This window comes from Fulvivirga ligni (assembly GCF_021389935.1).
In the GTDB taxonomy this organism is placed as follows: Bacteria; Bacteroidota; Bacteroidia; order Cytophagales; family Cyclobacteriaceae; genus Fulvivirga; species Fulvivirga ligni.
The window spans coordinates 3,815,283-3,872,953 of record NZ_CP089979.1; the positions used below are offsets into that span (position 1 = coordinate 3,815,283).

45 protein-coding genes (1 of these 45 only partly in view) are annotated in these 57,671 nt (G+C 41.1%); 26 read left to right on the plus strand and 19 right to left on the minus strand.

Features of this window, described 5'->3' with window-relative positions:
- Window positions 1-41 precede the first annotated feature (41 nt).
- From LVD16_RS16255 to LVD16_RS27930, 8 genes are all read right to left on the minus strand, one after another.
- A complete protein-coding gene (locus tag LVD16_RS16255) occupies window positions 42-389 on the minus strand; it encodes a hypothetical protein (RefSeq protein ID WP_233769325.1) in 348 nt (115 codons plus the stop codon).
- Window positions 390-479: 90 nt separating this feature from the next.
- On the minus strand, window positions 480-1,814 hold the full coding sequence (locus LVD16_RS16260) for a M48 family metalloprotease (protein WP_233769326.1): 1,335 nt from the start codon (window positions 1,812-1,814) through the stop codon (window positions 480-482).
- Between the two features lie 101 nt (window positions 1,815-1,915).
- Window positions 1,916-2,446 carry a hypothetical protein gene (locus LVD16_RS16265; RefSeq protein WP_233769327.1) on the minus strand — a complete coding sequence of 177 codons (531 nt, stop codon included), beginning with the start codon at window positions 2,444-2,446 and terminating at the stop codon, window positions 1,916-1,918.
- 244 nt (window positions 2,447-2,690) lie between these two features.
- A complete protein-coding gene (locus LVD16_RS16270; protein ID WP_233769328.1) occupies window positions 2,691-3,614 on the minus strand; it encodes an HTH domain-containing protein in 924 nt (307 codons plus the stop codon).
- A 48-nt stretch (window positions 3,615-3,662) separates the two neighbouring features.
- Window positions 3,663-6,851, minus strand: coding sequence for a type I restriction endonuclease subunit R (locus tag LVD16_RS16275; protein WP_233769329.1), 3,189 nt, complete (start codon window positions 6,849-6,851; stop codon window positions 3,663-3,665).
- Window positions 6,844-8,280, minus strand: a complete 1,437-nt coding sequence (locus LVD16_RS16280) for a restriction endonuclease subunit S (RefSeq protein WP_233769330.1) — start codon at window positions 8,278-8,280, stop codon at window positions 6,844-6,846. Before LVD16_RS16280 ends, LVD16_RS16275 begins: the two co-directional genes overlap by 8 nt.
- Window positions 8,270-9,415, minus strand: a complete 1,146-nt coding sequence (locus tag LVD16_RS16285; RefSeq protein ID WP_233769331.1) for an N-6 DNA methylase — start codon at window positions 9,413-9,415, stop codon at window positions 8,270-8,272. Before LVD16_RS16285 ends, LVD16_RS16280 begins: the two co-directional genes overlap by 11 nt.
- Window positions 9,416-9,430: 15 nt before the next feature.
- Window positions 9,431-9,826 carry a type I restriction-modification system subunit M N-terminal domain-containing protein gene (locus LVD16_RS27930; RefSeq protein WP_233769332.1) on the minus strand — a complete coding sequence of 132 codons (396 nt, stop codon included), beginning with the start codon at window positions 9,824-9,826 and terminating at the stop codon, window positions 9,431-9,433.
- A 329-nt stretch (window positions 9,827-10,155) separates the two neighbouring features.
- On the opposite strand from LVD16_RS27930, the gene LVD16_RS16295 reads away from it, so the two are divergent.
- From LVD16_RS16295 to LVD16_RS16310, 4 genes are all read left to right on the plus strand, one after another.
- On the plus strand, window positions 10,156-11,154 hold the full coding sequence (locus LVD16_RS16295; RefSeq protein ID WP_233769333.1) for a glycosyltransferase family protein: 999 nt from the start codon (window positions 10,156-10,158) through the stop codon (window positions 11,152-11,154).
- Window positions 11,144-11,311: a hypothetical protein gene (locus LVD16_RS16300; protein WP_233769334.1), complete on the plus strand. Its 168-nt coding sequence runs from the start codon at window positions 11,144-11,146 to the stop codon at window positions 11,309-11,311. The genes LVD16_RS16295 and LVD16_RS16300 overlap by 11 nt, the downstream gene beginning before the upstream one ends.
- 173 nt (window positions 11,312-11,484) lie before the next feature.
- A complete protein-coding gene (locus tag LVD16_RS16305) occupies window positions 11,485-13,101 on the plus strand; it encodes a hypothetical protein (RefSeq protein WP_233769335.1) in 1,617 nt (538 codons plus the stop codon).
- Window positions 13,102-13,141: 40 nt separating this feature from the next.
- A complete protein-coding gene (locus LVD16_RS16310) occupies window positions 13,142-13,576 on the plus strand; it encodes a hypothetical protein (RefSeq protein ID WP_233769336.1) in 435 nt (144 codons plus the stop codon).
- A gap of 69 nt (window positions 13,577-13,645) precedes the next feature.
- On the opposite strand, the gene LVD16_RS16315 is transcribed toward LVD16_RS16310, so the two are convergent.
- From LVD16_RS16315 to LVD16_RS16325, 3 genes are all read right to left on the minus strand, one after another.
- The gene (locus LVD16_RS16315) at window positions 13,646-16,234 is read right to left on the minus strand and encodes an FtsX-like permease family protein (RefSeq protein ID WP_233769337.1); all 2,589 of its coding nucleotides are present in this window, start codon (window positions 16,232-16,234) and stop codon (window positions 13,646-13,648) included.
- Complete coding sequence (locus tag LVD16_RS16320) at window positions 16,231-16,560, minus strand: PadR family transcriptional regulator (protein WP_233769338.1); 330 nt, start codon at window positions 16,558-16,560, stop codon at window positions 16,231-16,233. Before LVD16_RS16320 ends, LVD16_RS16315 begins: the two co-directional genes overlap by 4 nt.
- Before the next feature lie 270 nt (window positions 16,561-16,830).
- Window positions 16,831-17,220: a GxxExxY protein gene (locus tag LVD16_RS16325; RefSeq protein WP_233769339.1), complete on the minus strand. Its 390-nt coding sequence runs from the start codon at window positions 17,218-17,220 to the stop codon at window positions 16,831-16,833.
- 415 nt (window positions 17,221-17,635) lie between these two features.
- Between LVD16_RS16325 and LVD16_RS16330 the strand changes: the two genes are divergently transcribed.
- From LVD16_RS16330 to LVD16_RS16350, 5 genes are all read left to right on the plus strand, one after another.
- Window positions 17,636-19,144 carry a class I SAM-dependent methyltransferase gene (locus LVD16_RS16330; protein WP_233769340.1) on the plus strand — a complete coding sequence of 503 codons (1,509 nt, stop codon included), beginning with the start codon at window positions 17,636-17,638 and terminating at the stop codon, window positions 19,142-19,144.
- 118 nt (window positions 19,145-19,262) lie between these two features.
- Window positions 19,263-19,949 carry an NUDIX hydrolase gene (locus tag LVD16_RS16335; RefSeq protein ID WP_233769341.1) on the plus strand — a complete coding sequence of 229 codons (687 nt, stop codon included), beginning with the start codon at window positions 19,263-19,265 and terminating at the stop codon, window positions 19,947-19,949.
- A 117-nt stretch (window positions 19,950-20,066) separates the two neighbouring features.
- Window positions 20,067-20,975, plus strand: coding sequence for an NUDIX domain-containing protein (locus tag LVD16_RS16340; RefSeq protein WP_233769342.1), 909 nt, complete (start codon window positions 20,067-20,069; stop codon window positions 20,973-20,975).
- Window positions 20,976-20,981: 6 nt separating this feature from the next.
- Window positions 20,982-22,418: a nicotinate phosphoribosyltransferase gene (locus tag LVD16_RS16345; protein WP_233769343.1), complete on the plus strand. Its 1,437-nt coding sequence runs from the start codon at window positions 20,982-20,984 to the stop codon at window positions 22,416-22,418.
- Window positions 22,415-22,825: a hypothetical protein gene (locus LVD16_RS16350; RefSeq protein ID WP_233769344.1), complete on the plus strand. Its 411-nt coding sequence runs from the start codon at window positions 22,415-22,417 to the stop codon at window positions 22,823-22,825. The genes LVD16_RS16345 and LVD16_RS16350 overlap by 4 nt, the downstream gene beginning before the upstream one ends.
- Window positions 22,826-22,895: 70 nt before the next feature.
- Here the strand turns inward: LVD16_RS16350 and LVD16_RS16355 are convergent, their stop codons facing one another.
- A complete protein-coding gene (locus LVD16_RS16355; protein ID WP_233769345.1) occupies window positions 22,896-24,005 on the minus strand; it encodes an LOG family protein in 1,110 nt (369 codons plus the stop codon).
- A 159-nt stretch (window positions 24,006-24,164) separates the two neighbouring features.
- On the opposite strand from LVD16_RS16355, the gene LVD16_RS16360 reads away from it, so the two are divergent.
- The 3 genes from LVD16_RS16360 to LVD16_RS16370 are packed head-to-tail and all read left to right on the plus strand — an operon-like array spanning window position 24,165 to window position 28,167.
- The gene (locus LVD16_RS16360; RefSeq protein WP_233769346.1) at window positions 24,165-24,677 is read left to right on the plus strand and encodes a hypothetical protein; all 513 of its coding nucleotides are present in this window, start codon (window positions 24,165-24,167) and stop codon (window positions 24,675-24,677) included.
- 29 nt (window positions 24,678-24,706) lie between these two features.
- Entirely contained in the window at window positions 24,707-27,214 is a 2,508-nt protein-coding gene (locus tag LVD16_RS16365; protein ID WP_233769347.1) for a DUF3160 domain-containing protein, read from the plus strand.
- Window positions 27,208-28,167 (plus strand): CapA family protein, encoded by a 960-nt coding sequence (locus LVD16_RS16370; protein WP_233769348.1) that lies wholly within the window; start codon window positions 27,208-27,210, stop codon window positions 28,165-28,167. The genes LVD16_RS16365 and LVD16_RS16370 overlap by 7 nt, the downstream gene beginning before the upstream one ends.
- A gap of 74 nt (window positions 28,168-28,241) precedes the next feature.
- Here the strand turns inward: LVD16_RS16370 and LVD16_RS16375 are convergent, their stop codons facing one another.
- The gene (locus tag LVD16_RS16375; protein ID WP_233769349.1) at window positions 28,242-29,927 is read right to left on the minus strand and encodes a C1 family peptidase; all 1,686 of its coding nucleotides are present in this window, start codon (window positions 29,925-29,927) and stop codon (window positions 28,242-28,244) included.
- Between the two features lie 270 nt (window positions 29,928-30,197).
- On the opposite strand from LVD16_RS16375, the gene LVD16_RS16380 reads away from it, so the two are divergent.
- The 13 genes from LVD16_RS16380 to LVD16_RS16440 all read left to right on the plus strand — a co-directional run bounded on the left by LVD16_RS16380 (window position 30,198) and on the right by LVD16_RS16440 (window position 52,050).
- Complete coding sequence (locus LVD16_RS16380; RefSeq protein ID WP_233769350.1) at window positions 30,198-30,764, plus strand: hypothetical protein; 567 nt, start codon at window positions 30,198-30,200, stop codon at window positions 30,762-30,764.
- 167 nt (window positions 30,765-30,931) lie between these two features.
- Window positions 30,932-33,034, plus strand: coding sequence for a T9SS type A sorting domain-containing protein (locus LVD16_RS16385; protein WP_233769351.1), 2,103 nt, complete (start codon window positions 30,932-30,934; stop codon window positions 33,032-33,034).
- Window positions 33,035-33,263: 229 nt separating this feature from the next.
- Window positions 33,264-34,094, plus strand: coding sequence for an ABC transporter ATP-binding protein (locus LVD16_RS16390; RefSeq protein ID WP_233769352.1), 831 nt, complete (start codon window positions 33,264-33,266; stop codon window positions 34,092-34,094).
- Entirely contained in the window at window positions 34,084-34,902 is an 819-nt protein-coding gene (locus tag LVD16_RS16395) for a hypothetical protein (RefSeq protein ID WP_233769353.1), read from the plus strand. The genes LVD16_RS16390 and LVD16_RS16395 overlap by 11 nt, the downstream gene beginning before the upstream one ends.
- A 1-nt stretch (window position 34,903) precedes the next feature.
- Window positions 34,904-35,260, plus strand: a complete 357-nt coding sequence (locus tag LVD16_RS16400) for a GntR family transcriptional regulator (protein ID WP_233769354.1) — start codon at window positions 34,904-34,906, stop codon at window positions 35,258-35,260.
- A gap of 6 nt (window positions 35,261-35,266) precedes the next feature.
- Entirely contained in the window at window positions 35,267-35,959 is a 693-nt protein-coding gene (locus LVD16_RS16405; protein ID WP_233769355.1) for a hypothetical protein, read from the plus strand.
- Between the two features lie 154 nt (window positions 35,960-36,113).
- Complete coding sequence (locus tag LVD16_RS16410; protein WP_233769356.1) at window positions 36,114-37,004, plus strand: ABC transporter ATP-binding protein; 891 nt, start codon at window positions 36,114-36,116, stop codon at window positions 37,002-37,004.
- A complete protein-coding gene (locus LVD16_RS16415; RefSeq protein WP_233769357.1) occupies window positions 37,001-40,315 on the plus strand; it encodes a golvesin C-terminal-like domain-containing protein in 3,315 nt (1,104 codons plus the stop codon). Before LVD16_RS16410 ends, LVD16_RS16415 begins: the two co-directional genes overlap by 4 nt.
- Before the next feature lie 41 nt (window positions 40,316-40,356).
- A complete protein-coding gene (locus LVD16_RS16420) occupies window positions 40,357-41,835 on the plus strand; it encodes a TolC family protein (RefSeq protein WP_233769358.1) in 1,479 nt (492 codons plus the stop codon).
- Window positions 41,836-41,857: 22 nt separating this feature from the next.
- Window positions 41,858-42,934, plus strand: coding sequence for an efflux RND transporter periplasmic adaptor subunit (locus LVD16_RS16425; RefSeq protein ID WP_233769359.1), 1,077 nt, complete (start codon window positions 41,858-41,860; stop codon window positions 42,932-42,934).
- A 23-nt stretch (window positions 42,935-42,957) separates the two neighbouring features.
- On the plus strand, window positions 42,958-46,116 hold the full coding sequence (locus LVD16_RS16430; RefSeq protein ID WP_233769360.1) for an efflux RND transporter permease subunit: 3,159 nt from the start codon (window positions 42,958-42,960) through the stop codon (window positions 46,114-46,116).
- On the plus strand, window positions 46,109-50,812 hold the full coding sequence (locus tag LVD16_RS16435; protein ID WP_233769361.1) for an efflux RND transporter permease subunit: 4,704 nt from the start codon (window positions 46,109-46,111) through the stop codon (window positions 50,810-50,812). The genes LVD16_RS16430 and LVD16_RS16435 overlap by 8 nt, the downstream gene beginning before the upstream one ends.
- Window positions 50,813-51,348: 536 nt before the next feature.
- Window positions 51,349-52,050: an ABC transporter permease gene (locus tag LVD16_RS16440; protein ID WP_233769362.1), complete on the plus strand. Its 702-nt coding sequence runs from the start codon at window positions 51,349-51,351 to the stop codon at window positions 52,048-52,050.
- A gap of 50 nt (window positions 52,051-52,100) precedes the next feature.
- On the opposite strand, the gene LVD16_RS16445 is transcribed toward LVD16_RS16440, so the two are convergent.
- Window positions 52,101-52,718 (minus strand): hypothetical protein, encoded by a 618-nt coding sequence (locus LVD16_RS16445; protein ID WP_233769363.1) that lies wholly within the window; start codon window positions 52,716-52,718, stop codon window positions 52,101-52,103.
- A 109-nt stretch (window positions 52,719-52,827) separates the two neighbouring features.
- On the opposite strand from LVD16_RS16445, the gene LVD16_RS16450 reads away from it, so the two are divergent.
- Window positions 52,828-53,475, plus strand: coding sequence for a DUF2293 domain-containing protein (locus tag LVD16_RS16450; RefSeq protein WP_233769364.1), 648 nt, complete (start codon window positions 52,828-52,830; stop codon window positions 53,473-53,475).
- A gap of 306 nt (window positions 53,476-53,781) precedes the next feature.
- Here the strand turns inward: LVD16_RS16450 and LVD16_RS16455 are convergent, their stop codons facing one another.
- From LVD16_RS16455 to LVD16_RS16475, 5 genes are all read right to left on the minus strand, one after another.
- On the minus strand, window positions 53,782-54,048 hold the full coding sequence (locus LVD16_RS16455; RefSeq protein ID WP_233769365.1) for a DUF1456 family protein: 267 nt from the start codon (window positions 54,046-54,048) through the stop codon (window positions 53,782-53,784).
- A gap of 405 nt (window positions 54,049-54,453) precedes the next feature.
- A complete protein-coding gene (locus LVD16_RS16460) occupies window positions 54,454-55,128 on the minus strand; it encodes a VLRF1 family release factor (RefSeq protein ID WP_233769366.1) in 675 nt (224 codons plus the stop codon).
- Between the two features lie 343 nt (window positions 55,129-55,471).
- Window positions 55,472-56,809, minus strand: a complete 1,338-nt coding sequence (locus tag LVD16_RS16465; RefSeq protein ID WP_233769367.1) for a DEAD/DEAH box helicase — start codon at window positions 56,807-56,809, stop codon at window positions 55,472-55,474.
- A 101-nt stretch (window positions 56,810-56,910) separates the two neighbouring features.
- The gene (locus tag LVD16_RS16470; protein WP_233769368.1) at window positions 56,911-57,636 is read right to left on the minus strand and encodes a TlpA family protein disulfide reductase; all 726 of its coding nucleotides are present in this window, start codon (window positions 57,634-57,636) and stop codon (window positions 56,911-56,913) included.
- Window positions 57,633-57,671, minus strand: the end of a protein-coding gene (locus LVD16_RS16475) for an energy transducer TonB (protein ID WP_233769369.1). The gene runs 426 nt beyond the window's last position; the window shows 39 of its 465 coding nt (coding positions 427-465); its start codon lies beyond the right edge, outside the window — the gene reads right to left on this strand; it ends in the stop codon at window positions 57,633-57,635. The genes LVD16_RS16470 and LVD16_RS16475 overlap by 4 nt, the downstream gene beginning before the upstream one ends.

Genomic DNA, 57,671 nt, shown 5'->3' on the forward strand with positions numbered 1-57,671 from the left:
CAAATCAATTATTTCAATTATGCATCATGGCCGGATTTTCATCATTTAAAGTCCATATAGTTCATTGGTTCTATATTAGTAAGTTGGTCATTAATGAACATAATTCCTTCTTCGGTCATTTCTCCAACCTTTTCAAATGGTCCCCATTCTGAAAGTTTTATAAACAGTTGATTAACAAAATGTGTGTTTTCCCAGCCGAACTTATAACCTTCAGCAATATGAGTACTATCAAGAAGAATGTTAGTTGAATACTTCTTAGAACTGGAATGAGTTAAAATAATGCCTTCAAAATCACTACCCTCTTCATAATGCCCCCATATTAGAATTTTATGTCTTCCTTGATGAAATTCACGTTTGTCAGCTTCTAAAATGTCTCCTTTATAATACATTAAATTGTACCAGAGTTAATTAAATCATAAATAACATGTTGATTTACAAAGTAGGAAATATTTTTGCATAATGCTCTCTTCATGCTTGACTTACTCTGTTGCCTTCTTATCCTTGTATATGATGTACCCATCTAAGTTATTTTTGTCAAATCTATTGTCAAAACTCAAGTAGCCTACAAAATTCACATGATAATTGGGAGGTTTTTTCAAGACAATCATTCCGTCAAAATCATCATTTGATTTGATCTCATATATTCCAACTGCACTACTATGGAAAACCTTGCCTAAAGACCTCGTTGGTGTATATGAATATTTTTCCTCCATTGTGTAGCCAATAAGCTTGGCATGCCTCAAGGATTTTGGTTTGGTAGTTATGGTCTTTAACTTTATGGTTGTGTTATTATCAGCCAACTTACGACCCTCTAAGTTGTGGAAAATAGTAAAATACTCCATTTTTTTGACTAATTGCCCCTCTTTGAAATAGGTAAGTTGATTTAACACTGGAAAAATGTTTCTGTCTGACTTACTGATTTGACTCCCATTGTAAACTAATTCATTATCTTCTGAAATGTAATTCAAAGGAAGTATGGAATCTATAGGAATAATTCTTTTATCCACACGATAGTTGGAAGGTACAGCATACAATGGTTTATAGATTTTACCTCTGTAAGCTCTCAAGGTACTTTCAAATGGGTTTAGCTTATTTTGGTGCTTTAAATTCAATTCAATTAAATCATTTTCGGTTGGATCAATATAGGTTGCAACAAGAAACCCTCCTAATTCGGCTAGGCCGATTGAATTATTTCCATTTTCTATATCATTTGAAAAATTAAGGGGAGATAAATTTCTCTTATGGACTAATCCATTCTTGGAGCTTTCAAGTCTTCTTTCAAGGGAGAAATAACAATTATTTTTTTGCTTGAAATATTCCAAACTGTATTGAAATCTTGGTAAATCAACTAGACCTATGTCACCCATTATTATTCCAGCGATGCTATCTGCTTCAGCTTCGTTTATTTTTTTCTCAGAAGTGCCACAATCGAAATTGACTAAATTATGGTCGTTCAAAGTGTGAGCTAATTCATGTGCAATCATAAAAATTAAAGGAGAAATTGTCTCATATTCTGAATTATCTAATAAGCCTTGCATTGAAGGTTTTAAGAATTTTGAAATGTCTATTTTAGCTAAGTCATTCCTCGTTGATATATTTTCTAAAAAATTTTTTAATAGTGTAGGATTATATATCAATCGAGTGTTTGTACCATCAATGCGACCTATAGCAATGGGCTTAGGGTTGATGGTTCTGAATAGTTCGATACGTTGTGAGACCAAATATTTTTCCTTGAGACTTTTAAATATGTTAGTCACCAATGTGTCTACATAATTATAGTCATCATTATCAATAACAAAAGTTGCATTGTCCAAGGAAGAGTAAAAACCGCATCCCCCCTCAATATGAATAGTATTACTTGAATTGTTGCAGGAATATAAAATGAATACTATACTAATAAAGTAATAGGAAATATTCAATTTTCCTCAAATTCTGATATTTTGAATTCGTTTTCAAAAGCTTTGGAGTAATTTTTAATTGCTACGTCCTTGCCAAAATTTATTAACAATGGAACAATAGTGCTCCACAATATATCATCGTCTAAACCTGAAGCAAACCCAACATCGATTCGTTGCCATTCCTGCATCAGCTGATCACTTAGTAATTTGACTTCATCAAATTGAGTCGAATAGTTTGATATACTTATTTTATCATCCTCAATATTTGCCACAATGTCATCAACAAGTTGATTATGTGCACTTTTTAATGCATTATAGCTACTTTTGATGTTTATATATTCAGAGTTGTTGGGTTTAAAATCATTTTTGACTTGAGTGGCGATAGTATCAGCAATTGATTTACTGCCCGCCAATTTAGTAAAAACCTCATTATCAATTTTGAAGAGCAATTCATTGACTAATTGATTTGCTTTTGACGAAGTTTTTTGTGAAGCACAGCCATTGAGTAAAAAAAGCACGCAGAGAAGGATAATAAATTTTTGCATCATTTTAGATTGAGGTTTTAATCGTATTGACAATAAAAGATTGAACGAAATAATTTTTTGGTTAATTAAGTTTGAAGTACTCAAGATATCCAGAATTAATCAATACTCAACCTTGGGTATTTTTATAATACGATTTGGGTATGAAGTATAAGGTAGGTTTATCTAGAAACCTCAAAATGCACTTTCAAAGTGAATAATCTTAAATAGTGGAAGGAGATATTGGATAGCAATACGAAAGACAATTAACCTAAATTTTATCCGCAAAAAACTGTATTAATTCTTCTGTTTCTTTAATCTTATCATATTTTTCATCTCTTACTTCTTTGGATGAGATGTCATTTTTAATCCGGGCGATGAATTCTCTGAAATCTGCATTCATCATTAACTTGTCAACAGTATCCCAGTCAACAAAATCTCTGATGTCAGCATCATATATAATTTCTGAATCATCGGGCTGTGATAAGTTTAATCTAATCACTCCAATGCCAAATGAATTGCTTAACCTTCCCAATTCCCTCATAAAATCCGCCTCTGCGCTTATTTCTGCTGCAACTAAATATCCCTCATGTGCCCATGACGAGTTCGAAACTGCTTGAAAGAAACTTTCTCTTAAATTACCAAATGAAAGATGAGTTTTAAGTTCAAATGAAAAAAGACCTATTTGTGCATCTCCCATCATTTGGCTTAAATCGTAAACGTCATGCTTCCAATGGTTTTGAGGAAAATAACAAGCTACCATATCTGGGTGAACCCAAGCTCCAAATTCTTTCTTTCTTGACTTTGAATGATTGAGTGTTTTCGGGTATGCATCCATATGATTCCTTATATAATATGCTAATACTGGATGAAGATCTTTTTCTTTATACTTGGTTTTGTTATCATTCTCTTCTTTAAGAAGTATTTCTTCTTCATCATAATTTAAGGTTTCTGCGGGAGTCCTTCCTGGTAGATAAAAGAGTTTTGGTCGCGCACCGACAAAGTTAAAATCGAGATTGTTAGGATTATTGGCGGCTGTATATATTCTAGCCAAAAGCGTCTGTTCAGGTGTTTTTCCACTAGTTTCAAGTTGGTCAACATAACCTTTATCTTTAGCCAATCGCCAAATTTCAGTTCCACTTAAGGGCTTTTGGCTTTCTTCTAATACTTTTTTTGCTAGTTCTAAAAATTTCATAATGAGTATTTTATGATTATTTAATCGGATATGATCTAATAAACTACCCTACCCCCTATACTTCTTAAAATTCTCAGCTTGCTCGAAGATCTCTTGGTATACTTCATCGCGATCTACTGGTGGGTAATCGTGCTCTCCGAGTAGTAGGATTAGATCTACCTTAAGCTCGGCTTTGATGTCGTCTCGCTTGCTCCAGTCGGTGTACTTGGCTTTGTCGTCTACTACGTTTTTTACGGCTTTGGCTAGGGTGATGAGCTTGTCTTCGGGGTAAACAAAATCGTATTTATGGGCGAGGTTATTGAGAATGTCATAAAAGGCCTTTTCCTCAAAGGTAATGCCTAGCTCTTCGCCCTCGGAATAGGCTTGCTTGATGGCCAAAATCATGTCTGTGAGGCTTTCTGCCATCTCATCATATACTCGCCCTTCAAACGTATCTTGTTCTTTACGCTCGTTGTATTGATTGACCAGCTGCTCAAACTTATGCGAGAAGTCCACTCCTCTGGCCTTATTCGTTTTCTTCAGCTCACCAATGGCCTTCTTCAGCAGTTGCTGCAGTAGCTTGATCTTGGTGTTCGGTAACTTAATGCGATCAATCTTATCGAGGTAGTCAGGATCAAACAGATCAATTTGTGTTTGCTTATCATCTCCCAACTTGAAGATCTCCTCCACACCATCACTACGGATGGCTTCCTGAATCATTTCCCTCACCCGAGCATTCATCTGTGCCGTATCAGGTGCATCTCCTTTCGTGAGTTTGAAAACGATGGATTTTACTGCAAGGTAGAAGTGTACATGATCTCGATCATCCTCTGTAAACTCCTCACTTCCACAGCAGATGTCGTAAGATGCTTTCAGTCTTTTGACGAGATCAATAAAGCGTCTCTCGTGCTGTTGGGTAAGCATCACAAACTCAGAGGCCCTATTGAGGCAATCGTATTGTTGTTTCGGTGCTCCAGTGAAAAAGTCTGAGGTATCGAACTTATGAAAGTATTTGGACAGCACATCCAACATGTCCTTCACTATGATGATGGATTGGCCCACTTCCTCTATGCTTCGCTCCTCTTCCTTGGAGTACATCGCAAGGGCTTGGTTCATCTGTCTTTTGATACCGATGTAATCCACCACCAATCCTTTGTCCTTACCCTCAAATGTTCGGTTGACTCTTGATATGGTTTGAATTAGTGTATGCTTCTGGATGGGCTTATCGATGTAGATTGTATCCAGGAAAGGCACATCAAATCCTGTAAGCCACATATCCACAACCATGGCAATTTTAAAGTTGGATTTGGGTTCTTTAAACTGTCTGTCCAGTTCCTTTCTATATTCCTTGTTGCCCAGTAAATCGTAAAGCGCTTTGGTATCATCCTGCCCTCTGGTCATGACCATATTGATCTTAGCCATGGGCTTGAGTTCTTTCTTTTCTTTGTCTGTGAGTTCTGCTCCTTCCTCACAAGCTTTGATCTCACCCCATTCCGGTCGAATGTCCAGTATTTCCTGATACAAATCGTAAGCAATCTCACGGGCAGAGCATACAAACATGGACTTACCTTTTACCGATGCTCCTTCACTGACACGCTCTTCGTAGTGTCGAATGAAATCCTCGGCTATGGCTCGCAATCTGTCTCGATCTCCAATAATCGTATTCATTCGAGTGGTAGCCTTCTTGCTTTCCTCAACCTGATATTCACTAGCTCCCGCTTCCTCGGCTTCTTTGTAATAGCGCTCTATCTCCTGTAGCTTATCATGATCCAGCAGCACCTTGGCTGCTCGACCCTCATAAACGATCCTCACAGTGATTTCATCCGTCACTGACTCTTTCATGGTGTAGGAGTCAACAACTTCACCGAACACGTCCAACGTAGCATCTACTGGAGTTCCTGTAAAGCCAACGTAGGTCGCATTAGGTAAGCTATCATGCAGGTATTTTGCAAAGCCGTAACTACGCTTTACCTGACCATCAGCTACCTTCACTTTCTGATCCAGGTTGATCTGACTTCTGTGCGCTTCGTCAGAGATACAGATCACGTTGTTTCGTTCTGTGAGCAGCTCAGTATCTTCAGTAAATTTATGAATGGTAGTGAGAAATACGCCCCCTGAGTTTCTGCCTCTTAGCAGTTCTCTAAGCTCCTGTCTGCTGCCTACACTTTTGACGAGCTGATCGCCAATATATCCCTTGGCTCCCTCGAACTGCTCTGACAACTGATCATCCAGATCCGTACGGTCGGTGATGACCACAATGGTAGGGCTGGAAAAGAAAGTGCTCCGCATCAGCAAGCGAGTGAGGAACAGCATGGTAAAACTCTTGCCGCAACCTGTAGCTCCGAAATAAGTACCCCCTTTACCATCGCCATCGGGCTTCATGTGTGCCTTGATGTTTTCGTAGAGTTTTCTGGATGCATAGTACTGCGGATACCGACAAAGGATCTTTGCTTCTTTCTTACTGCTATCAGGGATGAAAATGAAATTTCGGATAATGTCTCGCAACCGCTTGCGATCAAACATGCCCTGAATGAGCGTGTAAGTGCCGTCTATACCGTCCTTCTCTATTGATTCATCCCCAGTGATTTTCCGCCAGGAATAGAAAAACTCATAAGGCGCAAAGAAGGAACCTGACTTGGTATTGATGCCATCACTAATAACACAAAAAGCATTGTATTTGAACAACTCAGGAATGTCTCGTCTATATCTGGTGGTGAGCTGAATGTAAGCTTCATGAATATTCACTTCTTCTCTGGAAGTGGACTTTAACTCAAACACCACCAGCGGCAAACCATTGATGTAAACGATCACATCGGGTATGCGCTTCTCCAGGCCATCTATGGCAAGCTGACTAGCGACTTTATAGGTATTCTTATCTGCTGCAGAGTAATCGATCAGCTCTATGAACAGATCCTTTTGGGTGTGATCATCGCGCTTGAAGACAAAGCCATCACAGACCTTTTTCATTATGGCCTTATTGGTATCATAGAGGTCTGAGGCGGGTAAACGCTCCAGGTCCTGAATGATGCGGGTGACCTCTGCGAAAGTGATCCCTTCCTCCTCATATTGTGCAAGAAGAAAATTCGTAAGGTCTGACTTGATAAGCACCTCTGCACTAAACGCATGACCATATTTTTCTTCTGGCTCTTGCACGCCAGATTGTGCCCTGACGGCTGCTCCAGCAAGGAACTCCATGCCCTGATCCTCTAGCAGCGCGATGAAGGTAGTTTCTAGCGATGATTCATTAAACTTAGACATGATCAGCGATGATTTGTTCCGCCTGAGGTACTCTTAGTTCTCCTGAAATAAGTTTGGGAAGAAGGGTGTCCCTGAGATTTTTTAAAGTATCAGATATGTATAAATTATTCTTAATTTTTAGAAAATAGCCTTCAATAAATTGATCGAAATATTCAATGACATTTTTATCAGGAGTGGTTGGAATGTTGATTGACTTGAAAGTATCACGAGTTATAGTACTAAATACTGAACCATGACTTCTTTGCTGAAGGTCTGATATATTGGTTTTTAAAACGTAATAGTTAATAAAATCAGAAAACTCTTTTTTTGCCTTCACCCCATAGCATGATTGATTCATAGCAATTGGAAAATCAACCATCGCTAGCTTACCAACCGTTCCTCTCGCTGAGATAATAGTTGTTCCAACTGGTAGTAGTTTTGTTGATGAATTGCTCACTCCAAGCTCTGTAATTGTTTTTTCTGTATTAATTACAAAGACATCCGATTCCACAGGGGCATCAACAACTGAAAACCATTTAACATCTCCATTCCAATAATCTTCAATTGATGTTTTAGGAGTTCCGCCTCCAATTATGTCCACCTTATCAAGTAATGACTTCACCTCCCACCCCTCAGGAATCCAGCCAAGCTCTTCGGTGAAGGTGAAGTTATCAGGCCATTCGACAGGCTCATGACTATCTCCAAATTGAGGATTGGTTTGGATCAGCTTCTGATCATCAGGAACAGACTTTCGCTTCTCGGCTTTTTGCTGTAGTGGCTCAGGGATGTCATGGCCTGCAGCCAGAGCTTTGTCTATCACCGGATCAAAGTCCACAAACCAACTCTTAAACAATGCCTGAGCCATCTCCTCCAGGGTCTCATTCATCTGGCGGTTGAGTTCTATTTTGTCGTCAAGTGTGCCTAGGATATGGGCAATGGCTTTTTGTTCGGGGAGTGGGGGAATAATTATAGGAAGTTTCAACTGACCAGTTATTCCGAGGTATTTCCTTGTTGAACCACCTCCTGACCACTGATCCAATATTCCTTGAAAACCTCTTGAATTGAAGTAATAGAAAAGGTAATGATTATCTAACCTATCCCCGTCTTTTACTCTGTAGTAAGTGACCTGCGGCGTTAAAATAGTCGTTTCGTACTCGGTTTCTTGTATTATAGCAGTTCTACCAATTGTAGCCTTATGAGTTAGAAGAACATCACCAGGTTTCGCAAATCCCTTTCTTAGTGTTTCTGCTTGTAATTGACTAATGAACTTACAATTGGAATAGTCGACTCTTCTATTTATTAAATCAGATGCCATAATAAAAGGAACTCCTTTTTCAGTGAAGTCCCCACTTTTAGGGTGTATACCACCGTGATTTCCATCTAAAGGTTTTTCTATGATTCCATCTTTTATCAGCTCATTAACTGTAAATTCTTTCCAATCACTCCGCATATCCCAACAGCTTTAGATTCTCCTTAATCGCCTGATCCTGTGCGTCAGATTGGTTCATTTGCTGATATAGCTTTTGGGTCAATTCTCCCATCTTTTCTTCAAAGGTCACTCCATCATCTTCTACATCGGCCATGCCCACATAGCGTCCGGGAGTGAGCACATAGTCGTTCGCTGCTATTTCTTTGAGGGTGGCAGATTTGCAATAGCCTGCTACGTCCTCATACTTTCCGTCTTTTACTTCACCTCTCCAGGCGTGGTAAGTGCGGGTAATTGTGGCAAGATCTTCATCAGTCAGCTCCTTTTGTGTTCTGTCTATCATGGTGCCCATTTCCCGGGCATCTATGAATAGCGTTTCGCTTTCACGGTTGCGGTAGCCGTGTTCTTTGTCTTCTTTTTTGCTTTTGGTCATAAACCAAAGACAGACAGGAATCTGCGTGGTGTAGAAAAGCTGTCCCGGCAAGGCAATCATACAGTCCACCAGGTCATTTTCGATCATGCTGCGTCTCAGCTCTCCTTCCCCACTGGTATTGGAGCTCATGGAGCCATTAGCTAGCACAAAGCCAGCAGTACCATTCTCAGAAAGCTTTGAGAGCATGTGCATGATCCATGCATAGTTCGCATTACCTACAGGAGGCACGTCATAGCCTTTCCATCGCGGATCATCTACCAGTTCATTCTTGCCTCTCCACTCACTTTGGTTAAAAGGAGGATTGGCCATAATGTAGTCAGCCTTCAGGTCCGGGTGCTGGTCTTTGAAAAAAGTATCTGCTGGTACTTCACCCAGATTAGCAGAAATGCCACGGATGGCTAAGTTCATTTTCGCCAGCTTGTAAGTGGTAGCCGTATACTCTTGTCCATAAACCGAGATGTCTTTCTTGTCGCCATGGTGGCTTTCCACAAACTTGATGGACTGCACAAACATCCCACCAGACCCACAGCACGGATCATAGATCTTTCCTTTGTAGGGTTCGAGCATTTCAGCAATGAGATTCACCACGCACTTAGGCGTATAGAATTCACCACCACCCTTTCCTTCTACTGCAGCAAAGCGCCCCAGAAAAAACTCATACACTCGACCAACAATATCTTCCTTTTCATCGGCAATGGTATCAATATTATTGATAGTATCGAGCAATGCAGAGAGTTTGCTTCAATCCATTCCCAAACGGGAAAAGTAGTTGTCGGGGAGTGCCCCTTTCAGTGAAGGATTGTGCTTTTCGACAGTGTGTAATGCTGTGTCTATCTTCAGGGAAATATCTTCCTGCTTAGCATGTTGCATAATGTATGACCATCGGGCTTCTTCAGGCAGAAAGAAGATGTTCTTCATGTTGTAGAATTCCTTCATTTCCAGATATTTATCCTTACCTTCTGCAATCAGCTCTTGTCTGCGAGCTTCAAACTTATCAGAAGCGAATTTCAAGAAGATCAGTCCCAGTACTACGTGTTTGTACTCTGAAGACTCTACCTTTCCTCTCAGCTTATTTGCAGTGTTCCATAGAGACTCCTCAATGGATTGTTCTTTCTTACTACTTGTTTTCTTAGCCATTTATAGTTTATCCTTACCCCAAGTATATGAACTTACCCCAAGTATATGAATAAATGTATTTTTAATATTGCACTATCCATTACCAATCAGGATCGAATATAAGTAAATCCTTAAAAACAGCCTTGAGGAATGTTAAGAAAATGAAGGGTGGTAGCTATAAGAGTGAAGGCTACAAAGTATGAACTGTCAGTTTATAAGTTGAGAGTCCCTCTCCATACTGCTGTATTCCTTCACACTAACTTAACCTCCTCACAACCCAATCTTAATCCTATTTCATTACTATTGCCGCGCCAACCGGGTAATGCAATCCGGTTTGCCCAAAATTTTAGATGAGAGAGATTGAAAAATTGAAGATCGGGATAACTACTTGCTCCATGGGAAATGGCCATTGGATGAAGGCAATAGCCATCCAGGCCGCGCTTAAAGAAAGAGGTGTTGAGGCTGAGATAGTGGATGAATCACAGGCGCTAAGTCCTGGTGCAGAAAAGGCGATGAAGTTCTTTGAGGGTATCTACAATTTGGCCTCAAAATCAAGGGTGCTGCAGAAGGTCAACGAATTTATATCTAGCGGTAAGAACTCATACCTGGCTGGGTGGTTTGAGTTCGTGATATCCAAACTGAATGCTGAAGGACCGGCGCTTGAATATGATTGCATCATTTCTACTTATCCTACCATAGATAAGGTGGCAAAGATTGCTAAAGAGGTGCCTATCATAAGATTACTGCCTGATATCTATGCGCACGATCTTTATTTTGAAAAAAGCAAGCGGCCCATTACCTACGTGGTATCGTCAAAAAAGCTAAAAAAGAGAATAGCCAAGGGTAAAGAAGCTGCATTGACCATCAAGCCCAAAAAATCAAACATTTTCAATACGGGCACTATTACTCATCCCAAAAGCGCGACATACAAAGAGGATAACGGCACCTTGCTATTAAAGTTAGGTGGCGCGGGTGCACAACAAGCCTTGCTTCTAGCAATATTGGAACATATTGAGCACGATAATATGGTAGTCTTTGCGCATAACAATCAGGAGTTTTATCAGAAGCTAACTGCCCAGACAACAATCACACAAGTCTCTGAACCATTTTATCACACGGAGAAATACAAGATCATCTATCATGAAGACAAGCGTACTGCCCTTGAAGCCTTCGAAGAAGTAAGGCAATATGCTAAGGCATGCATCGCCAAACCCGGTGATGTGACCAGCGCTGGTACTTCCTACCTTCTCCTCTATCCTATTGGCCTTCAGGAGATTGATAATGCTAACTGGTCAAACGCCAAGGGATTCACTCAATGGGCCTTATCTAAAAAAGGAGATGCAACTTAGCGAATACGAACAAGGTAAATTGATTGCCGAAAGGATCAATAATGGTGTTTATGATTTTGATGCTATGAGATCAACCCTGCAGGATCTGAAAATGAATGGCGCCTTTGATATCGCAGATCTTGCTATAAAAAAGGCCTCTAAAAGGCTGAAGGTATAGGGCTATAAAACATGAGCAAGGACTAAATTATTGCTTAAAAACAGACGCCTCTCCTACTCATTAACTTAAAGGGCTCACTTACGGCTTACAGTCTGTCCATCTCATAAATCTCAAAACCAAATTCTATATGTCCTGTTAGTTTTACAGTGATATTTATAATAAGAATGAGGAATTTGAACCAACAACTATACATTAATAATAAGCTCCCCAAGATCAACCATATTTTGCTGTTTTTGGCTCTCCCACTACTCTACAGCTGTAGTAATCAATGGGTGGATAAGGTGAATCAGCACGATCAACTTCAAGGTCAGGACCTGGCCAGCTCTGAAGTGGTGGTGGCTCTCAGGCCCGAATATGAAAAGAGCAGTGTCCATGAGATCTTTTTCGGAGGCGAATACAGAGACGTGTGGGCTCAACCTGTGAAAATTAAGACTATTGATATTTTTAATGAAGGCTATACCGTCCGTAAGGTAAGCGGTGGCAGGCAGTCATTTAACCTGCAGCTTTATGACCAGGATAGTAATCAATTTGTCCTTCGGTCTATCGATAAAATGCCCACCAAGGTGTTTTCGCCATCTCTGGCGCATTCTTTTGTAGGTGTAGCACTGAAAGACCAGGTTTCTTCGGGGCATCCTTATGCCACCCTCACGCTGCCTATTTTGTCTGATGCCCTTGGGGTGTATCATACTAACCCCAAAGTGGTGCTCATTAAACCGCATCCTGATCTCCACCAATACTCAGAAAACTTTCCAGGCATGGTGGCCACGCTTGAACATAGGCCGGATGAAGATCAATCGGAATTTGATCATCTGGGTAATTCAAAGAATGTGGTGGGCAGTCAAAACATGTTGAATGAGTTGTTACGGGACAATGATTCGGAAGTCAATACTCAGCATTTTCTGAAATCGCGCTTGTTTGACATGCTCATTGGAGATTGGAGCAGGCATGAAAGCAACTGGCGTTGGGCATCTTATGAAAAAGATAAAGGTGAGCTATACAAAGCCATACCCAGAGACCGGGATCACGCTTATTACTATATGGACGGCGTTTTTCCCAAAGCCATCAGAGCCATTGCCAAGCCACATTTTCGCTCTTTTGATGAAGATCTGCCCAACTTGAAACAGCTTAACCACAGCGGCTATAAGCTGGATATGCTTTTGCTTTCCGGTTTGGATGCTGAAGACTGGGTGAGCATGTCTAACACCATTAAGAATGAATTGACTGATGAAATAATAGACTCAGCCATGAAAGCCATGCCGCCTGAGATATATGCCATCAATGGCCCCACCATAGCTAAGAAACTAAAGAACAGAAGGGATCAGTTGCCCAAGGAAATAATAGATTACTACCGCTATCTGATGAAAGAACCCACTGTGTATGGTACCGATAAGCACGAACATTTTGAAATAAAAGTAGTGAATAATGGCGATGTGAATGTTAAGATTTACAAGTCAAAAAAAGATGGTGAGTTGCGCGATTTACTGTATGATAAAACTTTCAAACGCAATGAAACCAAAAGGCTCAAACTGGTTGGCCTGGCGGGGAATGATAGTTTTCATTTCTTAGGTGATGAACGCACGCCGATCAATATTACAGTCTATGGTGGCGCTGATGAAGACGCATACATAAACGAATTGGATGAATATAAAGGAAGGCTCATAGTTGTGGATACCCATGATGGCAGTGACTTTAGTGTCAATAAGGGTATAAAGGTGAAAGAAACAGAAAACCCTGAAGTAGAATACTTCGATGCCAACGGAGCTTTGATTAAGTATTACATATGGGATTAGGTTTTCTGTGATCAATGGAATTTTAATTAATGTTTAAAAAATGAAGAGATCACTCGTTTATTTCAGTTCTATGGTGCTGTTGGTCCTTTTCTTCACATCCGGTGGTGATTTGCTAGCACAGGGAAAAGGGAAAGGAAAGAATAAGCAAAAGAAAAACCAGAAGGAATATGTAAAGGATTACAAAACGGAATACAAGGGTAAAAGTAAGCAAAATGGTCCACCGCCGTGGGCTCCTGCGCATGGTTATAGAGCCAAAACCAGGTATGTTTATTTTAAAGATCATGATGTTTACTATGATCACGAGCGTGGCGTATATATTTCGCTTTCTGGTAAAGGATGGAAAGTAGAAGCCAAACTTCCAGATGTGCTTCAAAAAATAGACCTGAATACCACCGCCAGAATTGATCTTGATTTTGATGGGTTAGACCCTCAAAGACTGCATAAAGAACATATGAAATTGTATCCGAAAGGATAAGGTGTCAAGAACCTAAAAAAGCCAACAGCATTTTATGTTGTTGGCTTTTTTTATGGTTGAGGTTTTGGTTTATTCCTTTCTTAAAAATACCATCGGATTAATCCTGGCCACTTTTAGGGTCTGCCACCCTACGATGAGCCATGCTACAAGAATAGCAGAGAGACCCGAGGCTGCGAAGAACCACCATTCCAGGTCTATGCGGTAGGCGAAATCGCTGAGCCAGTGTTTGGTGATCAGGTAGCTGATGGGGAGCGCCACGACATTAGCCAGCAGAATGATTTTTGTGAATTCACCAGAAATTAGGCGGACAATGCTTAACACGCTGGATCCTAATATTTTACGAATGCCTATTTCCTTCATTCTTCTTTCGGCGTTGAAAGCGGATAAGCCCAATAATCCCAGGCAGGAAATAAGACATGCCAGGGCGGCGAAGTATTTTGTGAGTGTGGAGACGCGTTGTTCTGAAACATATAGCTTTTGAAAGTTATCGTCTAAAAAGTGATACTCGAACGGTAAATCTGGGTTCTGAGATTTGTAAAATTTACTCAGGCGCTCTAAGGTGCTGTGCTCTTGGCCAGATTGGATTTTTAGTATAAGAATGCGGGCGTGGTCACTGTTCAGTACGAAAAAAGCGGGCTTAATGCTTTCGTGGAAAGACTCCAGATGGAAATCTTTGGTGATGCCTATGATTTCGCATTCTTTATCAAACAGGCCAATTTTCTTTCCTATGGGATCTTCCAAGCCCATCATTTCAATGGCTCTTTCATTAAAAATGATCTTATCAGACTCATTTCCAAAGGTTCTTGAAAAACTGCGTCCTTCTTTTAGTGGAATATTAAGCGTTTCTATGAGGTCATAATTGCCTTCAATCATTTCAAAAGAGATGTCATTTGTTTTTGCCGGCCATCTCAGATTGTCCGTGCTCATGTACTTGCCTGTCATGATATGTGTGGTACTAGACGCATTCAACACTCCGCCAACATTTTTTAGTTCAGCTAAGAAGGTGTCTAAATTTTTGGCAGATGCTCCCTCATTATTGATGTAAATGACATTGTCTTTTTCAAAACCAATATTGGCCGTTTGTATGAATGAAGTTTGCTTATACACCACCAGCACGGCTATGATGAGGATGATGGAGGTGGCAAACTGAAAAGTGACCAACCCTTTACGGGCCCAAAAGTCAATAATTGAGGTTTTAAACTGCCCTTTTAATATTTTACCAGGACTGAAACGTGAGAGGTACAATGCAGGATAGCTACCTGCCAAAAGCCCTGTAACCAGTGCAATGCTGAATATAATGATGATGAGTTCGGTATTGAAATGAAGCTGTATGGCTTTACCAGCCATGCTGTTGAACCCAGGCAGAAGATAAGTGACAAGGGCTATGGCCATAATGAGTGACATGAAAGCGAGTAAGGAGGATTCAATCAGGTACTGAAAAATCAGTGTTGACCTATGGGCACCCACTACTTTTTTCACACCTACTTCTTTAGCACGTCTGGATGCGTTGGCGGTGGTAAGGTTTGTGAAATTAATGCAGGCAATAAAAAGAATTAATATGGCGATACTCGAAAAAAGCTTTACATAGGCTATTCTTCCGCCATTCAGCTGGCCATTTTCATAGTTGCCATAGAGGTAGCGATCAGCATATGACCTGACGAATAGGGATGCCTCTATCTCCTGATCTTTAGATTGTAGAAAGTCGGAAATTTTAGCATTGAAACGGCTCACATCGGTACCTTTTGCTAACAATAGATAAGTATCTGGGCCACTAGCCGCCCATCTTCCGTTAAAGCGAGGGATAAACTCATAGAGCTTTTCTATCGGGAGCACAAAATCAAATTGCTGGGTAGAGTTTTTAGGCACATTCTTGCAAATGCCTGTAATGGTACTTACTCCGCTGAATTCCAGTACTTTCCACTCCAGGGTTTTGCCAATTATATTTTCAGTAGTATTAAATATCTGTCTGGCCAGGTCTTCGGAAATTACTACCTCGTTCTTATTGAGAAACAGTTGATTAGCATCTCCCTGAGTCAGGTCAAAGGAAAACATCTGAAAAAAGCCTATACCTGCAAACTGACCTTTGGCTTTCACTGGCTCTTCTCCTTTTTCTGAAAGGGCAAAATCAGGAAACCAGGTAGCGGACATCACCGTTACGGCTTGCTCTACTTCAGGCATTTCTGTTGCCAGGGCGTTTGCTAAAAGTCCGGGCGTCCATTCTACCGTGGTTATGCCGGCACCGCTGCTTTTATTTTGCATCACCTGATACAGCTGTTGATCATTTTTATGAAACTTATCTATGCTGAGCTCATCATTGACCCATAAATAGATAATAAGCACACAAGTGAGCCCTGAACAAAGGCCAAGTAGATTGATAAGAAAAGAACTGGAGTGCTTTCGGAAATTTCGGAATGCGATTAATAAGGCGTGTTGTAACATGTTTATAGGATTTGAGTTGTTTGACTTCACTTTTTTAAGTGCAAAAGGCCTAAGAAATTTAAGAGCATGCCATGCATACAGTCGGTTGGCTTTCCTCTGTCCGTATTCCTCTATCCAAAACCCATAATATTCCAGTAAGTCGCCCTCTATTTCTTCCAGCAGCTCAGGCTTGCACCACATGCGTAATGGTGTGTTCATCCATTTGGGAGGAGTAATCATGTGGCCAGCGCATTTGGTGGCAACTGACTCCATAGCTGTGACCTTACCTGCTGTATCTCTGTGAGGATTCTACTGCCCGAGGTAGTGACCTTAAAATAGCGCTTACGACGCCCTCCCCTTTCTGCGGTAGCCCCTCCCAAGTGAGAATCCACATAGCCTTTTTCGGCCAGTCGATTAAGCGTAGCATGTATAGCGCTAATACTCAGCTTCCTGCCCAGCTCCCGCCCCAGATATAGCCCGATGGCCACACCATAGGCTTCCTCCTGTAGCACGGCAACAGTGAGCAACACCACCTCTTCCAGTTCTCCAATGTAGGTCTTACGCATGGTTGATTTTATTTATTCATATTATGTAGAACAAATAGTTTGCCAATGGTGAAAATGATGATTAGAGCCTTGTGTGCAGATTTGGTCTGGCTTAGAAGTGTTCGATTTTGAAGGTAGATGTACTTTGGTGGACGGTTTTGGTTGATTCAGGTTAAACTTTTACCTCCTGGAAATTGTCTGAATCATGATTTTCAGGAATTAAAGATGTTAGGATTTGAGTTGTAATTCGGATTAAATACTTTCTTAAATTGTCTAAACCTTGATTTCTCATTATTTACCTGATTGCTTGATTTTTTTGTTATTGTGTACCCGTTTAAATTGAAGAGATTTTGAACCGAAGTTGATTAATAAGCCAATTTCCAGATCATACGCCTCGAGGTAGTTCATGGCTTGTGCCAGGTGCACATCTTCTAAATTAATAACCGCCTTAATTTCCAGCATGACAGATTCTTCTATAAAAAAGTCTACACGTCTGGTGCCTATCGCTTCGCCTTTGTATTGAATTTCCATTTCATGCTCACGACTAAAATTCAATCCGCGACTTGCCAATTCAATGGCCAAAGCACGCTGATAAATCACCTCTTGAAATCCATTACCTAATTCTCCATGAACTTCCATGCAGGCTCCTATTATTTTGTGAGTTAACTCCTCATGTTCCATACTTTATACACTTAATCAAGTCATCCTAAAATTCAGTAAATCATGGTTAAGACACGTTCCATGCGGCAAATACCTAATCATGTAATCCTTTAATCTTTTAATCATGGTTTAGACTTATTTGCTCAGCCATTTCAAATCCGTTTTCATAATTTAATTATTTTCTGTTGTCTAAACCTTGATTTCTCATGATTTACCTGATTGCTTGATTTTTTTGTTATTGTGTACCCGTTTAAATTTGTTTCCAATTGAGTAGCACGTTGTATCTGATCAATGTTGGAGATAATTCCAGATGCTCCCTTTAGCGGTGCTTTTTAAGTAAAGCGAAGACTCGGTATGTGGCAAACCAAACAATAAATCCATCCCCACCACACAAAATCCCAGAGAAATTAATTACTTAGCGGTCTAATTATTCGATATGTATTTATTATTTCCAGGGCGTCATCATTTAATGACGAGTTTTCAGTTTCGTTATCTTCAGAATCTTATCCAAAGTGGGCTTCATCAGGCGCAGGATGTGGATGGTGAGGTCATAGACCAGCGTTATAAGATTGACGGGGTGATATTTGCAGTTACGTCGGCTAATCATAGTGGTACCAAGCGCAATCCTATCCCCTTTTATCTGCGCGCTATGATGATTCAGGAGTTTTGCAAAGAACTGGAGGTGCCCTGTTATGTTTATGGTATTGATGATGTGGGGCAGCTGCCTAACTTCGCGACTTACACCGTAAAACAAGTGAAGCATCAGAGTGACTTGCAACTGAACCTGACGCCTGAAAACACCTTTGTAATCTGTTCTACGCCGGTTTTGCAGATGTATCAATCTTTGGGCTTTTCCATATTACCGGCAGAGTTGAAAGACGTGGCCAAGCAGGAATTTAGCACTGACTTGCCTTGGGACATAGTAGAGCAAATAGTGGCGGCAGATCAATGGCAGGATGATGCCAAGCTCATGGATAAGGTGCATCCGGCCACTCAGCATATCTGGCACACTTACCAGCTGGGGGAAAAGGTTAATAACATCCTCTCCGACCCCATTATAGGTGAAGATGGAGATATCACAGAGTCTAGAGATTATAACACCTATGTGAGGCAGATGGATGAGATAGCGGAGATCAAGTTTAAGGATACCAGCCCTTATATTCTCCCAGGACGTATCGGTGATATTGGTTGTGCAGTGGGCTCCTGGATCAAGCAGGCCAGTGAAGACTCCCGTTTACGTGAGTCAGATTTTTATGGTATTGAGGTGGCTCGCCAGCTGTTTGATATTTGTAATCAGCGAAAGCACAATGGTGAGTTTAGTAACCCCAATGTATTCTTTGCCCAGAAAAATGCCGTTACCTCGCTGGTGTTTGAAAAAGAGGCCATGAATACCATTCACACTTCTTCATTAACGCATGAGATAGAATCATACGGAAGTAGAAAAGATCTGTTAACCTTTATAGCCAATAGATATGACGAGCTGGTTTCAGGTGGTGTCTGGATAAATAGAGATGTGATTGGCCCTGAAAACGGTGAGCAGGAAGTATACATGTGGCTGAATAAGGAAGATGGTAAAAATGATTGCTACGACCAGCAGTTTGATGACCATCAGCAGTTGGTGGCCTACCTGGATGGCCTTTCTACGTATTCCAGGTTCTTACGCTTCGCCCAGGATTTTAGAAAGACCGAGGATGATGCCATTGTGTATTCCTTAAAAGAACTAGGTGACAAGTCTTTTGTTGTAATGAAATTAAAAGATGCGGCTGAATTTATGCTTACCAAGGATTATACTGACAACTGGTATAGCGAAATGCATGAGCGCTTTTGCTTCTGGAGTATTACTGACTGGGAAGAACAGTTGTTGAAAGCTGGTTTTCAGTTAGTGGAAAGTTCACACGCTTATACCAACCCATGGATTGCAGAGAATAGTTTGAAGGAAAAGTGAAACTTTATAGTGAGGAGATGAAAGAATTGCCCTTCCCTCCTACGAATGCCTTGCTAATAGCACGTAAAGTGTGATTTTAATTTGTGTGACTCTTACATAAATTACTACCTTTACTGCTATGGCACTTATTCAGGATATCAAAGTAGCGGTAGACGCAGTGGTTTTTGGTTACACCTCAGCGGAAGGTCTTTCCATTTTATTGATCAAAAGAAACGATGAGACCTACCAGGGCTCTTGGGCTTTGCCGGGTGGTTTGGTTAAAAATGATGAGTCCCTTGAGGAAGCCGTAGCCCGAGAGTTAAACGAAGAAACTGGTGTATCTATTAATTATCTGGAGCAGCTCTACACCTTTGGTACGCCAGCCAGAGATCCGCGAAACCGAGTGGTGTCCGTGGCCTATTACGGACTAGTGCAACCCGATGTTTTCGAGCTAGATGCTAATACTGATGCCAGTGATGCGGCCTGGTTCAATGTAAAAGCCCTCCCCGATCTGGCTTTTGACCACGATCAGATAATACAGGTGGCCATCAAGAGGCTGCAAGGTAAAATCATTTATGAACCCATTGGTTTTGAACTTCTTGATAAGAAATTTCCTTTCTCCGAGCTTGAAAAGCTTTATAAAACGGTCCTCGATCGTCCGCTAGACCGAAGAAACTTTAAGAAAAAGATTATGAAGTTTGGTTTTATTGAAGAAACCACTGAAAAGCAACAATTAGAAGGTGCTGGCCGTCCTGGCTATTTATACCAATTTGATCAGGAAAAATACTTCCAACTTAAAAAAGACGGTATTAATTTTGAAATTTAATTTATTGATAATCAATTGGTGGTGGTATAGTTAAAGCTATTTGCGTAAATTTAACATAAATTATTTTGTGTAATTCAAACGCATATTTATATTTGTGTAACAATAACGCAAATAATTATGGCTACAGCAGTTATCATCGCCAGATTTCAGACCCCTTATTTACATGAAGGACATATTGAGCTGATCAATCATGTGAAAACCATTCACTCGAAGGTGGTCATAGTGCTGGGAGTAGCTCCCATTACTGGTAGTAGAAAGAATCCTTTTGATTATTATGCTCGTGAGAAAATGATAAAGTCAGCCTACCCTGAGGTGGTGGTGCTGCCATTGTCTGATCATTCTAGTGATGTGAGTTGGTCTTCGCAGTTGGACGCACTGTTAAGAACCACCTTCCCTACTGAGTCATTCATTCTGTATGGCAGTAGAGATAGCTTTATTCCTTATTATCATGGCCACCTCACCACTCAGGAACTTCCTGAATATGGTGATTATAATGCCACTGAGCTAAGAAAGCTATATGCAGATCAGGTCAGTGATAGTCGGGATTTTAGAGCCGGTATTTTATATGCATATCATCATCAATATCCAAAGGTTTATCCTACTGTAGACATAGCAGTGTTCAGAAATGACAGGTCAGAAATATTGTTGGCTAAAAAGGAAGCTACGGCCCAATGGCGACTGCCAGGCGGCTTTACTGATCCTACTGATAACAGCTATGAAGAGGCAGCCAATCGTGAGTTAAAAGAAGAATGTGGTGGCCTTGAAATTGGTTCATTAACCTATGAAACTTCTCAGAAGATCAATGACTGGCGCTATCGAAATGAAGTGGATCAGATCATCACCACCCTGTATAGCTGTGATTATATGGCAGGCACCCCTACTCCACAAGATGATATTCAGCATCTGCGCTGGTTTCAGGTAGATGAACTTATGCAAATGATTGAAAAACAAGACATTACCGAGGAACACAGCGCTATGCTTCAGCTCCTCGCTCATAAATACACAAAAAGTTTAACCCTAAATTAAACAGTTATGAAAACGAATAATTTAATACTACTCGCTGATGCCTACAAGTATTCTCACCATAAGCTGTACTACCCAGGCACTACCAAGATTTATAGTTACCTGGAGAGCAGAGGTGGCAAGTTTGATAGCACTGTTTTTTACGGGCTGCAATATTTCCTCAAAGAATATCTGGAAGGCTTTGCCTTTACCCAGGAAGATCTTGATGAGGCAGAACCCTTCTTACAGCAGGTGTTTGGAAGAGATGATGTGTTCGATAAAAGTAAGTTTCAATACATTTTGGATAAATACCATGGCAAATTACCGGTGAAGATCAAGGCAGTACCGGAAGGAACTGTGGTGCCAGTGAAAAATGTGCTGATGACTATAGAAAACACTGATCCTAACTGTTTCTGGCTTACCAATTTTCTGGAGACTTTGCTCATGCAGGTTTGGTATCCTAGCACGGTGGCTACCATTAGTAGAGAAGTAAAAAAGGTAGTAACTCATTACTTTGAAGAGACTGCTACTGATGGTGCTGAAGCAGGAATTGAGTTTGTACTCAACGATTTTGGATTCAGAGGTGTAAGCAGTGTAGAGAGTGCCGGCCTGGGCGGAAGTGCTCACCTGGTAAACTTTCAGGGAAGTGATACCATTGCAGGTTCTGTGCTTGCCCGGAAGTATTATAACACCGATCAGGTATATGGTAAAAGCGTGCCGGCTACTGAGCATAGTATCTGTACTTTGCTCGGTGAGCAGGGTGAACTGGATATGTTTAAGCATGTGCTGAAGACCTTCCCTACTGGCATAGTTGCCTGTGTATCAGATAGCTATAATATCTTTAAAGCTTGTGAGCAATACTGGGGTGAAGACCTAAAAACTGAAGTGCTGAGCCGCGAAGGTGTGTTAGTAATTCGTCCTGATAGCGGTGATCCTGTGATGACACTGTTGAGAATATTTGAGATTCTCTTTGCTAAATTCGGATTTACCACCAATGATAAAGGCTATAAGGTACTCCCTCCACAAGTGAGAGTAATTCAGGGAGACGGTGTAAACTATGATGCCATCAAACAGATGTATCAGGCCTTAAAGGACAACGGCATCAGTGCCGAAAATCTGGTACTGGGCATGGGAGGAGCGCTTTTACAGAAACTGGATAGAGATACACAAAAATTTGCATTGAAATGTAGCTATGCGCAGGTTAACGGTCAAGACGTGGTGGTGCAGAAAAGCCCTACAGAAATGGATACCATCGGAAATATTACCGGCAGCTTCAAGAAAAGTAAAGGTGGCAGATTGAAGCTGGTGAAGCTGCAGGGAGAACCGACCACTGTTCTGGAAAGTGACTGCCCTGAGTTGGAAGATGTGATGATAACAGTATTTGAAAATGGTGAAATGGTGAATGAATGCACTTTCGAACAAGTACGAGAAAACGCAAAAGTACTATTTAAACAACCAGTATTATGATTACTAGAGCTATAGCGCGTGCTTTTGAACATGCAAAGCGTAAAAACTGGGATAAGACCTTTTGGGCCTTTGATATTCATGAGACCATTATAAAGCCGAACTGGTCTACAGAAGAAATCCCAACTGAGTTTTACCCACAGGCTAAAGAAGCACTACAGCTGATCAGTAAGCGCAAGGATATCAGTAGGATACTGTATACCTGCTCGCATCCTCATGAGGTGCAGAAGTATTTAGACTTCTTTGAGGAAAATGGCATTCACTTCGATCATGTCAATGGCAACCCGGAGGTGCAAAGCAAAAAGTACGGGTACTATGAAGACAAGCCCTACTTCAACGTGCTATTTGAAGATAAGGCCGGCTTTGATCCTTATCATGATTGGAAGGAAGTGATTGATTTGGTTAAATGATGGAAAAATAGGTTGTCTTAGTTTAATTGGGATAGGGTGAATATGGTGGTGAGATACGCTTTAATATTAGCTAGGAGCTAAAATTTCTTATAGTATCCATCACCTCTTCCCCATCATCAGTAATAGACAACAGCAAATGCTGATACTTTCCTTCTTTCATCATAGATGCCAATAGAGGATACACAGGTCTGTCATTGGTCCAATAATCTTCATTCAAAAAGATCATGGGGCTGGCATAGCCAAAGCTGAGGTAGTGGTTTTGGGTCGCCTCTTGAAATATTTCCTGGATGGTGCCTGCACTTCCTGGAGCGAATACTATTCCACCTTTAGCAATGGTGAGTAATCCATCTTCTCTTACGCTATTCGCAAAGTATTTGGCTATTTTGGAGGCAAATGGCGTAGGTGGTTCATGTCCGTAAAGCCAGGTTGGGATACCCAGACTTTCATAGTCATTTTGAGGGTATTGTTCTATCAATTCAAAGGCCTTGTCTAACCATAATTCATCTTTATAAGATGGCGCCTCGGAGAGTTTTTCTATGAACACTTTTACTAAGCTTTCATCTCTACCGGCTAGCCAGGCACCAGCATGTGTGGCCTCCATGGCACCAGGTCCACCTCCAGAAACCATCAAATAGCCCTCTTCTGTCAGTTGCTTACTGATTCGAACTATCTTCTCATAGCTTTCTGCATTTCTAGAGAGGTTGTGCCCTCCCATAATGGCCACCACCTTCTTCTCGTCCCACTTGCTGATAAATTCTTCAAGACTATCCGTTATGGAGTGATCATGCAGCCTCCTGGCTAAAGTTTCGTATATGCTATCGGCGATCTTCCCTGTGCTTAAGAAGTGATTATATACTTGATTGTCAAGTGATAATGAATAACTTTCAGGTTGGCCTAAGGTGTAATTATTAAGCAGCGAATGCCTATCATAAAGCTGACCAGGAAAGCAGTTATATGGCAACCCTGGTAAGGTGGGGATGATAATGTTATTAATGCTCAACCTCTCAATTAGAGGCTCATGCATAATACAGCCTAAAAACACATTATCACTAAAAGTATAATCATAAATATTTTCAGGTAGACTAAGGTTTATATTTTGAAAAACGCATTTAGATATGTGATTCTTTCCTTCCAGTAGCTGTTCAAACTTCTCTTTAGAATCAATTTCGGTGTATGACATTTGCTTTTAATAAATGAGACTTCAAATCTAAGAAAATTGGACCTTTAATTCTCTGACCTTTTTAACTTGATGTTTCTTGCTATATATTTAATCGCATTATATTAATATCATTTGTATGTTTGTTCCGTTATGCGCCTATTTGCTTTGTTAGTAACATTTATGTTAGTGATCTTTTCATGTAAAGACCAAACTGATGATAAGAATTTTCAAGAAATAGTTTTAAATGATAGTACAAAGGTTTCTCTGATATTAGGAGATAATAATAAGCTTGTTTGTACAGTAAATGATTCTATTAGCAGTGAATGGCCTTTAAGATACCCTGTTTATCAGTTCCAGTCTGGAACAATCAATGATGATGATGATATAGACATAGCAGTAGGTGTGTATAAAGCTACGAGGTATGATTCTATCAAAAGGAATCGTTTGTTTCTATTTCAGGTGAGAGATGGGGGTATTATTCCACTTTGGCTAGGTTCGTCGGTGGGACATCCTATTATTGATTTTAAAGTGGTTTATGATGATGAAGGTGAATGTTATATCAGAGTTTTAGCTGAAGAGAAGAGTGATAAATATTTGGTAGCGGATTATGAATGGTATGGCTTTGGACTGTCCCTTTCTCATTACCTACAAAGGGAAATAAGCTTTGAAATAGCTAAAAAATATCTGGACTAAATGGTTTGAAAATAATTGATAAATTGGAAATGAAGTTAGTAGATTATAATAAGACTGGCAGAATAACTTTTGGAATCGTTCTATCTCTTATGTTAGCAGCTTGTGGCAGCGACAATAAAAAAGAGCAACAAAATAAAGAAGACTCATTAGTTGTAATTAAAGATGAACCAGCTTCTATAGCACCCGAAATAGAAGAGCAAGAAGGAGAATTTTTGGGCTGGAATTTTGGATCCTATGACTCACTTCGCGAGGCACTACACCCGTTTGATCTAAATCAGAATTTGGATGGGAAAACTGCTCACCAATTACGTATTTTAAGAAATACCATTCCTGCTCGATATGGCTATTTATTTATGAAATCTGATTTGAGAGGCTATTTCTATGACAAACCATGGTACCGCAATTTGATGGAATCAAGATGGTATGGCGACTGTGAAAATAGTGGCCTTCAGCCTGCCCCACCTATTGTATACACAAATGAAGAGATTGCATTTATGGATAGAGTTAAAAAGCGTGAAGCAGAGTTGAGAAATGAAAATTTTCATGAACAAGGTGGCTTGAGATTAGCCAATATTAATAATATTATAAATGGATGGCAATACAAGAGTATTCCTCAAAAACTGATTGATCAATTAGGAAAGAACGGCTTTGCAATTGTTCCTAACAATAACGTGCAGCTATTTCATCTTTACGAAGAGAATGACTATAGTCAAACTCAGAATTTTGTAACTACAGACTTATATCTTCAACTTTTTCATATGCATTTTTCATTTATGCTAAGGCAGTTAGAAGAAGAACAGTTTATACCGATATTAAAAGAGCTTTTATCAGGATTTTTGAATGAATTGGATGAGGAAATGTTCAAAAGTACGGATCAAGAAACTAAGGATGCATTACGTTACAATGCCATTTCATTTTCCATCCCACTTTCTATCTTAGATGAAACTGCCACTATACCTGAAAAATACGAGACAATTATAAATTCAGAATTATCAAAGATAAAAGCTGCTCAAGCTTCAACTTCTGATTTTATACCTGCTTATTCGGATTTTAAATTTCCATATGATCAGTTTAAACCTAGAGGACATTATACCAGAACGGAATCTTTGCAGAAATACTTCAATGCTATGCAATGGCTTCAGTTAGTTCCATATTGTTTAAAGGATCAAAATGACCTCTCTATGGCTGTAACTGCAGCATTTATCTTGGCTAATGGTCATTCTCAAAAATCAGGTAAGTCGCTATTGCAACTTTATGAATCTATACTAACACCCACAACATTTCTTATAGGTCAGCCTGATAACTTATCCATATCAGATATTTGCAATGTGCTAAAGAAAAAACAATTTGATAATCTGACAGAGGTTTTAGAGCCTTCTAACTTGCAATTGATTTCCGAGGATTTAGAGCTTCTGGCTAAGAATAAGAATATCATAAAGCCTAAAGTTGAGAACACTTGCGCAGATAAGATCAATTTTATGCCCGCCCGCTTTGTTTTGGATAATGAGATTTTGCAAACAATGACTCATTTGGCAAAACGCCCTTACCCCAAGGGATTAGATGTATTGGCAGGTTTCGGGAGCGAAGCAGCTGAAAAAATATTGATAGATGAGCTTAAGGAAACCACCCAGTGGTCAGAGTTTCTGCCTCATTTGGATGAAATGAAAGCCAAATACAGCAATTATGATAAATGGGATGAAACGGTCTATGCCAAATGGGTTCAAGGGCTGAATCTCATGCTTGAAAAAGATGATAGGTACCCCTATTTCATGCAAATACCGCAGTGGAACAAGAAAAATCTGAATACTGCTTTAGCCTCCTGGGCTGAATTAAAGCATGATGCTATATTATATACTGAACAAGTAGGTGCTGCCGAATGTGGTGGCGGTGAAGATTGTGAGCCTCCTCCAAATCCCTATGTAGTGGGCTATGTGGAGCCTAATGTGAAATATTGGAAGTCTGCCATTGAATTGCTTGACCTATCAAGCTCAATGCTGGAAGAACATGAGCTATTAAATAATTCAATGAGACATGATTTTAATAGTTTGAGAGAGACCTGTACTTTTCTTCTTACTGTGAGCAGAAAAGAGCTCAGAGGTGAAAAGCTTTCTGAGCAGGAGTATCGGACCATAGAACTCATTGGAAGTTCGGTAGATTATCTCACACGCGGGATATTAAATGTCAACGAATGGAGAGAAGTTACAGGACCTGATAAAGAAATATCTGTAGTGGCGGATATATATACCAATAATCAAGGAGATCAGGCAGGTATTCTGCATGTGGCTGTAGGGTATGCCAATGATATATATGTTTTGGTAGAGATAGAAGGAAGTCTTTACATCACTAAGGGAGCGACATTTAGCTATTATGAGTTTCCAACTCCTCTAGACAAAAGAATGACAGATGAAGAATGGCAGGAGATGCTTAAGAATAAGCAAGTTTACCCAACTCCAAGCTGGATGGATGAAATAATACTCGATTTGAACGAAGATGTTAGGCCACAAACTGTCGAATATATTTACAGTTCAGGATGTTAAAAAAGTTTTACTATCTGCTTTTTATTGGCATCATTGGATGTGATTCGCGAGATGATATGGCGATTGTATTTGGTGGAGATGTAATGCTGGACCGTGGTGTAAAACTTAAAGCTGATCAGCGCGGTATGGATTACTTGCTTAATGATATTAGCCATGTTTTTACTGAAGCCGATTATGGAGTTGTAAATCTTGAGTGTCCTATTGGAACGGAACCCACCCCGTTAACAAAAAAGTATGTCTTTTTGGGTAATCCTGAATCATTAACACCTCTTCGTTCAGCAGGAATTACGCATGCTATAATGGCAAATAATCATGCGTATGATCATGGCAGGCGGGTCATGACAGGAACAGCCAAGCTTTTGTTGGAAAACAATATTATTCCAATCGGATATGGCATATCTCAGCAAGATGCTTGCACTCCGGTTATTTTAGAAAAAGGTGACATTAAAGTGGCTCTTTTTGCATCTGTAACTCTTGGTCTTGAAGCCTGGATGTATCTAGAGGATGAACCAGGAATGTGCCAGTCTACAATTTCTGATTTGGTCAGTAGTATAAAAGTTTACAAAGAAAATAATCCAAATAGTTTGATTATTGTGTCCTTGCACTGGGGTTTAGAATATCAGCGTAGACCCACCTCAATACAGCGTAGAGAAGCGCGGGCTTTAGTGAGTGCTGGTGCAGATGCAATAATAGGTCACCACCCCCATGTGGTTCAGAGCTACGAAAATATTGACGGTCATCCTGTTTTTTATAGTGTAGGCAACCTTCTTTTTGATAATCAAAACCCAATAACCCATGATGGTATCCTGGTAAAGTTGGTTATCAACGCCGATAGAAAAATAAGGCCCGAGATTATTCCCTATCACGCAGAAGATTGTAAGCCCTATATTATGCCTAATCCAGAAAAATCTAAATTTATTATTGAGCTCCAAAAGCGCTCCGAACTTCTATGATAAATTTGAAGCTAATACAAAAAGCCCAGCAACCACACGGCCGCCGGGCTTTCCCCTTCATCAATCATTAACGTTTAGTTACTTTCTATGCGGGTCATGCTGAATGGTCTGATGTCTACTGTTTCTGGGGTGTGGCCTGTGATTAACCCACCTTCCCAGCTGAGGTGCCTGCCTATGAAGCTTTCAGGCTCACCATCGAAATCAATGATTTGGACATAGACCTTGCTCGGATCATTATAATACATCTTGAGTTGCGCAGCCACTGCTGTGGTAGACCCATTTTTTAAGAATGTGCCATCGAGCAAGAGGAATTCATTATTATTACCAGCCTGTTTAGTAAAAGTAAGAACACCCTTTTTGCCGTTGCAGTCCAGTTGCCACATACTAGGGTAATAGGATTGTGTACTGAAAGGTCGAGGTGTCTGTGGTCCGCCGTTCAAATAACTGCCTTTTACTGCGTAGCCGGCATATTCCTGACCGTTTTCTAATTCATAAAAGCCAGCCATGTAGTCATAGTCATCCATGTAAAAAACATGAGGAGTACCTCTTATCACATCCCAGCGTACTAAAGGCTCATCAGGGTCAATGTAAAACTCTAGCTTATTGCCATTTACTGAGCCGTTGACCCGGAAAGGATTGCCTTGCGTGTCATAATAAGTACCAATGCGATAATCTTCATATTGCTCAGGAATTACATTTCTAAGATAGTTGAACTCAAAGGTATAGTCAGACATACCGGGAAGGTGGTAAATGTCTAGCGTTCCTTTCCAGCCATCTAGATTGGTTTTCCACCTGCCTACAAATGGTATTTCCGGCCATGCTTCAGGTGCGGTAGGCCATAGAATATAGGCTGCTTCTACACCGTAATTCTTTACATAATCGTAAGAGATAGTAGTAAAGCCATCCATGTCTGTTCCTGTTAAATAATCAGTTCCCCAGCTGTTCTTTACTATGAAATGATGTTTAGCAGGATCTGGATCTCGCTTATCAAACCCTACAATGAGCATGCTATGGCCAATTATAGCGCAATCTGAGCAAGCTTGCCAAATGTTGTTGTCATCTATAGATTCCGCAGGGTTAGCACCGGCAAAATCCCATACTACTTCATTACCTGCTTTTAGAATTTTTTCTATCTCATCAGTATCTTTTGCATCTGCTAGCTCTTTGTAAGAGCCCACACTGTACCATTTTTCTGTTTTGAGAATGTTCGATGTTAAAATTCTAGGATCAAGATTGAAATCACTATAATCTTTTTGTGTGGCATCTGATCCTTTGTCAATGGCTTGAACCAAGGCAGGGAAATTAGATTCGTAGTAGTTGTTTACATCTACATAGGGCATTACATTCTCTAGAGGCAATTTATAGGCTTTGCCTAGTTCTGCAACTACCCCTACTCCACCACCGCCGCCAGTGGATCCAAGTTGTGTTTCTCTTGCCGTTACTCCTTTGTTTAGATGGTCTTGCCAGATGGGATGTAGATAGAATGACTTTCTTGTGAAATTGATAAATTCTTCTGAAAGATCGAGATCGCCGTAGCCAAACTTCTTGTATGAAGCTTCTAATGCCGCTACTCCGGCGAATACGATACAGGTTGTTCTGCTTCCTTGCCAACGGATGGGGGTTTGCCTGGGCCGCAAATCTACGTATTCGTCGGAAGATTCCACTTCTGGTGGTTCTTCGTAATCATCTCTACATCCAGAAGACATCCATGATGCAAGTAATAAAAATACCGATATGAGTTTTGTGATGTTTTTTTTCATCTCAGCTTAGTTTTAGGTTGAAAAATGTTTTAATAAAACTAGCTAGGATAAGGCCTGTAGCATATTATAAATGTAACAGGTTCTATGAATATTGTAACATATGCTACTTAGTTGATACTATTTACTCAATACTCTATACTCTATTCTATACTCAATACTCAATACTCTTTACTCCCAACTATTTAGCGAACGACACTTTTTACTTAGTGAACGCCAAGGCACTCTGCCATTGACCATATTATCTTGCAGCAGGCTTTTAATCAATCTGTTATGAGATATATTTTTACCGTTTTATTCATCTGTTTTTCTTTTTATTCATCACTGGCTCAGTCTGATTACTATTGGGTGGGCGATGGTGGCAACTGGTCCGACCTGGGGCATTGGGCTACCAGCTCCGGAGGCTCTACTTTTCATACGGAGCCTCCAGGTGAGGAAGACAATGTATATTTTGATGCCTTCTCGTTTTCACTAGAAGATCAGGAGCTATCATTAGATGTGGATGGCTATTGTCTCAATATGGACTGGACAGGAACGGCACATACGCCCTACTTTAAATCTTTAGGTACATCGAATCAGAACCTTTTATATGTATATGGTTCTTTAACTTTCAATAATTCGGTACAAAAAAAGCTGAGTAAGGTAATCCTGAGATCTACAGAGGCCGGAAATGTGATTCATTCAGGAGAAAAGACATTAGGAAGCACTTGTTCAATAGTTTTTGATGGCCCAGGTGAATGGAGTCTGCAGGATTCTTTGGCTGTTGGCTGGATGAGGTTTAATGGATTAGGTACTCTAAATACTAACAACCACCCGGTACACACTAACTTTTTTTTTTAGAATGTAATAGTGCAGGCACACTTAATGCTGGTAGTTCTACTTTCTACCTGGATTTTGGAATTGTCATCATTGAAGAGACGTTCAACTTTAATGAAGGCACATCTACTTTAATTATTACGGAAGGAAACAGGTTTAGAGGTAATGATAATACATTTCACAATGTAATAGTGAAAAACAATGCCACTCTGTTTGTGCAGGGAAACAATACATTTAATGAATTTAAAGCTGAGAAAGGTGTTAATCTAACCCTTGAAAGTGGAAGTGTTCAGACCGTCAATACGCTAGATCTTGTAGGCGGGAAAACCACTCCTGTAGATATTAATGCGAGCACTCCGGGTTCTCAAGCCACCATATCAAAGAGCTCAGGCACTGTAAATGCCAGTTTTCTAATACTTGAGGATATCAACGCTACCGGAGGAGCCACATGCAACGCTCAGAACTCTATAGATAACGGCAATAACTCAGGCTGGAACATCACACCCTATAACGGACTTGATTATTACTGGGTAGGCGGCAATGGTATATGGGATGACGTAAACCATTGGGCCAAAACCAGTGGTGGAAATACCTTTTATACAGAACCTCCGGGTGTTTTAGATAATGTATTTTTTAATAGTGCATCTGGCGGGGCTGGAACCACCGTTACGCTCACAGATGAAAACCTCGCTGCCAACCTGACCTTTTCTAGTTTGGCTACTAATTTCGTGGTTCAAGGTATTGGTAATGAACTTCAGGTGTACGGCGCACTGGTATTGGATGATGCTTTAAATCTTTCTGCACAAGTAAGAATGCAATCTTCTGAAACAGAGTCAGTTACTTTTAATGATGCTCAGAGACTGCTGGGGATTACTTTTGATGGTTCGGGTACTTTCAATCTGACGGATGACATTACAGCAGACAACTTCTTTCTGTATCGCGGCACCTTAAATACCAATAACAAAGTTATAAATGCTCTTTCCAAATTCTTTATAATGCCAGAAACGGAAGATGACAGATCTGATTACATCAGATTTAATGGAGGAACTTCTTCCATTTATACTTCCTATTTTACTACAGATCAGTATTGGATTTATAGTCAAAACATTACTTCAGATGAAGTGGATCTCACGGAAACCACTATTCATTTGTTAGAGAATACTTCTAAATCAATACTTGGAGGTGGTCTGGTATTCAATAATATTATCTTTAGCTCAGGAACCACCAATATTTATGGTAGTATCAATGGCGGTATTGTAGCTCACACAATTACGGTGCTGCCTGGTACGGAATTGAAAATATCTCCTGAAGAAGAAGATGCTGTAATGTTTGAAACGCTTGTTGCTGAAGGCACTGAGAATGATCCTATAGAGTTCAGATCTTTAATTACAGGAGAGCAAGCTTACTTTAAAAGTACTTCAGGAACAGCCTTTGAAGGGATGTATCTTCAGATTCAGGATATGAATGCCTCTGGTGCCACTTTTACTGCTGAAGAAAGTGTTGACTTAGGAAATAACACCGGCTGGAACATATCATCTACTAAGCAGAACCAGACCATTACGTTTCAGAATATTCCGGATAAAACCTTTGGTGATGGCGATTTTGAACTGAATGTAAGTGCCAGTTCAGGTCTGGAGGTACTATTAACCACAGCGAGCCCCAACATAGAAATCAACGGCAAAACCGTGACTATCACAGGTGGAGGTTCAGCCACCATAAGAGCCAGACAATTAGGAAACGATAATTATAATGCCGCGGCTGAAGTATATAAAACCTTTATGGTGAACAAAGCCAGCCAAACCATCAGTTTTGATGAGATAGATGATATGGATATAGAAGAAACCACTACCATAAATTTAAATGCTTCGGCCAGTTCTGACCTGCCAGTTACTTTTTCGGTAGTTGCTGGCCCTGCTTCGGTAGAAGGTAATGCACTCACTATAACCGGAACAGGTAATATTACAGTAAGAGCAACCCAAGCCGGAGATAATGACTACGCTGCTGCAACCTTTGTAGATCATACTTTCGAGGTAACAGGAAATGTCACTGGCATTGATGCGTTAAACACCTCCTTTAAACTATACCCCAACCCTACTCAACATCAGTTTGTGCTGGAGAATGGTGGTCAGGATATCAAAGAGCTTTATTTAGTGAATGCTAATGGAGGCAGAAGGATTATACGCTCTCCTAAAACCAAACACATCACATTTGGAGAGGATCTGGCTGCAGGAATCTGGATACTGGAAGTTCACACTGCACAGGGTATATACCATAGAAAGCTAATTAAACAATAGATTTTACATAGGACCAGATAATAGTTTACATAGTTTATTAAGTTAATGATTAGAGAATGTGTCGGTACTTTTTTGAAGTGCCGGCACTTCTTTTTTTATAGTCCTTCCCTTCTTTTGGCAGATTTGTTTTAATGTTAATCTAAGTTTTTTGAATTTAAGATTTGCAAATCCCAAAAATTAACATTACCATTGTACTGTATTAGTTAAGTAGTACACTAAATCAGTAACAATGATTGAGATAAAAAATTTGAATTTCAACTATGCTAAAAAGAAAGAGCCACTCTTTCAAGATCTGGATTGCATCTTGCGTCCGGGAAGCATTGTTGGTCTGCTAGGGAAAAATGGTGCCGGAAAAACTACTTTACTGAAGTTGATCATTGGCCTGTTAACTCCTACGCATGGTGATGTGAAGATTATGGGTTATGAGCCTTCTAAAAGAGAGCCTTCACTCCTACAGGATATCTATCTGGTGCCGGAAGAGTTTTATATTCCGGGCATATCTATTAAAAACTACATTAAGGCAAATGCAGGTTTTTACCCTCGCTTCGATGAGGCTTTGCTGCAAAAGTTGCTCAATGAGTTTGAACTGCCAGAAACTAAAAGCTTACAAAAGCTTTCTTACGGTCAGAAAAAGAAGTTTTTGATATCCTTCGCCTTGTCTACCAAGTGTCGCCTACTTATTCTAGATGAGCCTACTAACGGGTTAGATATTCCTTCAAAAGCAATTTTTAGAAGAATATTGGCAGGTTCACTGGATGAAGATCAGGTGGTGGTGATTTCTACTCACCAGGTAAAAGATGTAGAAAATCTGATAGACAGGATCTTAATGCTGGAGAAAGGTAAATTCATCATGCAAAAAGACTTGTTTGACATTTCATCTCAGCTAAGCTTCTCTACTGCAGCTACACCAGAGGGTGAAAATGTATTGTACAGTGAAATGGTGCCGGGTGGTTATAGGGTCATCACCCCGCAGACTAATGGCAATTCATCTGTAGATATTGAACTATTGTTTAACGCGGTGTCTAACGGTACCGAAAAAATGAAAGACTATGTCCAGTAACAACACTTTTAGCATGAGGCGCTTTCTTTTGCTATTCAGGCAGAATTTCATTCATCATAATAAGCTGTTTTTGTTTTCAAGTATTGCTTATATAGGTGTTATCTTCATTCTGCTATCAATAGTGCAAATGGGGTCAGATAAGCATCCTCATGATTTAGAAAATTACAGAGGTTTTCTTATCGGATTTGTAGCAGTATTCGGCATTCTGTATGTCGGTTATTCGTTTCCGTCTCTAAGGTCAAAAGAGAGCACCATCAACTATCTCATGGTACCCGGGTCAGTACTAGAGAAGTTTCTATCCGAATTCATCATTCGCATTGTGCTCATGCTTTTCCTTCTTCCCATTCTATTTTGGGTCACGTTTAACATCCAGGGTCTGTTCTTCGACATGTTTACTGAAGAAAGCTTTCAATCTGTTGGTCTGTTTGAGCCCTTCAATGCGGATCTCTCCAACGTCTTAAATGGTGATGTTTTTAATGACAGGAGTACTACGATATGGTTTGTGATTATGATCGCCAATTTGATAGGGCTTGGACTGGTATTGCCCTTTACAGGTGGTGCTACATTCTCTAAACAACCCTTGGTGAAGACATTGTTTGCGTTGGCTGTGATAGTGTTGTTCTATGTGTTAGTCATTTACATAGCAATAGAAGTGGTTGGAATAGGAAATTTCAGAACTAATGATGACTTGGTACTTATTCCACATGATGAGACGGGAGCTTTCAGGCTCTTTGCAGGAGCGGCATTTATGGCTAATCTGGTTATGCTTTATGTAGCCTATAGAAAATTAAAGGAAAAGGAGGTTTAGAATGGAGTTTCAAAATGGCAAAAGTATATTTCTGCAAATAGCAGATAGTATTGCCGAGAAAGTGGTGAGTGGAGAGTTTCCTGTGGGTGAAAAAATACCATCAGTAAGGGAGCTGGCATCCCAAATGGGTGTAAATCCTAACACAATTATGAGAACTTATAGTGAATTACAAGCAATGAATATTATTGAAAACCAAAGGGGAATCGGATACTTCGTTAACCCTGAAGCTCAGAATATCATCCTGGAAGGTAAGAAGAAAGAGTTTTTTGATAAAATACTACCAGAATTTATCAGACAGGCCGAATTGCTTGGTATCACAGCAGATGACTTACAGAAGCATATAACAACATTAAAATAATAAGCGATGAAATTAAGCAACAAAATACTTATTGGTTTCTTCGGTTTTATCCTGGTGTATATGATCGTGGCTTTTACCGAAATAAGGCTCAATGGCACACCTAATAGTATTCATGGTAATATTGGCATTATGGATTCCATAGATATTACAGGTATTAAGTACATAGATTTCAATAATGTGAATAATTCACACTTCTCAATTAAAAGTGCGGCAGATGTACCTTCCAGAATTGAAGTTTGGAGTGAAAAAGGCGGGGCTGCATCTAATATAAAGTATAGCGTAACGAATGACACTTTGAGAATTACCCAAGTGGTTGAAGATGAGAATCATATTAATTCTTTGAGAATTACGGTTCAGCCTGGGCAGCTAAACTACCTGAGTATGGTAAATAGTAGAGTTACTGTCACTGAACTTGATCAGGAGAGTTTAAATATTTCACAAAAGGATGGATACTTTAGTTTGATGAACTGTCCTGACCTTAATGAGGTGAGAATGAACGCAGGGCCTGGCTCATCAGCGGATTTTAATTCGCTTGATCTTGATAAATTAGAATTTTTGGGTGACAATGCCAGTGTGCGTCTGTATGTCCCAATAAAGCACCTCCAGGGATCAATTAAAAACAATACTTATATATATGTGCAATCTGTGGAAGATATCCAGTTTAAGAAGGATAACTCCAGTAGGCTGAACATCAACTAAGTAACAAATAAATAGTGATAGTTAATTCTATCTGATAACAACAACACCTTACAAATCCTTTCAGGTCTTTAACTCAGCCGCTAGCGGGATTTGTAAACCATTAATCGAACCTATTAGGTTATATTTCAAATAACCTACAGAACCTCAATAGCTGATGAATATAGAGATCAAAGGCTTAACCAAAGTGTATCCTAACGGGCATGCCGCTATTCGCAATATCGATCTTGAGATTGGTAGCGGCATGTTCGGATTGCTTGGTCCTAATGGAGCCGGTAAGTCAAGCTTTATGCGCACATTGGTCACTGTGCAGCAGGCGTCTTCAGGCACCATTCTTATCAACGGAATGGACATCAATAAGCAAAGACAGAAAATAAGGCCTCTTATTGGTTATCTCCCGCAGGATTTTACCTTTTTCACAAAGCTCAAAACCTGGGAGTTCCTTGATTATGCCGCCAGACTTGGTACTTCATTAAAGAAGAAAGACAGGAATGTAAAGGTAGATCAGCTGCTTGATCAGGTGGGTTTATTGGACGTGCGAGAGCGAATGGCCAATAAATTGTCCGGTGGTATGAAGCGTCGCTTGGGTATTGCTCAGGCATTAATTGGCAACCCTCAACTGCTGGTAATAGATGAGCCTACCACCGGGCTAGATCCCGAAGAGCGTATCAGGTTCCGAAACATTCTTTCAGACCTCAGTCAGAAGGATGTTACCATTATCTTGTCTACACACATAGTAGGTGATATAAGTAGTACATGTGAGCATATGGCCATGCTGAACAAAGGCGAAGTGGCTTTCAAAGGATCACCGGAAGGCATGATCAATCAGGTTCGCGGTCATGTTTGGGAAGTAACTTTAGATGATGAGGCTTTCTTTGAGCTGAAATCCAAATTTCCAGTAGTATCAACTATTCCCGTAGATGGCAAATGGGAAGTGGAGCTTATTGCTAATGAAAAGCCGCACCCGGATGCAGACCATGCCAATCCTAACCTGGAGCATGCCTATGTATATTTTATGGAAAATGAATTAGGAGTGTCGCTGGTATGATATCATTAAAAAACATATTCACCATCTCCAAATACGAAGGCAAGGTACTTTGGAGAAACTGGTTCTTCAGAATAGTGGCGCTGGCCGGGGTTATTTTTGTCACCATTTTGAATATCGCGGTTTTCTCAGGTTTAGATAATACCAGATGGCTTTCTATTTCTAATAATCATATCATTCCTTACGCTACGCTGGTGATGATAAGCATACCACAGGTAGCAGCAGTTATTTTCCTGGCTACTGGTCTTATCAAAAAGGATAAGAAAATAGACACTAACGAAGTGTTCTTTGTCCGCCCGATTACCAATCTGGATTATGTATTTGGAAAGGCTCTGGCCATATTCAAACTCTTCTTTATCCTTAACATGGTGTTGCTTTCTATCGCTTTTGTGGTCAACATCATTAATGGTAATGCTGAGCTTAACCCTGCTGCCTATTTTTTGTACCCTTTTCTTACCAGCGTGCCTAGCATCATTTTTACTACTGGTCTGGCTTTTCTTCTGGTAACATTAATAAGAAATCAACCTATCACCATTGTATTGCTTCTAGGGCTGGCAGCTGTGCAGCTCTTTAAATACTTTGATAAGTTCGCCAACATTCTGGATTTCAGTGCTTTCAGGCTCTCAATGCTTATCTCTGAGATCTCAGGCTTTGCTGATATGAAGTTTGCCTTGAACCAACGCCTTTTCTATACACTTGTTGGTATCGCTTGTATGTGGCTCACCGCTTTCTTCCTGGATCGCTTACCGAGCTACAGAAGAGTAAAGGTTGTTACAGGTATTGTAGGCCTTGTACTAGTGGCGGCCTCTGCCCTATCTATGGTAAATTTATGGGCTATCAGAAGCCATGAATTAACTCACCGTGCAGCAATGGTGACCATAAATTATAAATGGGCTAAAACGCCAAATGTAGATATTACTGCCGCTTCCATAGACCTGGAGCATCGTGGTGATCAGATCTATTGCACAGCCAATCTTACCATAAAGAATAACTCGGGAGCACAGCTGGATTCTATCTATTTTACATTAAATCCTGGCCTTATCGTTGATCAGTTAAGTATAGGAAATGATGATATTAAAGCTTTAAGAGATGATTATTTAGTATCTATTAATCAAGGTGTTAAGATAAGTAATGGCGCGACAAGGAAAGTCCAGATAAAGTATCATGGTACCATTCAAGATGAGGCGGCTCACCTGGAGGTAGATGATGAAAGGTATGAGTCTCCTGTACAGTATCTGATGTATTCATTGCAAAAGAAATATGCGTTTCTACAACCAGATTATGCCCTTCTTACCTCCGATGTTATGTGGTACCCGGGCACTGAGATTGGCTACAGTCATAAAGCCATAGCTCAGCAAAAGGCTAATTTCATTGACTTTGAGCTTTATGTAAAAACTCAAAATGGTTTAACGGCGATATCACAGGGAGATGTTACCAGCTCAGAGGGTAATTATCATTTCAAGCCTGAATATCCGCTGCCACAAATATCACTGGCCATTGGCAATTATGTAAAGAAAGGTATCACGTTGGATAGTGTTACTTACGCCATTTACCACTATCCTAACCATAACTTTCTGGAGAACAACCTGGGGGCTCTATCGGATACGCTTTCTTATTTGATTGATGATATTGTGAGCTCTTACGAAGATGTGAGGAAATTGAAATATCCTTTCAAAAGGCTACAATTCGTGGAGGCGCCAATTCATTTTATGGCCTATGCCAAAATCTATGAAAGCAGTCAGGCCTTTGTGCAGCCGGAGATGGTTTTTTGGCCGGAAGAAGGTGGCGATCTTGACCGTTTTGATTTTAGACGGCAGCTTAGAGACCTGGAGCATCAGGCCAGGCAAGACAATCAGGTGTATGATGATAAGCAGAAACAGGCTTATTTATTCAAAAACTTAATTAGTCATGTATTCACAAAGGTGAGTAACGAAGGCTGGTTTTTCGCTGGTCGAAATGCTGATGATCCTGATTATTCCATATTCCCCAATTACTATAGCTTTAACTCAGCTGTGATTAGTAAAGAATGGCCATTGCTTAACCGCGGTATTGCCAAATACATCGGCAGCGAAGGTGAAGGCGGCTATGATTATTCTAGAGATATGAATGGCATTTCGTTCATAGAGGAATGTAACCAACTGATGAGAGAAGCAGGCTTGCAAAAAATCATCGCTAATGAGCCATTTAGCAAGATCAAACAGTCAGTTTCTCTAAAAAGTGAATATCTCTTTGCCTACCTGGGCCAGATTATTGGCGAGAACCAATTAAAGAGTTTTCTGTATAACTGGGTAAACACACATCAGCACCAACCTGTAACCTACGAGACACTTCGTTCGGCTTTGATAGAGCAGTTTCAGGTGGACATCACTCCTATTATCAAAAAAGTTTATCAGTCTACTTCACAGCCTGCCTTTGATATATTCAATGTAGAAAAATATGAAGTAGTAGATGGTGATAAGAAGCGCTATCAGGTAATAATTGATGTGAAGAATGTGGGCGAAAATGACGGGATACTTGAAGTAATATTTAATCATTTTGATGATAAAAAGGAGAACGATTCTGACGAACCAAAGCCCGAAGAGAAAACCGGCAAGCTAGCCATCATTAAGAAGGGTGAGATAAAACGATTGGGCTACATTTTAGATGAAAGACCTAACGAAATTAAGTTCAACACCATTATTTCAAGAAATATACCTTCAGAAATCTATATGTCTGTGGGTGAGCTGGACAAAATGAAGCATCAAAAGCTTTTTGAGGGAGAGCAAGTGCTGGCGAATGTTCCTCAACCAGATCAGTATCAGGTAATTGTGGATAATGAAGATTCACTTTCTTTTACCACTTTTAGTCCTATAAAACCAACGTATCTAAGAGCATTCCTGGATAATAGAGATGATTCTAACCAGAAGTACTTCGGCCAGTGGCACCGTTCTTATGCCAAATGGCTTCCTACTACAGGCACCGATTTTTACGGTAGTGTAATCCGTTCTGCCCATTTTACAAGGGCTGGCAGTGGTGAGAAAACAGCTACCTGGGCACCTACTTTTAAAGAGCCAGGGTTCTATGACATTTACATTTACCTGAGAGGTAAAAATCAAAAAGATTATCAACCAAGCGGTCAGCAGTCACACTACCGCTACATCATACATCATGCTGATGGTGAGGATGATATAAAATACAATTTAGCTAATGCAGAGCCAGGATGGAACTATCTGGGGTCTTATTACTTCAATGCTTCTGGCGGCAGCGTGGAGCTGTCAGATGACTGTGAACTCCGAACGGTGTATGCAGATGCAATTAAATGGGTCAAGCAATAATTATTATGATTGGTAAACTAAAAATGCTAACAACAAAACGAATGGGGCGGACAAGCCTGCATAAGCTGGGATGGGTGCTCCTCATTTCAGTGGCTTGTGGTCTCAAATTTTCAGGGGTAAACGGTCAGCATACCCTCACACTGGAAGAGTCTATCCAGATAGCCCAAACCAGTAGCCCTGAGATAAAGAAGTCCAAACTGAACCTGTTCAGTAACCAGCGGAGCCTTGATGCTCAACGAGCTGCTATGAGGTCGCAGTTTGCGCTGGATATTACCCCTTTCCAGTATGATCGTACCAGAACATTTAATGACTTATTTTCCACATGGTACACCACTGAAGATTATAATTCTTTTGCTAACCTTTCTGTGAGTCAGCCGATTGGCGCCACAGATGGTACTATTTCATTGATCAACAGGTTCGGTTATAGAGATAATTACTCTGAGTTTAATGATCTAAGAACTAAAACTTACAGTAACAACCTCTATTTGCAGGTAGACCAACCTATTTTCACTTATAATCGTAACAGGCTGCAACTAAAGGAGCTTGAGCTAAACCTGGAAAATGCCCAGATCAGCAATGCCCTACAGCTACTCAACTTGGAGAAATTAGTTACGGAAAGCTTCTATAACCTCTATAAAGGTCAAAATAATGTAGAGATATCCAGAGATGAGTACAATAACCAACAGGTGAGTTTTGACATCACAGAAAAGAAAGTGGAGGCCGACCTTCTGGCTCGGGAAGAGCTGTATCAGGCAGAGCTAAACCTGGCCAGTTCTAAATCTACACTGGAAAATGATCAGGTATTTTTGGATAATGCAGAAGACGATTTCAAACTTCTTTTAGGCCTTGATCTGGATGAAGAGTTGACCGTAGAGATAGATATAGATTTCATTACTCGCAAGGTAGATTTAAATCAGGCTATTCAGCATGGCCTGGAAAACAGACTTGAGCTAAGAGAGCGAAACATTGCCCTTGAGCGTTCTCAGTTTGAGCTAATTAAAACCAAGGGTTTGAACGAATTCAAAGGTAGCATAGGCCTTTCACTAGGTGTGTTTGGAGATAATCCGCAAGCACCAGATGTTTATCAAAACCCAACTATGAACCCAAGTGTAGCTGTTTCATTTAGAATACCTATCTGGGACTGGGGCGAAAATAGGGCCCGTATCGAAGCCACCAATGCCAATCTTCAGATCAATGAAATTGACCTGGAAACGGAAAGAAGAAACATTACCATAGATATCAGAAAGGTTTACAGAAGTCTGCAAAACCTTGAAAATCAGATAGAAATAGCTCAGCAGAACGTGAAAAATGCAGAGCTTACCTATGACCTGAATCTGGAAAGATACAAGAATGGAGACCTTACCAGTATCGATCTTAACCAGTTTCAGAACCAGCTTTCTGATAAGAAAAGTGCTTTAGCAGATGCACTGATCAATTATAAAATAGAGCTACTGAATTTAAAAATTCTATCGCTTTATGATTTTGAAAAGCAGGAACCAGTAATGCTTCAAACCTACTAATCACCTTCAGAACTCTTACATTATGCAACCAATAACATACATGCAAAACTCAAAAAAATGGATTTTCTTTCTTTTGATTATCAGTGGCTTCTGGTCCTGTAATAATGAGAAATCTAATATCCAGACAGATATTAAAATTCCGGTGTCAGTACAGAGTATCAAGCCTCAGAGCATTTCTCGTTTCATTGAAACCACAGGTACGGTGTACTCTTCTAAGGAGGCCATCATGAAATCTGAGCTGGCGGGTATTTACAAGATCCAGACTAATCCTGACACGGGTAAACCCTATGCTCTGGGTGATGCTGTGAAAGCGGGTCAGATCATCATTAAAATAGAAGATAAAGAGTTTGAAAATAACCTGCAGCTGGAAGGTAAAAGGCTTAATCTTGAGCTCACCGAGAGTAATCTTCAAAAACAAAAGTCTTTATATGACAAAGGCGGTGTAACGCAGACGGAGCTAAAGAACTCTAATATTGAGTATGTAAATTCTAAATACTCTTATGAGAATGCTGAGATTCAGATGGCTAAAATGTACGTTAGAGCGCCATTTTCCGGAGTTGTTGTAGAAATGCCTTACCACACCATTGGCGTGAGAATAGATCAGGGTCAGGATCTGTTCAAGGTGATGGAATACGAACATCTTCTCATGGATGTAAAACTGCCGGAAAAGCATCAGTCTGAGGTGAATGTAAACCAGCAGGTACAAATCACTAACTACAATGTAGCCAAAGATACCATTTACGGTAAAATAGATCAGATATCACCTGTAATTGACGCAGATACCAGGACCTTCCAAAGCGTGCTGCAGATCGATAACGGCAAAAGTCTTCTACGTCCGGGCATGTTCATCAAAGCGGCCATTCTTGCCGAGAAGCGAGACAGCACCATTGTGATACCAAAAGAGACTATCATCAGCAGACAGGATGGTAAAATTGTGTTCACCGTGGAAAATGGTATTGCCAGTGAGAAGCGCATCACCACAGGTCTGGAAAATATGGATGTGATCGAGGTCACGTCAGGACTAAAAGTTAATGACAGGCTTGTTACCAGTGGTTTTGAAACGCTGAGAGATAAGTCCAAAGTCAGTGTAGTTCAATAAGTTGATCATCTAAATCCTTTAGTGTGAAAAAAATTGTTTCGCTGGCTGTGTCCTACCCTGTTACCATTCTTATGATGGTGCTTGCCGTAATACTTTTGGGGAGTATTTCGTTTGGCAAGTTGGGTATCGAGTTGTTCCCCGATCTGAAGAATCCTACGCTCTTTGTGGAGCTGAAAGTAGGTATAAAGCCTCCTTCTGAGGTTGAAAAGCAATTTATTGAATCCATTGAGTCGGTAGCTATTCGCCAAAGTGGTGCCGTGGAAGTCAGTTCTATCAGCCAGACAGGTTATGGCCGGGTTACGGTGGAGTATGACTGGGGTAAAGATATGGATGAGGCCTTCCTTGATCTTCAAAAGTCGCTTTCTAACTTTTCATTAAATGAAGAGATCGATGAATTTGTGATCTCACAGTTTGATCCGAATGCTACTCCTATCATGATTCTGGGTATCTACAACCCTAATTCTGATGACACCGATGCTTTACGAAAGGTAGCGGAGAATAACTTCAGAAATGCATTAGTGCGATTGCCTGGTGTGGCTGAGGTGAAATTATCAGGTGCTCAGGAAAAGGAAGTAGTGCTTGAAACGGATCCTCACTTGTTGGCCGCATTTGGTCTTACGGTTAACGATCTTGTCGCCAAAATTCAGAATTATAATCGTAATGTTTCTGGTGGCTACATTGAGGAGCTGGGTAAGAAATATGTAATAAAAGGCCTTGGTATTATTGAAAAGCCTGAAGATCTACAGGATTTAGTGGTGGGTTACACTACTCGCCAAAATATAGCTGGCACCACTCCTACTACTAGCTCCACTGGCACTTCACAAGCTGCTGGAAATCAGCAAGGAACGAGCAATCAGGTTCCCGTATTGCTTCGCGAAGTGGCTACCATGAAAGTGATGGACAAAGAAGCTAGTAGCATCGTACGTGTCAACCAGCAGAGAAGTTTGGGCATGTCCATTTACAAGGAAACTCAATACAATACAGTAAATGCTGTGAATGAGCTTACCGAGGTGCTTGAAGATTTGAAAAAATCTGTACCTGGCTACGAGTTTGTCATCATCCAAAATCAGGGAAGATTCATTCAGGGCGCGATTGATGAAGTGAAGGAATCAGGCTTGTACGGTGCTTTATTCGCCATGTTGGTATTGTTTGTTTTTCTCAGACGAATTGGCTCTACGTTGATCATTAGTATCGCTATTCCAATTTCTATTATCGCGACTTTCAATCTTATGTACTTCAATGGCCTTACACTAAATGTAATGACGTTGGGCGGACTGGCTTTAGGTGCAGGGATGTTGGTGGATAATGCCATTGTGGTGGTAGAAAGCATTTTCAGAAAGCGCGAAGAAGGCCTCAGCGTTATTGACGCTGCTATTCAGGGAACCAGTGAAGTAAGTGGTGCTATTACCGCTTCTACGCTGACGACTATCATCGTTTTCCTTCCCATTGTATACATGCAAGGACCATCAGGTGAGCTATTTAAGGATCAGGCCTGGACGGTAGCTTTCTCACTCATCTCGTCACTGGTAGTGGCTGTTTTGGTAATCCCCATGTTATTCGCCAAGATTTTTAAGAAAGATAAAACTGTACCTGAAGTACAACCTTTAAAGTTCAAAGCTTATCGCAATCTGCTGGATAAGGTGCTTCGGTTTAGAATAGCCTTTATCATTGCTTCGTTTGTAATGGTGTTTGGTGCCTATTTGCTAATTGATGTGATCGGTAGTGAATACATGCCTCAATCAGGTACAAGAGCTGTTTCGGTAGACCTTACTTTAACCAACGGAACGCCACTACAGCGTACGTCATCAACGGTAAACCAAATTGAAGGTCAACTGCTGCAACTATTTGAAGGACAGATAGATAAGGTATACTCTCACATTGGTCCTAAGGAAAGTCAGTCGGGCATTGAGAATGAGAATGTCTATGATGAAAATAAGGCCAATTTGAAGCTAATTTTCTCCGAAGAAGCGGAATTAGATATTGCTAATATCACCACAGTTCTATCAGACTACTTTGAAAAAATCCCTGGCTTGGAAGCTACTTTTTCTAATGATGAAAGTGCTTTGAGTTCGGTACTGGGTGATGAGCAAATGCCTTTAGTGGTAGAAGTAAGTGGAGCTGACTTTGATGCTCTCAGCCCCCTCTCCGATTCTGTGATGCTGATCATGGGCAGCAATGCCGATGTGTTTGAACCAGTATCCAACCTGGAAGAAGGTGTGCCGCAGGTTCAGGTAGACGTAGATAAATACCGGGCTGGGCTTTTGAACTTGTCTATCGATGACATCATCAATCAAATAAAGGATCAGCTGGAAGGAAAGAACGCAGGTAGCCTGGAGCGTGGCGGTGAAATGCAGGACATTCAGATCAAGGTGCCGAAGATTTCATTGGCAGGTTTGGAGAATATGACCATTAAAAGCAATAACAAAGAGTTTCCGTTAGGCGATGTAGCGAAGATCAATATCAAGTATGCTGCTAATTCCATCTATCGTAGAAATCAGACAAGAATGGTTTCCATCGGAGCTCGTGTGAATCAAGACAAGCCTTATGACAAGATTGTGGAATCGATAGAAGGTTCATTTTCAGGCCTTTCTGTACCGCCTCAGTACAAAATAGATGTTGCAGGTCAGGAGATCAAGCGCCAGGAGTCTATGAAAAACCTAACTTTCTCATTGATCTTGTCCGTCTTACTCGTGTACATGGTGCTGGCTTCGCAGTTTGAATCGCTGCTACATCCCTTCACCATTTTGCTTACTATTCCGTTGGCTGGTGTGGGTGCGCTTCTCTCCTTCTTTATTTTAGGCATGCCGCTGAACATGATGGCTTTCATAGGTATCATTATGCTTACCGGTATCGCGGTGAATGACTCTATCATATTGGTAGACAGCATAAACAAGAATAAAGTAGCAGGAATGCCGCTTCGTGAAGCTATACTGGATGCTGGTCAGCGCAGGTTCAGACCAATCATTATGACCAGTCTAACTACCATTTTGGCCTTGTTACCATTGACTTTTGGTTTTGGCGAAAGTGCCGCCTTGCGTGCGCCGATGGCAGTGGCTGTTATCGGTGGTTTGGTTACGTCTACCCTACTCACTTTGATAGTGATCCCTTGCTTTTATGAGAGCATTGAGAATGTGGTAAACAGGATCAGAGGTAAGAGAGAAAAGACTACTTCTCATGGGTAAGAGCAGCATTTTACATACCATTATCAAAAGGAAAGTCCTGGTGTCGATGTTATTCATCGGGTTCACCGTGATGGGCTATATTTCCTACAAAAAGTTGCCGGTAGAGCTCTTTCCTAATGTGGAGTTTCCGGTGCTCATTGTGCAGGTCGGCTCTATGTCAGAGGTGAATCCTAAATACATGGAGAGCCAGGCCATTGTGCCTTTGGAGGGCGTAATTAGTGCGCTGGAAGGTATCGAAGAGATAAATTCCAGTGTTGATAGCCGTCAGGGAATGATCTTTATTTCCTTTAAGCAGGATGTTAATATCAAATATGCCTATCTCAAGCTGGAGCAGAAAGTAGGTGCCATCAAGGCTGATCTTGCACCTGAGTTTATGGTCCAAATAGTGAAAATAGACACGGAGCAGCTCACCAACTCATTTATGGAGCTGCAGGTGCTGGGCAGTGGTGGCGTAGATCGTGTCAGAAATGTTACTGATCAATACATCGCTGATCGGCTGAGTGATGTTGATGGCGTGGGTGGTATTGAAGTGTATGGCGGAAGGCAGAAAACAGTGGAGATCATTATGGATGATGCTGTTTGTGAAGCCAATGGCATTACTCCGAACACCATCAGTAATGTGCTTTCGCAAAATGCCAATAAAAGTGCTTTTGTAGGTCAAGTGGAAAGAAACGGCCAGCAGATATTCGTGAACGTAACCGCTGAGCTGAAAGACATCAAAAACATTCAAAGTCTGGTGGTTTCAGAAAAAGGACCATTACTACTAAGTGATGTAGCTGATGTGTTTTTTGGTGTGAAAGAACAAACATCCCTCAGCCGTGTCAATGGCAAAGATGCTGTCTCTATTCGTATTTCAAAAGATACTCAAGCCAACCTTATTGATCTGTCTGACAGGACTTTAGAGGTTATTGATGAAATTAATGATGAACTGGCTCCACTGGATGTAAAGATTGAAGTACAGAACAACCAGGCCGAGTTGATGACGGATAATATTGACCAGATCAAAAACCTGGCTCTAACAGGTGGCTTGCTGGCTATATTCGTATTGTGGGTGTTCCTGAGAAGGCTCAAATTCATTCTAAGCATTGCTTTAGCTATACCCATTTCCGTGTATACTGCATTCAACTTCTTTTATGCCGCAGGTATTTCTGTTAATAGTCTTACCCTTATCGGAATGGCCTTGGCCATTGGTATGTTGCTGGATAACAGCGTGGTAGTAATCGAAAACATCTACCGACATGTTGTAAATAGAAAGAAAACAGAAGATGCTGTGGTAGATGGCACCAAAGAGGTGATGCGTTCGGTTATAGCAGCCACCTTAACTACGGTGACCGTTTTCTTACCTTTTATCTTCTCCACTAACTTTCTGGTGACTTTAATTGGTACCCACATAGGGGTATCTATCATTTCTACCTTGTTAGTGTCTTTAGTGGTATCGTTGGTATTGATTCCAATGCTGGCACATGCAGCTATCAGTAAAGATGATCAGTCGAAGGCGCCTTTGATTAAAAATGCATCTATTCGTCAGCGGATTATTCAGATATATATGGTGGTGCTGAAGGCCTGCTTCAGAAGGCCTGCCTTTACCATTGTGGGTGGTTTGGTGCTGTTTTTCGTGACCATCGGCCTAAGTCTTCTGGTGAGTATAGCAAGTCTTAGTGAGGTAGAGAAAACTCAGATGAATCTGTTTTTGACCATGCCTCAGGGAACTACGTTGAACTCTACAGATGAGCGTGTTCGCCATCTCGAAGAGAAGATTATGGAGATTCCGGTAGTGGAGAAAGTGATCAGCCAGATATCAGAAGGTGATGCAGTAATTGCTGTCAATCTGAAAGAAGACATTAAGGATGATAAGCTAAACTCTATCCCTGCTATCCGAAATAAACTGCTTGGCTTGGCTCGATTCTATGGAGATATGAACGTATCTATGGACGCTCCACCTCAAAGGAATGGTGGCGGTGCCGCCAGTGCTGCTGGTTCTGCAGCAGCTGATTTTGAGCGGTTGCTCGGCATTGGAAGTGCTCAGGAGCGTGTGGTAATCAAAGGCCAGGATTTTGAGCTGATGCAGACCATAGCCAATGACATCAACAGCTTTATCTCTGGCATGCAGTCTATACAAATGAGTTACATTGATGTAACGCCGGAGCGTCCTGAAGCCCATATTCGCTTCAACCAGCAAGAGATGAGCGCCAATAATATTACGCAGGAGAACGTGGCGGTGGCGCTCAACGATTTCCAGCCAGCATTCGCCTCAGGTACCCGATTTGTTAGTGGGGATGAAGAGTTTGAAATAACCATTCAAACCCAAAAGCAAATGGATTACACCGCCAAGGATATGAAGGACCTTCGGCAGATGCCCATCACCAGTAACACTGGCGCGAAGCATTCCCTGTCAGATATTGGCTCGGTCATGTACTCTTCCGGAGAAAGCGTGATTACACGTGTAAACCAGGAAAAGAGAATTGAGATCAACTATCAGTTTATTGATGAAGTAGTGGGCTCAGAATCATTACTGGAAGCTTCAAGAGTAGAAATTGACGAATTGGTAAATAGTGTGAACATTCCATCGGGTATGGTGGTAGAGGTTATTCATGATGACAATCTGTATGATGAGTTTTACTTTCTCATTTTTGCAGCAGTCATCGTGATATTCATGATCCTGGCCGCAGTATTTGAATCACTCTATTTACCGATCGTGATCATGTTTTCTATACCATTGGCAGGTATCGGAGCATTTCTCGGCCTGACTTTAACCGGTAATTCATTACTTAACGCCAACACATTAATCGGCTTTTTAATATTACTGGGCGTGGTGGTGAACAATGGTATCATCCTCATCGACTACAGTCGTATCCTGAGAAGACAAGGATACACTAAATATAGAGCCTTGATAGTCAGTGGAATATCTCGTATCAGACCGATATTGATTACTTCAATTACTACTATAGTGGCCATGTTGCCGTTGGCGCTTGGTGAAGCAGAATATGTAGTGAGCATTGGTCAGCCATTTGCCATTACCGTTATGGGTGGACTTGCTTTTGCTACGGTGCTCACACTAATTTACATACCCACCATGAGTGCAGGTTTGGAAAGCGTATTGAATTGGTTTAGGAATCTCAGCACTGTTAATAAGGTCACTCAAATTGTATTGTTAATCGTGATCGCAGCAATCATCTATGTTCAGGTAGATGGGGGCATGTGGCAAGCCATTTGGTTTCTTACAGCCCTGCTGCTGGTGCCTGGAAGTACTTACTTTGTGATGAGTTCATTGCGTCAGGCGAATGCCAAAATGGTAGCCCCTGATGATAAAATGCACATTGAGATTCAGAACCTAACCAAAGTGTATGGCAGAGACAAACGCTGGATCAGAGAATGGAAAGGCAATAAACAGCTATACGATGAGCGTGGTGGATCAGTAGTCTCCAGAAAAATGGTGTTGCAAAATATGATCTGGCAGAGTGCCTTAATCGCCTTTCTTGTTTATTTTATCTATTTCTATCTGGACAAGGCCTTTTGGCAACTGGTATTCATGATCAGCCTGCATGTACTGCTGATCTCCATCTTCACTGAAGTGACTCAGCTGCTCAAAAAGAGATACAAAATCATTAGCTTGATAAGATGGCTGCTGTTCTGGGGTTTCCCTATCGTGAGCTCTGTTTTCATCTATGCCGATATTACTTCCAAAGGAGCTGGTATATTCCTGATTATCATATGGTTTGTGGGATTGTTCCTGGTTCGAACATCGAAGAGACTAGAGGAAAAACCGGTGAATGTAAAAGAGATCAGTGGCAGATTTAAGAGAATCAGAAAGCTGTATTATAAGATTATATTGGCCATTCCTTTTGTGAAACCCAAGAAGCCAGCATTCAGAGCACTCAAAGGTGTTAATCTGACCATTGAACAAGGCATGTTCGGTCTTTTGGGGCCAAACGGTGCCGGTAAAACTACTTTGATGCGGATTTTATGTGGTATCATGGATCAGAGCTATGGTAAAATCTGGATCAACGGCCATGATACTAATCTCTATCGTGAGGAGCTCCAGGGGCTGATTGGATATTTACCCCAGGCCTTTGGAACCTATGAAAACATGACTCCTTATCAATTCCTTGATTATCAGGCTATTTTAAGGAAAATCACCAACAAAAAGGAAAGAGAAGATCGTGTACAATATGTGCTAAAAGCAGTGCATATGTTAGAGCATCAGCACAAAAAGATAGGCTCTTTCTCAGGTGGTATGAAACAAAGAATTGGTATAGCCCAGATTCTGCTGCATTTGCCTAAAATACTGGTAGTAGATGAGCCAACCGCTGGCTTGGATCCACTAGAAAGAATCAGGTTCAGAAACCTGTTGGTTGAGCTCAGTCGTGAGCGGATTGTGGTATTCTCCACCCACATTATTGAAGATATAGCCAGCAGCTGTAACAACCTGGCTGTGCTGATTTCAGGTAACATCGAATACATTGGAAGCCCCACCGCCATGGCCGAACTGGCTCATGACAAAGTATGGGAATTCCACCTGACACCAGCACAGTTCGAAGAAGAAAAAGAAAACTACCTGATCGTCCACCACATGCGTGAAGGCGACCAGATAAGAGTAAAATGCCTCTCAGCCCACCAGCCTCGCCCAGACGCCACCCAAACCAAGGCCAACCTGGAAGATGCTTACCTGTGGCTGATGAAGAGTAGTAGGGAGTGACGCAATGACCTCATCCCCGACCCTTCTCATGAGAGGAGAAAGGAGAATGTTGGAGCAAAGTGCTCCTTACGCACAAAGCGTCATTCCGGCCGCAGCGCAGCGGAGAGCCGGAATCTTGCTGCTCGGTAACAGAGGCTGAACAGTAAGATTCCGGATATTCTTCCGCTACGCTACAGAATTCCGGAATGACGTTATGGGATAACGTGAGGATGGTGTGAAGTACAGAAATGACAAGACAAACAGAGTCACCCTGAGGCAGCGAAGTGCTCCTTACGCACAAAGCGTCATTCTGGCCGCAGCGCAGCGGAGAGCCGGAATCTTATCGCTCGGTAGCAGAGACTGAACAGTAAGATTCTGGATATTCTTCCGCTACGCTACAGAATTCCGGAATGACGTTATGGGATAACGTGAGGATGGTTTGAAGTGCAGAAATGATAAGATGAACAGAGTCACCCTGAGGTACTCGAAGGGTAGATGGTTTAAAAGCAGTATAAGAAGATAACAGCAAAACAGAATAAAAAACAAGTAAAGCAAAAATGAACAGCTACCTCCTACTCCTATACAAAATCATCACCTACAACGTGAAGGTAATCTTTGCTAACAAGTTCATTTACTTTGTAATAGCGGCCTTTTTGTTTTTTGGGTTCATCATCACCATCACCATCTTCGATGACCCCGACTTCAACGAAGCCGTGATCTACGGTTTCCTGGTATTCCCGGGTTTACTGCTCATCTTCTACCCCATGGCCTACGGCATCCAAAATGATGACGATTCCAAGATGCTGGAAACCATTTTTGGGATACCAAATTATCGATACAAAGTCTGGTTAGTACGTTTCGTTCTAACCATTGGAGTAGCGGCGGTTATACTGTTTGTGCTAACCAGTATTGCCAACCTCACCCTCTACCGCTTCAGCATACTCCCGATGCTGGGCCAGGTGCTGTTCCCAATCGCCTTCTTATCGTCATTGGCCTTTATGCTTTCCACCTTAATCAAAAATGGCAACGGAACGGCCATTGTTATTGTGATAGTATCCTTCCTCTTCTTCGTATTTGCCGAGCCCTTAGAATACAACCCATACAATGTGTTCCTGAACCCCTTCTCAGAACCACAAGACATGAGCGAGTTCATCTGGGTAACCATCATCTTCAAAAACAGAGTTTACCTGATGGTAGCCAGCTCCCTTTGCTTGCTGTACGGAATGTTTAATCTGCAGTTTAGGGAGAGGTTTGTTTAGGTTCGTTGAAGTAAAGAGGTTACTCTTGCCCGGTGGCAAGAGTAACCTCTTTACTCCAACAGAAAATCCGGAGGTATCGCCTTCGCCGAAATATTCTGATTTCGATGAAAATCAGAATAACCATCCTGACCACCAAACCACTCTAGAACATCCTCTCGACTTAGTTTTGTGATTCTACCTTCGTGGAGATGAGTGTGATAGGATGAGTAGGGATAATCTTTATAGTCATCTACAATTCCATGTTTCTGAGGGTTTTGATGAATATATGCCACCAATCTAGAGAAGTAATGTTCATCTTCCACTAAAATTCGCTTAACGGGTGATTCAAAGAGAGGGCCAGTTCTGTCATACATTTTGTTCATAGCCCTGGTGTAACTTTGAAGGAAGCTGGACAAAGCATTACTAACATGCCAGTATAAAGGCTTTTCTTTATACCGAACAATTAAAGACTCTATCAACTTTTCGCTGCGAACCCTTAGCAAAATATGGAAATGGTTTCCTAACAGACAGTAAGCATAAGTCTCCACATATGGGTGAACATACTTTGTGTATTGTTGGAGAAAGTAATTATAATTTTTGGATTCGAAGAAAACTGGTGCACCATTTACTCCTCTATTGAAAAGATGAAAGACAGCATTAGGGTGAAATTGAGAGTTTCTGATGTCCATTCTCGAGAGTATTAAAGATTTTACTTTAAGTGGTGACTTTAATAAGATACTAACTTTTCCATAGATTTGCACCCTCAAAAAAACTACTCCCATGCCCAATCCCCGCATCATGAGCCCCGGTAAAAACGGGCACGTTATTAATGAATTTGGTCGGCCAGAACAACCACCTAAAGGCTGGGCTTTTCTGCCGGCTGGTGATGCCGCTGTTACCAGAAAGGTAACGGCTAAAGGAGACTTTTGGAGAGTGCAGGTGAAGAAAGGCAGGCGGATGCAGTCGTTGGGCATATGGGCACCTGCAGAGCATATTGATGAAGCCAAGAAAGCTGTTGATGTCATGCGTGCGGCTCCGGATTATGAGAAGAAAAAGGCAAGTGCTGCTAAGTCAAGAGATAAGAAACAGGCGGCTTATAAAGAGGAGTTTGAGCAAGCTGTGAGGCAACATTTGAACTTCCATGCTAAATATAAGGCCTTGGAATCAAAGATGGCTCATCTGGTGACTGAGCATGCTATTCCAGTAGGCAGTGGCACAGTGGCTCGTACAGCCATGATTCCCATCGAGGAGCGAGCTTCAAAAGCCGTTATCGCCTGGATGCGTCATAAAACTACCAACTATGATAATATGAAGATTGCCCGGGTAAAAGGTGAAAGACGAGCAGTCAGGAGGCGATTAGCACAGGGATCCGTGAAGGTGCTGAATGCCTATCGTGCTGGTGATGAAGTTGTTGAGGGGTGTGTTTTGTATAGGGCTCTGCGTTGAGGTCCTTTATTGATCAATACAGCTATGCGTCACTCCGGCCGTAGCGCAGCTTCTTCCCTCTCGTCACTCCGGCCGTAGCGCAGCGGAGAGCCGGAGTCTTGCTGATCGGGACTGCTGGCTGAACATTAGAGATGCCGGATATTTTTCCACTACGTTCCAAAATTCCGGCATGACGGTTTTTGAAATGTTAAAACCATTCAAAAACCTGTCGCTCCCTTCTCCTCACAGGAGAAGGGCTGGGGATGAGGTGCTTATCTAACCCGTCTACCCTTCGAGTACCTCAGGGTGACTCAGTTTGAGCTAAACTTATTCCTTCTTCCTAGTAATCACCCCTTTCTTGATTTCCTTTTTAGGCCTCTCTCCTCTCAAGTGGATAATCAGTCCGTCAAGGAAGTTTCTTAGGATTTGGTCTCCTGCTTCTACGAATTTTGGGTGGTCTTCGCTTCTAAATAGATCTCCGAGGGCACCTTTGGAAATTTCAAAATCAACTTTTTTGAGGATCTCAACAATCTGCTCATCGCGGAGCTTGTGGGCTACTCTTAGTTTTTTAAGGATATCGTTATTAGTAAGCATTGAATATGTTTGGCTTGAAGTGCGAAGTTAGGCTATTTGTTTGGGTTGGCTTTATAATGTTAGCTTTTTGTGTGGTATTTAAAGTATGATGGCACTCTAGCTATATTCAATTGCCTTCGGTGTTACCATGTTTGCTGTGCTTCCTATAGTCGCTAAGGCTACTTTCCTTTCACTTTCTTGACTTTGGCGGCTTTCCTTTCCCTCTCGTCACTCCGGCCGCTTTCCTTTCCCTCTCGTCACTCCGGCCGCTTTCCTTTCCCTCCCGTCACTCCGGCCGCAGCGTAGCGGAGAGCCGGAGTCTTGCTGATCGGGACTGCTGGCTGAACAGTGGAGATGCCGGATATTCTTTAGCTACGATACAGAATTCCGGCATGACGGTGATTGGCGTGGTTGCGCCAAACCGTCTTAGTCATCGTTTAGTGAAAAAGAGCTGAAAAGCTCTTCATGCTTCTCATCAAAAGATAGTATGGGTGCCATTAGCTTTTTGATCGCGGCATCCAGGTTGGTGTAGTTGGAGTGTGGGATGTGTAATGGAATTTTGTATAGCTTCTCGTCTTTCTTGTCGAAGGGACAAGGCTCTTTTGAGTTGTATAGATATGGGATAAGTGTGTTATTGCAGTTGAGGGCAATACGATCGAAATCGTGGTCTTCGAAAAGTTCGGTTAAGGTGGCGTTGATGTTTTCGAAGAACATGGTGGTGGCGTTTAATCTTACACGGGAGCCAGCTCTGGATTTTCCTTTTTTGTTCAGGTATTTGATCTGGCTGAAACCTTGCTTTTTACGCGTCATGTAAGCGCCGAAGGTGGTGTGGTAAATGTTCTCCTTACCTTCCATAACACAGATAGCGGCATTGCCTGACTCTATGCTCAGATAAATCACAACATTCTCATCATTAATCAGTTGCAATGATTCGTTGATGGATATATGTAAGGGCAACCTCAGAAAACCTATTGGGTCATAATTGTCATCTAAAAGGTTAATCGCATGCTTTTTGAAATCATATTCATAATGAGGAAACCCCTCCTTGATCTGACGGAAGATTTGCTTGAAAGGGATATGATATAAGTTGAGTGATTTCATTCGGGTGCAAAGTAGTGGTATTTAGAGATAGAGAGCAAGTGTTCATTGCCATGGAGGTACACTACTAATAGGTCACTTCTACTGCAGTCCTTATCTCTTCCGTCACTCCGGCCGGAGCCACTTCCCTCTCGTCACTCCGGCCGCAACCCTTTCCCCCTCGTCACTCCGGCCGAAGTGCAGCGGAGAGCCGGAGTCTCGCTGATCAGCCCTGCTACCGAACGGTAAGATGCCGGATATTCTTCCGCTTCGCTATAGAATTCCGGCATGACGGTTTTTGAATTGTTTTTAACAATTCAAAACCTGTTGCTCCCTTCTCCTCCCTGGAGAAGGGCTGGGGATGAGGTCATTTCCTCTTATTCTGTCTCTTATCTCCTCTGGTCTTAGGCTTTTTATATTTGGCTGCGATCTTCGCTTTGTAGGAGCTGCCGGAGTTGACTTTCATGTTTTTGGCTTTCTTCTCGGCGTCTTTCACTTTTGGTTTTAGCTTGGGTTGCTTGCCGTAGCTGCCTTGTTTTTCTTTTGGTCGCTCTTCGGGGATGAGTTCGTGATTGATCTCTGTTTCTTCGGGGAATTCCAGCTCATTAATAGTGAGATTCATTAGGGCTTCTATTTCCTTTTTTGCGTCCTCTTCCGGATCGGAATACAAAAGAATGGACTCTCCTTTTTCAGAGGCTCTACCCGTTCTGCCAATTCGGTGCATGTAGTTTTCAGGATATTTCGGGGTATCCATATTAATAACATGGCTCACCTTTTGAAAATCCAGACCACGAGCGATGACATCAGTGGCGATCAAGATGCGGATTGATCCGTTCTCAAATTCTTCAACAGTTCTTAACCTGTGATTTTGAGTTTTATTTGAATGAATTATACCAATTCCTGAACCAAGAGATTCTTCCAGCTTTTGTAGTAAGTAGTCAGCTAAGCGCTTGCTGGAGACGAATACTAAGACTTTGTTATAAGTAGCCTTATCTCTCAGTAAATCTGCTAACAGATTAATTTTAGTATTGAAATTCAGTACCTTATAACTGGCCTGAGTGATATTGTCCAAAGGAGTTCCGCTTACTGCCACCGTTATCTGCTCTGGAGTATGGAAGAAATCATGGATCAGCTCATTCACTTCTTCAGTCATTGTGGCTGAAAACATGATGTTTTGCCTTTTATCTGGCAGTAGATCAAACAGATGGTTGAGCTGCGTTCTGAAACCCATATCAAGCATTACATCTACTTCATCAATAACCAGCTTTTTAGTTTCCTTCATGGTTACGGCTCTTGCCAATATGAGGTCATATAATCGGCCTGGAGTCGCTACAATGAGATCCTGCCCTTCTGCTAAAGCCTCTTTTTGCAGCCTGATGTTGGATTCTCCAAATATGCCCAGCGTTCTAACCGTAACATAAGTTGTTAGACTTTCGATAGCGGCCACCACCTGAGTTACTAATTCTCTGGTAGGAACCAATATAAGCACACGCGGATTGGGACTTTTTGAGAATTTTAGATCTTGCAATAATGGTAGTAAATAAGCCAGGGTTTTACCTGTACCGGTCTGGGATATACCCACTACATCAGTACCTGAAGCAATTACCGGAAAGGCTTTTTCCTGTATTTCCGTGGCTGCGGTGAAACCTAATTCATCAATTGCATTACGCAGTTGATTGCTGATCTTAAATTCATCAAAATTCATGGTGTACTCTCTGCTTTGTGCAAAGCTACTGGTTTTGACTGACTATTCGGGAGGCATTTCGCTTTTATACCTGCATTGATCTAATCTGGAAATAGAATAGGTTATATCAGCTCCTTGACCAGCTTTTCAAACTCTTCACCCTGATCTTCCACACCTTTTTCTACGTATAATAGTTTTCCCTCTTTATCTATAAAAATGGTGGTAGGATAATCCATAATACCCAGACTATCAATGAATGATGCAGCATCAACCACTTGTGTGAATTGAAAGGGGTGCTTTTGGGTAAATTTATTGACCTCATCTTTCTTGCTGAAGGTCATGGCAACAAAATCCATCTGGTCTTTATACTGCTCCTTTATTCTATTGAGAATCGGTATCTCTCTTACACATGGGGCACATTGAGTAAACCAAAAATTGATCATCATAGGCTTGCCTTCCTGGGCTAAAGAAATAGAGCCATCTCTTAGTGTTGTAAATTCCTTTTTAGGAAATTGTTTATTTAAATAGCTAAACAAATTAGCTTTAGATCCACTGAAAATGTATTCATGCCCTTGCTTTACGGTGTATTTAAACTCCTGAATAACAGAGTCTTCTGAAGTAGATTTATCGTAAAGATGGAAGGCCACCTCACTATTATTGGCATACTGATCCTGCAGCTTTTTTCGAAACTGCAGGTATTCTTTTTTGCTAAGTGTTTTGCCAGTGATGAGGTCTTTATAATATAACTGAGGCGTTTTGGGTTGGCTTTCTTCCCCTGTGGTTTGCTCAGTATTTTGATTACAAGCAGTTAATAAAGAAGCCGCCAGTAGAATTAAAAAGTATCTCATGACTCTTTCTTTCCTTTTTTCTTATCTTTTTTCTT

Bases quoted from the DNA above. Each gene is read 5' to 3' on its own strand.
- LVD16_RS16255 (WP_233769325.1), bottom strand. From the start codon at position 389: ATGTATTATAAAGGAGACATTTTAGAAGCTGACAAACGTGAATTTCAT.
- LVD16_RS16265 (WP_233769327.1), bottom strand. From the start codon at position 2,446: ATGATGCAAAAATTTATTATCCTTCTCTGCGTGCTTTTTTTACTCAAT.
- LVD16_RS16270 (WP_233769328.1), bottom strand. From the start codon at position 3,614: ATGAAATTTTTAGAACTAGCAAAAAAAGTATTAGAAGAAAGCCAAAAG.
- LVD16_RS16275 (WP_233769329.1), bottom strand. From the start codon at position 6,851: ATGTCTAAGTTTAATGAATCATCGCTAGAAACTACCTTCATCGCGCTG.
- LVD16_RS16280 (WP_233769330.1), bottom strand. From the start codon at position 8,280: ATGCGGAGTGATTGGAAAGAATTTACAGTTAATGAGCTGATAAAAGAT.
- LVD16_RS27930 (WP_233769332.1), bottom strand. From the start codon at position 9,826: ATGGCTAAGAAAACAAGTAGTAAGAAAGAACAATCCATTGAGGAGTCT.
- LVD16_RS16295 (WP_233769333.1), top strand. From the start codon at position 10,156: ATGAGAGAGATTGAAAAATTGAAGATCGGGATAACTACTTGCTCCATG.
- LVD16_RS16300 (WP_233769334.1), top strand. From the start codon at position 11,144: ATGCAACTTAGCGAATACGAACAAGGTAAATTGATTGCCGAAAGGATC.
- LVD16_RS16310 (WP_233769336.1), top strand. From the start codon at position 13,142: ATGAAGAGATCACTCGTTTATTTCAGTTCTATGGTGCTGTTGGTCCTT.
- LVD16_RS16315 (WP_233769337.1), bottom strand. From the start codon at position 16,234: ATGATTACTCCTCCCAAATGGATGAACACACCATTACGCATGTGGTGC.
- LVD16_RS16320 (WP_233769338.1), bottom strand. From the start codon at position 16,560: ATGCGTAAGACCTACATTGGAGAACTGGAAGAGGTGGTGTTGCTCACT.
- LVD16_RS16325 (WP_233769339.1), bottom strand. From the start codon at position 17,220: ATGGAACATGAGGAGTTAACTCACAAAATAATAGGAGCCTGCATGGAA.
- LVD16_RS16330 (WP_233769340.1), top strand. From the start codon at position 17,636: ATGTATTTATTATTTCCAGGGCGTCATCATTTAATGACGAGTTTTCAG.
- LVD16_RS16335 (WP_233769341.1), top strand. From the start codon at position 19,263: ATGGCACTTATTCAGGATATCAAAGTAGCGGTAGACGCAGTGGTTTTT.
- LVD16_RS16340 (WP_233769342.1), top strand. From the start codon at position 20,067: ATGGCTACAGCAGTTATCATCGCCAGATTTCAGACCCCTTATTTACAT.
- LVD16_RS16345 (WP_233769343.1), top strand. From the start codon at position 20,982: ATGAAAACGAATAATTTAATACTACTCGCTGATGCCTACAAGTATTCT.
- LVD16_RS16350 (WP_233769344.1), top strand. From the start codon at position 22,415: ATGATTACTAGAGCTATAGCGCGTGCTTTTGAACATGCAAAGCGTAAA.
- LVD16_RS16355 (WP_233769345.1), bottom strand. From the start codon at position 24,005: ATGTCATACACCGAAATTGATTCTAAAGAGAAGTTTGAACAGCTACTG.
- LVD16_RS16360 (WP_233769346.1), top strand. From the start codon at position 24,165: ATGTTAGTGATCTTTTCATGTAAAGACCAAACTGATGATAAGAATTTT.
- LVD16_RS16365 (WP_233769347.1), top strand. From the start codon at position 24,707: ATGAAGTTAGTAGATTATAATAAGACTGGCAGAATAACTTTTGGAATC.
- LVD16_RS16370 (WP_233769348.1), top strand. From the start codon at position 27,208: ATGTTAAAAAAGTTTTACTATCTGCTTTTTATTGGCATCATTGGATGT.
- LVD16_RS16375 (WP_233769349.1), bottom strand. From the start codon at position 29,927: ATGAAAAAAAACATCACAAAACTCATATCGGTATTTTTATTACTTGCA.
- LVD16_RS16380 (WP_233769350.1), top strand. From the start codon at position 30,198: ATGAGATATATTTTTACCGTTTTATTCATCTGTTTTTCTTTTTATTCA.
- LVD16_RS16390 (WP_233769352.1), top strand. From the start codon at position 33,264: ATGATTGAGATAAAAAATTTGAATTTCAACTATGCTAAAAAGAAAGAG.
- LVD16_RS16395 (WP_233769353.1), top strand. From the start codon at position 34,084: ATGTCCAGTAACAACACTTTTAGCATGAGGCGCTTTCTTTTGCTATTC.
- LVD16_RS16400 (WP_233769354.1), top strand. From the start codon at position 34,904: ATGGAGTTTCAAAATGGCAAAAGTATATTTCTGCAAATAGCAGATAGT.
- LVD16_RS16405 (WP_233769355.1), top strand. From the start codon at position 35,267: ATGAAATTAAGCAACAAAATACTTATTGGTTTCTTCGGTTTTATCCTG.
- LVD16_RS16410 (WP_233769356.1), top strand. From the start codon at position 36,114: ATGAATATAGAGATCAAAGGCTTAACCAAAGTGTATCCTAACGGGCAT.
- LVD16_RS16415 (WP_233769357.1), top strand. From the start codon at position 37,001: ATGATATCATTAAAAAACATATTCACCATCTCCAAATACGAAGGCAAG.
- LVD16_RS16420 (WP_233769358.1), top strand. From the start codon at position 40,357: ATGGGGCGGACAAGCCTGCATAAGCTGGGATGGGTGCTCCTCATTTCA.
- LVD16_RS16425 (WP_233769359.1), top strand. From the start codon at position 41,858: ATGCAACCAATAACATACATGCAAAACTCAAAAAAATGGATTTTCTTT.
- LVD16_RS16435 (WP_233769361.1), top strand. From the start codon at position 46,109: ATGGGTAAGAGCAGCATTTTACATACCATTATCAAAAGGAAAGTCCTG.
- LVD16_RS16440 (WP_233769362.1), top strand. From the start codon at position 51,349: ATGAACAGCTACCTCCTACTCCTATACAAAATCATCACCTACAACGTG.
- LVD16_RS16445 (WP_233769363.1), bottom strand. From the start codon at position 52,718: ATGGACATCAGAAACTCTCAATTTCACCCTAATGCTGTCTTTCATCTT.
- LVD16_RS16450 (WP_233769364.1), top strand. From the start codon at position 52,828: ATGAGCCCCGGTAAAAACGGGCACGTTATTAATGAATTTGGTCGGCCA.
- LVD16_RS16455 (WP_233769365.1), bottom strand. From the start codon at position 54,048: ATGCTTACTAATAACGATATCCTTAAAAAACTAAGAGTAGCCCACAAG.
- LVD16_RS16460 (WP_233769366.1), bottom strand. From the start codon at position 55,128: ATGAAATCACTCAACTTATATCATATCCCTTTCAAGCAAATCTTCCGT.
- LVD16_RS16465 (WP_233769367.1), bottom strand. From the start codon at position 56,809: ATGAATTTTGATGAATTTAAGATCAGCAATCAACTGCGTAATGCAATT.
- LVD16_RS16470 (WP_233769368.1), bottom strand. From the start codon at position 57,636: ATGAGATACTTTTTAATTCTACTGGCGGCTTCTTTATTAACTGCTTGT.